Raw genomic sequence first — 57,671 nt, forward strand, 5'->3', positions numbered from 1 at the left:
TTGTGGTGCCTGCTGTTTATTTAATATTACGTCGGCAGCAGGCAAAGTCTGATTAGCCTGCCTTGTGCCCGATCGCAATCACACCAGCGCCCAACAAGGCGAGCCCAACTCCAATGTAATCTGTCATCACAGGCTTAATGCCATCGACAGCCCATAGCCAGCCAAGCGCGGTGGCGATATAAATCGCACCATAGGTAGCATACACACGGCCGCTGGCCGAGGGATGCAAGGTCAGCAGCCATACAAATACGATCAGACTGATAGCGGCTGGAAGGAGTAGCCAGGCGCTACCTTTTCCAGTAATCCAAAGCAGCGGCAAATAGCAACCCAGGAGTTCTGCAATAGCCGTTGCAAAAAAAAGTCCGAAGGTTCGCCCGATATTGATCCAATCCATCTCAACCTCTCTTTACGTTGACGAAGCCGGGGCTGTCTACTGCCCCCGCCATTGCTGCACCGCCACCACATCCCTTACTAGTAGGGTTGGCAATTGACGACAAGCTCTCAATAATTGTGCAATCACTGGCTGTTCCACTGCAGCAGGCAGCATTGCAGCTTTCGACGAATATCTCCAAGTTCGCCTCTAACTGACGGAACTCGGCAATCTTCGCTCGGACGGTGTTCAAGTGCTCTTGCGCCAGGTCGCGCACCTCGCTGCAGGCACGGTCTCCATTTTCAAACAAGCTGACCAGGTTGCGTACCTGGTCGATGGGGAAACCAAAGTCCCGGCATCGCTTGATGAACAAAAGACGCTTGTGATCCGCATCTCCATAATACCGTCGCCCGTTTGTCGCACGGGTTGCATGCGGCAGCAAGCCTATCTCTTCGTAATACCGAATAGTCGGGACAGTGCAATGCACTTGCTTGGCTAAAGCACCAATCGATAAATTCTGAGTTTCCATTATTTTCTTTCAATAAGCGCTTGATCCTCAAGTTACTTGAGCATGTACAGTCTTAGCAAGCACTTTTTATCAGATATACCAAACAGGAGGAAACGATGAAGAAGTTTTTGAAAGGACTTGGATTGCTCGGTGGTACTGCTGCGGCATGTGTGGCCTGCTGTACAGTGCCGATTTTCATGGGGCCGCTGCTCACCTGGATTGGCGTAACCCTTGGGTTCGTTTTTTCACCCTGGTACTTGCTTTTGTTAGCTATCCCCGCGCTGCTGATGTTCATGAAAAAGCTGCACAATCAAACTTCACGGGCAAACCGTGCTACTGCTAATGCCTGCGGCTGCAATACGACGCCGCCAAGCACAGACAGGAATAATAATGGCGTCCAATAAGCCTGCGCCCATTGCGTGCACGCTGTCGGCCATGGAGTTTAAGGGCCGTGCAGCATCGATTGCCCAGTTAACCGCGACATCATTATTGTCACATCGGATCGACGGTTGCACTGCGCATTTGCTCTATCGCCAAGACGCAAAACAAGCAGTCGAACAGCTAGTGCAGCAGGAGCAGTCATGCTGCGGTTTCCTCAGTTTTGAGATGGGACAGTCGTCTGATGGCATTACGCTGTCCATTACAGCACCGCCGGAAGTCCAAAGCGATGCCGAAGCGCTATTCGCACACTTGCTTCCGTCTCAGGAAACGTATGTCGATACTGCTGGCGCCAATGAAACTCGAAGTTGTGGCTGCGTCTATCGTTGTTGAAACTGGGCACAAGTTCTTGTTGAATCTCTCGTCGAGCCAAGTCTTTTCTGTGGTTGTGACGGTAGTGTGGTTGGTTTTACTGGTAAGAGCGTACAGCATATTAAAATGCTCAACCGCAGCTCTTCGTGCGGGTGAACTGTACATTGATGAGCTGGAACAGAATCTGTTCCAGCTTGTTACTCAGATAGCCCTTTGATTGACACGCTTGGACAATTCTTCCGCAGTCTCTTTACGTTCACTATACCTGTCCACCAGATAAGGTGACACATCACGCGTCAGCAAGGTGAATTTCATCAGTTCTTCCATGACATCAACAACGCGGTCATAGTAGGCCGATGGCTTCATGCGTCCTGCATCATCAAATTCCATGAATGCTTTTGCAACGGATGACTGGTTAGGGATGGTGATCATGCGCATCCAGCGGCCCAGTATGCGCATCTGGTTAACGGCGTTAAAGGATTGCGAGCCACCAGAAACTTCCATCACCGCCAGGGTCTTGCCTTGAGTTGGTCGTACTGCACCGACCGACAAAGGTATCCAGTCTATTTGCGCCTTCATGATGCCCGTCATGGCACCGTGGCGCTCCGGCGAAGTCCAGACCATGCCTTCGGCCCACTGCGCCAGCTCACGCAGCTCTGCAACCTTGGGGTGGCTATCTGGTGCTCCGTCCGGTAGTGGCAATCCACTGGGATCAAATATCCGCACCTCGCCACCCATGGCTTCAAGCAGACGCGCTGCTTCCAGCGTCAACAGCTTGCTGTAGGAGCGTTCACGTAATGAGCCGTACAGCAGCAGGAAACGTGGCGCGTGAGTTGATGCTTCGGCTGGCCTGAGCTTAGCTGGCTCAGGCATATTGAACAATTCAGCATTCAGGCTGGGCAGATCAGGCAGCATTGTTGACACGCTTACCCTCTGCATCAATGACTTTCTCGCCGTCTTCTTTGGTAAATTCACCCAATTGTGGCAGAGGCAGGATATCCAGTACTTCCTCCGATGGACGGCAGAGTCGTGTTCCCATTGAGGTCACGACGATAGGACGATTGATCAGGATGGGATGTGCCATCATGAAATCAAGCAGTTCATCATCAGTCCATTTGGTGTCATCCAGATTCAACTCTTCGTAAGGCGTACCTTTTTTGCGTAATAGTGCCCGTACTGGCGTACCCATGGCGGCGATCAGTTCCACCAGCTTGTCTCGGCTGGGTGGATTGATCAGGTATTCAATGACTTCTGGCTCTGCACCGGTATTGCGTATCAGCGCCAGGGTATTGCGCGACGTGCCGCACTTGGGATTGTGGTAAATGGTAATGGTCATAGGTGTCTGTCCGAAATGATTATTTGCCTGCAAAATCGCCAGGGGCAACCGTACCGGCTACTGTGGCATCTTTGGGTGGTGCCGGGTAAAGCCAGCAAAATACCAGCGTTGCCGCAGCCGCACCCAGCAATTGGGCAATGATGAAACCTGGCGCATCTGCCGGACGAATTCCAGCAAAGGTATTGGTTGCAGCCCTGGCCAGCGTCACTGCCGGATTGGCAAAAGAGGTCGAAGAAGTGAACCAGTACGCGGCGGTGATATAAGCAGCCACCGCAAATGGTGTTACTGCCGGACGGCTACGCGAGCAGCCTATGATCACGGCGATCAGGCCGAAGGTCGCGACAAACTCACTCCACCATTGCGCCATGCCAGTACGCACATGCTCAGATGCAAAGAACAGCGGGTTTTCAAACATGCCATGCGCAGCAGCGACACCGGCAAAGGCACCCAGTACTTGCACCAGGATATAAGGCAGCACCTCTTTGCCGGGCATATTCTTCTGGAATGCTTCAGATAGCGTCACTACGGGATTGAAGTGCGCTCCCGATATCGTGCCAAACATCAAGATCAGGGCGATCAGGCCAGCACCCGTGGCAATCGCATTCGCCAACAAGGCGATAGCGACATTGCCGCCCGCCAAGCGTTCAGCCATGATGCCAGAACCCACCACCACGGCCAGCAGCATGGCCGTGCCCAGACCTTCAGAAACCAAGCGTCGTGCCATGCTCATACTTTGGTCGCCCCTATCTGGTCGAGTTCTCTTTGCAAGGCGAGCTTTTCCAGTTTATTGATAGGCAGGCTCAAGAAAATATCCAGCCTGGTTTTGATTTCACGGCAGATGCGGGCAAAGGTATGACGAACTTCCTCTTCTGAACCCTTTGCTTCAGCCGGGTCTTGAAAGCCCCAGTGTGCTGTCATAGGCTGACCTGGCCAGAAAGGACAAACTTCACCCGCCGCCTTGTCACACACCGTAATCACAAAATCCATGTGCGGTGCCTCTGCTGAAGCAAACTCATCCCAGCTCTTGCTCCGCAAACCGGATGCACCAAAACCAAAGTGCGCAATCTGCTCGATTGCCATCGGGTTGACAACACCACCTGGGTGGCTGCCAGCGCTATAGGCTTTGAACCGGCCTTTGCCCATGGCATTTAGCATGGCTTCCGCCATGATGCTGCGGGCAGAATTGCCAGTACATAAAAACAAGACGGTATAGATTTTTTCGCTCATGGAGTTCTCCTGATGGCTGGGTACGACTGGAATGAAGGTGAGTAAAGGCAGTTTTATGCAGGGATCAGGCCGCCAATACGGTCAAGCTCTTCCTTGAACTTTTGCTTGTCTTGCGCCAGTGTTTCCAGTGGCAACGCCAGGAATGCCTCGATACGGGCACGCAAGATACGGTAAGCAGTCATGAAAGCAGCATCGATTTCTTCGTCAGTGCCTGTCGCATGTGCCGGGTCTTCCACACCCCAATGTGTGCGCAAGACTGGTCCCAGATAAGCTGGGCAGGTTTCACCCGCAGCGCTGGCACAGACGGTAATGACGATGTCCGGTGTCGCAGGCAGGTTGTCCCAGGACTTGCTGACATAGCCTTCTATCGAGATGCCTTCACGTGCCAGCAGCGCCAGCGAACGCGGATGAACCTGACCGGTCGGCTTGCTGCCTGCACTCATGGCTTTCCAGCCAGCCGGTGCCAGATGGTTGAAAGTGGCTTCACCAAGGATAGAGCGGCAAGAATTGCCAGTGCACAGAAATAAAACGTTCATAAGTCGTCTAGAGATAAGTGAGAGGGATAACTACTGGTGTTTTATGCTTCAGTAGTGGCGCATTGCTGCGCCTGTATTGGTGTGCAGGGATTGCCGCCACAGCAGTTTTCTGTCAAAAAGCCCAACATCTGGTTCATCGTAGTGATGTTCGCTGAGTAAATAACGAAGCGCCCAGCCTGGCGCGATTCCACCAGGTCAGCATGGGACAGCTCTTTCAGATGGAAAGACAGGGAAGATGGCGGTATGCCTAGCTGCTCGCTGATCTTTGTTGCCGCCATGCCTTCCGGGCCTACCTGCACCAGCAAACGGAACACGGCCAGACGGGATTCCTGCGCCAGTGCTGCCAATGCCAATAAGACTTTTTTAGTTTCCATGATCTGCGTATCAAAAGGTTGAGTCGCTTAGACTATATTTCTATATTAATGGAAATATAGAATTCAAGTAAAGCGAAATCACGCAATCGCCAGAAATTATCGATATAGCCAATCTGAGCTAAACACCAGGGCGATCAGGATTGCCGATGCGACCCAGACCCAGCGGGCTATTTTGATAACAGTACGTTTTCTGAGATAAATGACGTTCATGGTTGCTCTCCAGGCAATATCTTGATATTTGATTATTCCTTGGGGTCACGGCGTAACAGGTCGGCGATCTTGACACCGATTTCTGGTTCTCCACCAAAAGCGGTGCCTGTCTTCTTGCTGTTAAAGTTCAGCATGGCATGCTTGTAGTCTTTGTCAGTCAGCGGGATGTACTTTGCTTCCTTGACAGACTTCTGTGCATTAGCCAGATAGAAATCAACAAATCCTTTTACTTCAGGACGTTCTGCTGCTTTGGCACTGACGTAAATGAAGATAGGACGAGACAGCGGTTGATAGCTACCATCAACCACAGACTGTACCGATGGTGCTACCGCAGGCTTGCCAGCTTGATGGACGATGGGGACAAGTTTGAGTTTCTTGCTGTTTTCGACATAGTAGGCGTAGCCGAAGTAACCGATGGAATTGGGGTCACGTGCAACACCTTGCACCACGACGTTGTCATCTTCCGAAGCGACATAGTCAGTCCGACTGGATTTTGTTTTGCCAACGATGGCATCAGTAAAGTAATCGAAAGTTCCGGAGTCGGCACCGGCACCAAACAGCTTGATTGGCGTATCCGGCCAGGCAGGATTGATTTGCTTCCAGCGCATGATCGTGCCCTGGGCTGCTGGCTCCCACATCTTTTTAAGTTCTTCCACAGTGATTTTGCTGAGGAATTTGTTTTTGGGATTCACCACGACGGTCAGAGCATCAAAGGCAATCGGCAGCTCCATATACTTGATGCCGTTCTTGGCGCATTCTTCCATTTCTTTCTTGAGGATAGGCCGGGATGCATCAGAGATATCTGTCTCACCTTTGCAGAACTTCTTGAAACCACCACCAGTGCCAGCAATACCGATGGTGACTTTGACAGCGCCACCCTTGCTGGCCTGATAGTCGTCGGCAACGGCTTCTGTGATCGGGAAAACCGTACTGGAGCCATCAATCTTAATAAAGGTCTGGGCGCTGGCTGGCATTGCGACGCCAGTGGTCAGCGTCAGGATGACAAGAGAAGTCAGATAATCGAAACGGAAGTTTTTCATGAAATTTCCTTGGTTTGCATGTGTGAGTGTGTCAGTGGGTGTGATGGCTGAGCATGCCCAGCCAGCGTTGCGTCAGTATTGCCAGCGTGCGGTATTCATTTTGTCTATGGGCATGGAATAGCTCAGATGCACCAGCTCGATCATCTGCTCAGCGATACGGTCGCTGGTCGTTGCGATGCTGCGCAAGTCATTGGCGCTATTTGTCATGGAAGCCAGGGCTGATTCATAGAACAGCCATTGGCCGCGAGCGACCTCGACCCGGGCTTTGAGTTGCTTGTCGGATTCTGCTTCTGCGGTCAGCAAGTCCAGGCCATTCTTGAATTCGATCCGCGACTGGTTCAAGTCCACCTGCAAGCCTTGTTTGGATGCCATGGACTTGTCCAGCGACCTGAGCAGGATGATTTTTGCCATGCGCTGTGCCAGCGATGCCTGCCGGAGTGCCAACGCGGCCAGACGTGAGCTGCTTTCACTGGCATCTACTTCCAGAGAGAAGGACAGGAAATTCAGCTTGTTCAGCAAATCCTCATTCACGTCATACATCACACCGGCATTGGCCGCAGTTAGCTTGGGCAGACCATCGATCTGGTCTGTCAGCGCAAAATTTGCCCTCGTCAATGCTTTGCTGGTCTTGGCTGACTTGTCGCTGAGTCCACTCAGTTCCTGGCGCATGCGGGCAATGGATGCAATCGACCTGTCCAGTTCTTTGCGTGCTTGGTCACCCAGGATGCCCAAGGCAATCTGCAAGCTGAGCTTGTAGCTACGCTCAGACTCAATGCGGCAGATACCCGCAGTCAACAAGCCACCGCCGTTGGCAGGGACTGGCGGCTTGGAAAAGGCGGCGCGGGAATCGATGCACATCATCAAGGAAATGACGGCAACGAACTTTCTATTAAAAATGGGATGCATGGCTATGCTCAATCAATTTATATCGTGAATAAAATATGCTTTTACATTACTGCAATTCTATAAATATGGAATTGATTGTAAGGCTTGAGCATGACAGCCTTGTTACACCAATGTTGCTGCTTGAGCTTTAGGGGGCTTCCCAGCAATTGCATGTTGCTCTGCAAGAATGAGAACAGCATAAATTTGATCACGATCAAGCTTACGCACATCCTGTAAATTTGCTTTTATAATTCCACTATTATGGAAATGATGCATTTAAAGAGTCAGCAGAAATCCACGGTAAAGGAAGTGTTTTATGACAACAATACAAGTATTTGACCCAGCGCTATTCTGTAGCACGGGTGTTTGCGGTGTCGATATTGACCAGCAATTAGTCAATTTTCCTGGGGATGCCGATTGGTTGAAATCTCTAGGTGGAGTCGTTGAGCGCTTCAACCTGGCCCAGCAACCCATGGCATTTGCTGAAAACCTCATTGTGAAAGGATTCTTGGAGCGCGCTGGTCAAGAAGGTTTGCCAATGATATTGGTCAATGGTGAAATCGCGCTGACAGGTCGCTATTCAAGACGCGCTGAACTTATGCCAGAAGCGTGTTGCACCGGCTTTAACGGACAAGGGAAAGTACAAACGGAGTGCTGTTAATTCATTCATGTCGAGTAATTGGTTAGCTTATTCCTGGGATTCTCTGTTGGCTCTTTTTATCTCTTGCACGCGGTAGGACGGGAATTCACCCAGCTTCATGCCCTCCGGTACATAGAGATGTTTTGAATGTCCCACTCTCTGCGCTCTGTAAATGCCCGTGTGCCCTGAAAACAGATAACTGATAACGCATGCAAGTGCTGCATAGGGACCTATTTGCGGACCAAATAATTCCAGCGCCATGACTGTAGAAGCAATTGGCGTATTCGCGGCCCCTGCAAATACCGCCACAAAACCCAGCGCGGCCAGTGTAGCAAACGGCATTTGCAGCAACGGCGCCAAGGCATTCCCCAGCGTTGCCCCGATATAGAACAGTGGTGTGACTTCTCCCCCTTTGAAGCCAGTTCCAAGGGACATCACGGTTAATACTAACTTGCCCACAAAATCGGTCCAGACCAAAGGATGCTGGAATGACTCCACTATCACTGGTATGCCCAGGCCAGTATATCGTTGCGTGCCAACGAGCCAGATCGCCACTGCCACCACTATCCCACCAAAAAAAAGGACGTAATGGCGCATAGGGGACGCGTTTCTTCATAAAGTCGAATAAACCGTGTGTGGCATTGGCAAACAGCATGCCGACAAGTCCAAATACAATGCCTGCTATCAGGGTCGCCAACAAAGTCCAGGTAGTGATCGCTGGAACCACCCCGGCGCTGTAGTGGGTGTGATGCACTCCCCACAACAGGCCGACCTGGTCTGCAACCACTGCCGCCACGAAGCAAGGCAGGATGGCGTCGTAACGCATACGTCCAATTGCCAATACTTCCAATCCAAAAATTGCACCTGCCAAGGGTGTCCCAAAAACGGAAGCAAAACCGGCACTGATCCCGGCCATGATAAGCAGCCTGCGCTTTTGCGCTGGTATGCGAAAAACACGCGTCAGTTGATCTGCCAAACTGCCTCCCATTTGCACCGCTGTACCTTCCCGACCAACAGACGCGCCGAACAAGTGAGATACCACTGTACTGATTAGTACAAGAGGTGCCATACGTAATGGAATGACTTTTTTAGGATCATGTATTTCATCGATAATGAGATTATTCCCAGCCTCGACATGCTTGCCAAAATGAAAATACACCAAGCCAACAACAAAGCCTGCCGCTGGCAGTAAGCAGATGATCCAGGCATGGGATTCACGCCAGGAAGTCACATAGTCGAGTGAAAACAGGAAGAAAGCTGAGGCAGTGCCAGAAAGTACTGCAACAATGACCGCAAGTAGTAACCACTTTCCCATATAGGGAAGCAGATCGATTTGTTCAGGTTTGTTTGAATGTTTCATAGAACCAGGATTTAGTTGAAATAAAACCTGGTCATATATTTGCCTTGGGCAAAAACCTACAGCTTCCCGATGACCAGGAACGTCTGTAGGCATCATCAGCTACCCGAGATATGCGAGTGGCGGTTCGTATAGACTAACCGGAGGAATGCCATCTCCGTTTTGCGTAGCAAATATTACCAAGTTTCATTCAGTAGGACAAATATTTTACTCAAGGCCCGCATCAGATAAACCCAACTTCGCCTTTAAATAGTGGTGTGGTCAGCATAACCTGCATGTAAGACAAGCTTATCCTAGTAGCTTGTAATGTGCCGGGTGGAAATGTCGAAAATAAAGCATTTGATCAGCACGTAAAGAAAACTGCACAACACTGCACAAATGGATGCACTTATGTTGTTCACGATGTTGTATGAACATCGAGTCTAGCTAACGCAATAGTACCCGCAAACATCAACACTGCTGCCAGAGCGAAACTAAGTAAGGGAGACAGGACGGTCCACAACACGCCAACAGCAGTACTGGATATAAATTTGGCGATGCCATTGACGGTTCCCAAGGCACCAATACTCATCGCCAGCGTATCACGGCTCACCATATGCGCGGTGACGGTCGATTCCAGTGCTTCCTGGATGGCGACATATAAACCTGCAATGAAGAAAATACCAGCCAGCAAAGCCAGACTATCGACTTTGAACCAGAATGCCAGCGCCGTCAGTATTGCTGTCAGTGCGCCGAGTCCGTAACCGATCACTAGAATAGGCAATGATCCAAAGCGATCAGCCAGTACTCCCACAGGAAAAGAAACTAGAACCTGAACCACATTGCGCCAGACATACAGCAAGCCTGCTACTTGTGCCGCGTGCAGAACACCCATAGAAGGTGTCATCAATTGAGTCGCTGCCAATATCAGCAAACTATGTGAAAAATCACCCATGCCAAAGATACCAACCGCTGCCAGATAACGTTTGAAACGCAAAGGTAAACTGCGCAATGCACTGAAAAACTTTAATGTCGGGTTGGGGGAATGCTCAGGGTCTTGCACCAGGGTCAGGAAAGCAAGTACTGCTAGCACACCTGGTATGACACTTAGCCAAAGTACAAAACGAAAAGGTCCTGTGGCATCATCCCAGTGCCAAGTTTGCGCCCAACCAAGTAAGGCGACACCTAATAATGGTCCCAATACAGCACCGACAGTATCCATTGCCCGATGGAAGCCGAATGCTCGACCACGAGTTTCAGTACTGACCGCTTGTATCACGATGGCGTCTCTGAGAGGGCCACGCAAACCTTTACCGAACCAGGACACCAGACGTCCCAGCAATAACAAAGGCCAACCTGCTGCCAAAGAAATCAGGAGTTGCCCTAATGGAGTGAGTCCATATCCAAGCAAGACCAGCAACTTACGATGACCAAGCTTGTCAGCGATATAGCCGGAGATCATTTTTGTGAAACTGGCGACCGCATCAGCAATACCTTCAATTGCGCCGAGCGCAGCGGCAGGAATACCCAGCACAGCGAGAAAACCTGGCAAAATGACTGTCGTTGTCTCGTAACAAAAATCACCCAACGCGCTGGTCAAGCCAGCCCCCGCCACTGTGCGGTTAAACCAGCTTTTTGCTGTGGGTGATGACGTTATTCCAGGCGTAGCCTCTTCATTTGCATTCATTTTATTTTTCCTTGATGTGTGACAAGGAGCAGGTTTGGTTTGTAACTTACGTTAGCAGCATCTTGATGCCAGCAATAATTAAAGCACAAGCCAGCAAAGATAATATCGCAGGGCTCGCCAATCGCTTGCTACCATAATCAGCACCAAGATAACCACCGGCCACTGCCGCAACGGCCCAAACAGGCATAGCGTCTGGAAAAGTGATATTGGTACTCATCAGACCAAATAAAGCTGCCAATGAGTTTACCAGGATGAACGGTGCTGCCACGCCAGACGATTCACGCGCCGTTGCCCAGCCTGCGAACAGCAGCAAGGGACTCAGGAAAATTCCCCCACCAACACCGGTCAAACCGGACATCAATCCAATGCACGCCCCTGCGAATATTAAATAAACCTGACGGCCGCGGCGCACCGTTTCCGTTGAAACCTGCGGTTTCCACAATAGACGCCAGGCTGCGTAGATTAATACGATGCCTATCAGTGGTTTGTAATAGTGGGATGGCAATTGCAGTCTGCCTCCGACAAAGGCAGCCGGAATTGCCAGCAGGGCGAGAGGCCAAAACAGTGTCCACGAAAAAAAACCAGCACGTATGTACTTGACCGTCGCAATTGATGCCACAAGGATATTCAGTGTCAGTGCAGCGGGCTTCATTTCAGTTGGAGCCAGGCCGAACAATGCCATTGCCGCCAGATATCCTGAAGCACCGGCATGTCCCACCGCTGCATAAAGCGCTGCTGCAATAAAAATCAGTGTAGGCAAGCCTATTTCTAACAACATTAAATATCTCTTTTTAGTATTTCAACATAACCGCCAACGTAATTCACATCGCCTATATTTGGGGAGTGTGAAGTGTACACGGCAGTTCAATAAGGCAATACAAAATAAATACGGATTAATCGTCATATTTCCCTAATGATAATTTATGTATTGAGCAACTTCGACAACACCGAGAAACTTAAATTTCTTGACAGCCCATTTCCTTGTGTTATCCTTTATTCGTAATTTAACGAATAAAGCCTTATGTCGAACAATTGCTGCACTACTGAACCCGCCGCTCTGGATATTGAATTTAAGCCAGATGAGATTGCTTTACTATGCAAGGCATTGGGGCATCCTGCCAGGGTCAAGCTGCTCAAGCATCTGTCAAACTATGGTGAGTGTTTTTTTGGAAGCCTGACGGATATCCTGCCTTTGGCGGCATCCACCATATCGCAGCACGTCACCATCCTGAAAGAAGCTGGTCTTATACTCGGCTCGTCAGATGAGCAGCGTGTTTGTTATTGCGTCAACGAAGTCCGACTGGCGCAATTCAAGAACTTAATCGCAGGTTTATAAACACATATTTTTTTGTCTTCATATTCGTTATTCGACGAATAGCAAATTGATGTAATCATTCTTGGAGGTCATGATGAAAGTACAGACAAATGCATTACCAGTCGCAGTGATCGGCGCAGGACCAGTTGGACTGGCTGCTGCTGCACATTTACTCTTGCGCGGACAAAAGCCGTTGATATTTGAAGACGGTTCGTCCGTTGCCGCGAACCTGGCCAGCTATCGTCAGGTGCGACTGTTTTCTCCATGGCGCTTCAATCTCGACCAGGCATCCGTTACTTTACTGGAGCCTACAGGCTGGATCAAGCCTGATCTGGAAGGCTTACCGACTGCAGGAGAGATGATAGATCAATACTTGCAGCCGCTTGCCCAGTTACCAGCCATTGCTGAAGCGCTGCACTTTGAACACAGGGTAGTGGCGATTAGCCGTCAAGGCTATGACAAAGTCAAAACCAAGGGACGAGATGACGCGCCATTTGTCTTGCGCGTACAGACGCCTGATGGTGAGAAGGAATATCAGGCCAGCGCCGTCATTGATGCCAGTGGCACCTGGTCACAGGCAAATCCTCTGGGAGCCAATGGCGTCCCGGCACTTGGCGAACAAAGAAATGCTGCCCACATCACTTACGGCATGCCTGACATACTTGGTGCCGAACGCCAGCGCTTTGCTGGTAAACGTGTCCTGGTCGTTGGTACCGGCCATTCAGCCGCCGGCAATCTGCTGGCTTTGGCGCAACTGGCAGAACAAGTGCCAGGAACCACGCTGCTATGGGCTATCCGGGGCAACCATGTTGCCAAAGTGTTTGGTGGTGGCAGCGCTGATGGCTTGCCAGCGCGGGGGCAGCTAGGTTCCCGTTTGAAGGCATTGAAAGAATCCGGGCAGTTGAGCTTGTACCGAAATTTCCAGATCAGGGAAATACGCTCTCAAGAACACGGCATTGAGGTCATTGGCGAAGTTCATCAAGGCGAAACGCCGCTCATTTCTGGCATAGATGAAATCATAGGCGCTACCGGTGCCAGACCCGACCTGAGTCTCAGCCGGGAATTACGCGTGCGTTATGACCCCTGGCTGGAAAGTACGGATGCATTGGCTCCCTTGATTGATCCCAATGTCCATAGTTGCGGCACGGTGCGCCCGCATGGTCACCGTGAGCTGGCGCATCCAGAAACCGGCTATTACGCAGTAGGTGCTAAAAGCTATGGCCGTGCACCGAATTTCCTGATGGCGACGGGCTATGAGCAAGTACGTTCTGTCGTGGCTGCACTGACTGGCGACCTGGCCGCAGCAGACCATGTGCAGTTGATCTTGCCAAAAACCGGCGTGTGTAGCACGCAGCCAGTCTATGAGCTACCAGAAAAGGATGCAAATGCCGGGTGCTGCGGTGGTGCCGCACCGACAGGCTCGAATGCTTGCTGTGTCCTTGATGCCGATGAAAAAGCCAAGGGTAATGCTGGCTGCGGATGCAGCACACAGGAAGGGACACAAGCATCGACGCCAACGGCCATACCTGCACCTGTCAAGGCTAAATCCAGTTGCTGTAACTAACCCTTTTTGATCGCGTCTCGTATGAACCAGCAATTTCACGCCAGAAAAACCATCGCTATCCTGGCATTTACGCAAGTCGCCTCCTGGGGATCACTGTATTACGCCATTTCTATCCTGGCACCTGAAATCCTGAAGGAGATGAGATGGTCAGCAGAAATCGTGTTTGGTGCATTCTCCTGGAGTCTGCTGGTCGCAGGACTGGTATCGACGCCAATAGGTATCCTGCTGGATCGTCATGGTGGGCGGCTGGTGATGGGCAGCGGTTCTCTGGTTTGCGCCATTGGCATGATCATTCTCAGCTTGAATCATTCAATGGCAATTTATTTCCTGGCCTGGTCATTACTCGGACTGGGAATGGCGCTGACTTTGTATGAGGCGGCATTTGCGACCATCAACCGCAGCTTTCTGACGAATAGCCGCCAGGCAATTTCGACACTCACGCTGTTCGGCGGCTTTGCCAGCACTGTTTTCTGGCCACTGACGTTGAAATTGAATAGCCTGATAGGCTGGCGCGATACCTATCTGCTCTATGGTTTGGTGCAGTTGGCGGTGTGTTTTCCGTTGCACATGATGCTGGGATCACCAAAGAGCGGGGAGGCGCTTGCCAGTGTGCAAAGCAAGTCATTACCTGTGAAGCGCAGCCATACCCTGGCCGAAGCCCTTCGCCACCCGGCTTTCTGGAAGCTGGCACTGGCGTTTTCAGCGAATAGCTTTGTCTTCTCGACGATGTCAGTCCATCTGATCCCCTTGCTTGGCAAGTTCGGCCATGCAACGACCTGGGTCGTGATGATGACAGCCATGATAGGCCCTATGCAAGTAGCTGGCCGCCTCGGTGAAATGACGTTTGCCAGGCATGCCTTACCGCAGACAGTCGGCAAGTGCATCTTTGCGGCATTGCCAGTGGCATTGCTGGTGCTGATCACATTTGGCACGCAGCAATGGGCAGTGGCATTGTTCTGCATACTGTACGGACTGAGTAACGGCATTTTGACGATAGTGCGCGGAACGATTCCACAAGCCTTGTTCGGACGAGAAAATTATGGTGCCATATCCGGGGCACTGGCTGGCCCTGCACTGATATCCAAAGCAGCAGGCCCGCTTGCCATGGCGGTTGTCGCGCAACAGACTGCTACACCTTACCCGTTTCTGCTGATACTCTTGCTTTTTACTATCGTCTCTCTGGGTTTCTATCTGGCTGCGATCAGACTAGAACCTGTGAGCATGGAAGCCATTTAGCCATTCTCCATTACGAACCTCAACATCATGATAAGAACAGTCACACCTGCCGATGCAGCAGCCATCATCGCGATCTACAACCACTACATTGCCACGACCACGATCAGCTTTGAAGAGAATCCGGTGTCAGAAGAAGAAATGGCACAGCGCATAAGAGATGTCACCGCGAATATGCCCTGGTATGTGGAAGAACAGGATGGTCAGTTGGTGGGCTATGCCTATGCCACGCCATGGCGGGTACGCAGCGCTTACCGGTTTTCTGTGGAAAGCACAGTCTATGTGTCGCCTGAACATCCACGTAAAGGAATTGGGGCCAGGCTATATCAAGTGCTGTTAAACGACCTGCGTGATAGCGGTATCCACGTCGTACTGGGCGGCATCGCCCAACCCAATGCTGCCAGCGTGGCGCTGCATGAAAGGTTTGGATTCGAGAAGGTGGCGCACTTCAAGGATGTTGGCCGCAAGTTTGAGCAATGGGTGGATGTGGGTTATTGGGAGCTGAAGCTGAATTAAATCTATAGATAAAGGGATGTATCCATATCAAGACTTGGCATTTGCATCTTATCCGGCAGAGATGCTACAAAAGGTAATACATTACGGTCTTTACGTATCTGACCGACATTGCAAAGTAACAATGATAATGTATTCATATCCAAATGGTTCTTATGTTTTAATCATTTATCTAGAATTATTTGTTTCTTCCGATAATTATCACTTATCGGAAGTAATTGAGTGGAAGTTGTTAAATCATATACAGAGCGCTTTGTAGTGAAATATGAACATGGCACCTAAATGTACTTGGGTGCCATGTTCAGAATACTATCTTCCAGTTGCATGATTAAAACTGTTCAGCCATGACTTCTCGTATTGTGTCCTGCCATCAAGCTCGGTCTGCTTTGAGGGGGCATAAATGAAACCATCTTCAATCGCCCAATCAGGTGTGTTCAGCTTGTTTTTAGACGCAATCAATGTTGTCCAATTTATACCGTTTTTACTTGGTGACGGGATTCGAGAAACATCAATGCCATAAGTTGTTAGCATACGTTTTCGGAAACGGAAATAGGTTGCTGGAGCATCGAATACTTTTCGTAGAGGTTCGCCATGTGACCACAACATCAATAATCGACGGTCGTCTTGATTTCCGAGAGTTTTCAGCGATATATCAAGGGCGTCCACCGAGGGCATATCCGTGATAGAAACGCTGTCTAAGGATTGACGATGTATTGCGGCTGCAGTTTCACAATTCCATGATGAACCGATATCCAAACCCTTAGATTTTAGTCCGCGTTTAAAACGAGTTTCGATCCGAATACTGTCTTCTAAATACTTGATTAGGCGGTCAAATTGAATACCGGTTCCGATGCGGTCAATAGACTTTTTTTCAAGCTCTCCTAGAATGCACAGTTTGTGTTTTTGCACTTCATTTTGCAATTGGTATTGTTTGTCATAAACAATAATTTGACGGTCACGAGAGTTTGGCCAAATTCGGATGCCTACACCTTTTTGAATTGGAGTTATGCCTAAGGCTTGTGGGGCATACCGACGCATATTATCGCAAAAGGAATTGATTGAAGCTGTTGGTATCCTGTAGTACTCGGCGATGTGCACTTCGTGAACAAAATATGTACGATCTTTTATTGCCTGTCTCACCGAACTTGGCATTTTTATTTTTAATGTCTTAAAGCACAGTTCGATTGACTTGCTTACCAGCGGATGCAGTTCATTAATTCCAAGTCCATTGTGGCATTGAATTAACTTCAGTGGACAGCCGCTAAAGCGTATTAGCTGACCTTGGTCTTCTATCCGCACTTCAAAACTGGGTGCGTGTTTGTTGACTTGAATTTTAGTTGGCGTGAAAGATTTCGACTTTACTTTGCTGGCATGAGTAGTTTCTACTGTTTTTCCTAACACTGGTAAGTCGTTACCTTTCACTGTAATGTTGAAATAGTCAATCATGGTAAGCCATATGGATATGTTTATGGATATGTTGGCAGCGAGCACAGTCGTTTTAAGGCCAGTAGTAGTCGGATATAACTGACGATAGCGATCTCCATAGCTCTACTATCGAGAGTGCATACATAAAGCTAAAAGCGCGCCTTGGTGCAAAAATGCGCGCGCTAGTGCTTGCATTACTGCATCGTCGATTTTGCAGCCTTCAGGTGACGATTGACCGTTGAGCGGTCAATTTTCAGCTGATTGGCAATCTCTGCGCTCGACATATTATTTGCTTTCATACTAATTATTTTCGATGCTATTGCGCTAACAGAATGGCCACGTGAGTATTCCCATTGCAATTCACCCTTTGTCGATTTTGCCATTACAACCGTAATTGGCAATGCTTCATCGCTAGCCAGGTGACGTTTTTTTTCCCATGTCATCTGTATGCGCAGAGATCCATCGGTACTCTTGTTGTCGACTGGATTGAGCGAAACTGACCAGTCGAGAGCATCTTCATGGCGCGAGCTACCACGCTGACCTCCTTTCTTTCCAGAGTGATGAACAACGATGACGCAGCGACCAGCATGTTTGTGGGCCAACATCCATTTTGCTAGAGGAGCAAATGCTTCAGGTGTTTCACGACCGTCACCGCTCCATGCGGAATAATTATCGACAATGACAACATCCCATTCTGTACCAATCATTTGATCAATTTGTGTTTGTCCAACAGGATCCGTTATTGATGGCATTAAGCCAGCAAAAGATTCCGGGGTGAAAATTGACAGATTTTTTGGAGGGGGAGTGTCCAAACTGTCGCACATCATTATTAATCGATCTTTGAATGAAGATATATCCATCTCTCCGTCTAAATAAATCACGCGACGTTGTTTAAATGGATGATGGTCCAAAAATGAAACACCTGAACTTATGGAGATCGCGATACCCATCAACAGCCATGTCTTACCACAACCACGAGGACCATAGAACATGCCAGTTTGATTGGATAAAATCAATTTTCCCCAGTGTTTTTTGCGATTTGGAACGCTGATTTTTGTAAGGGCTTCTGCTGTCATGAGCATCATCTTTTTTGTGGGCTCAAATTTAATTATTTCGGTTTGTTGTCCTACCGATTTATTTTCCTTTTTTATAGTGCGCTCTTTAGTCGGTTTTTTAGATGTTTTAACTTTTACTGTCATTTGTTTTTCTCGATGTGGTGTTCGATAGATACCGTGCCACGTGCTAAGTAGGTTGTGATGAATTACGAGCATGTGTGACGCTCTAAGCACTATTTACAGCTGGCACGCGTTGACTTTTAAGGTCATCCAATTTTTACAATTAGGACGAATCTTTAAGTCCTCACTTATTTTGGATATGTCCATTGATCCATTGATCAATCTCAGTTTCTGAGAAACGGACGGCGCGAACGCCAATCAAGTAAGGTTTAGGGAAAATACCCTTCTTGATATACGCGTAAATGGTTGAGCGAGAAATTGTGCAACGAATTTGAACTTGTTTAATAGATATCAAATTCGGCGCAGGAATGTTCTCTGGATATTTTGATTTGTCGTTGCTAGCCACAGCTGAAATTTCAGACATGCAGCGAACGTGTTCAGAATCGACGATTGCTGGAACGATTAATTGAAAAGAGGTCATAGATACTCCAAAGTAGTTGAACTTGCGCTGGCCGGCACAGTTCCTATCTTCGTTGAAGTATGTTTTTTCATCTAGGGAAAACGGTGAGCTACCTAACTTTCCATTGGCAAAATGAAAACTATGTTTTTTCTCCCACGTAGATATCTTTACTTGTGGGTTTTCCTGAGTGTAGTGGTAAGGACATGTATTTGTAATTGGCGTACTCTTCTGCCTGTTTAATTCTATGTTTTACAGAGTCTCGTAGTTCAGTGGTAGTTTTACCTTCAGATTTTTTGGGTTCAATCAGCTGCGCGCACTGAGCTATTTTGTATCCAGCAGCACGTGCATCCAATAGTCGTATGTAAATTCCAAAAGTCTTTACGCTATGGTTAAAGTGGGCAGGTTTTTTTCCGCGTATTTCGCTATATTTATCTAACCGGTTTTTCAATATTTTTTCTGCATCCCTTAGCTGCTTGTCAAATGCTTTGATATCGGTAATCGCTTTATTTAAATCGAATCGTATTAATATCGCTCCAGGAATTAGCTTAATTTTCTTTAATCTTTTTGGAGATTCTTCAATATTGATATTTGTCCAGATCGATAGTTTTTCTGTTTCAAACTTGGGAAAGCCGTAGTTGCCTTTGTACTTGTCTTTAAAATCTTTAAATTTTAGCAAACCAAATTGCTGGGCTATCGCTTGTTTTTCATCTTCGGATTTGTCTTTAGCGTTATTGCATGCTTCAATGAATTCATTATTCCTGCGTAGAAATTCCCAAGCCCACCTTCGATAGGTCCATCTAGATAGTCCTTTATATCTGTCGATGGTGGCACCATCTGGTCTCGGTTTCTTTTTGGTTATCACAGGCATAGTTTTGTAATTAAATTCACAGCAGGGTTATCAAATTGGGATTTTTGTATAGATTAATCTAGCGTATTGCACTATTTGAACTGATTGCAACATGTTTAATGCTTAATACTTTTTCCGTATTCTTGAGTGTATCCAGATAGGTTGACCAAGCCTTCATCATCTCCCGTCGATCTTCAAGATATTTTGCTTTTTGGTACTTGCCTTTTACACCTTGGACTAAGTGTGAAAGTTGGCGTTCAATTTTATCCTCTCCCCATCCAAGTTCAGCAAGCGCGGTAGCTGCCGTATGGCGGAAACCATGTGGCTGGATTACCTCACTTGAGTAGCCAAGTGTTTTGAGGGCTTTGTTTATTGTTCCGTCACTGATTGGTTTTGCACCAGAACCAGCGCTAAAAACATATTCACCAAAACCAGTATAGGGGCGCATAGATTGAATTATTTGTATAGCCTGATCCGAGAGTGGAACGATGTGATCAATTTCAGTTTTTGTGACCAAATAGCGCCATTCCTTGCTGATAAAATTGATGTCTTTCCACTTCGCTTGTCGCAGTTCACCTGGTCGCGTAAATACAAGTGGCAGTAGTTGAAGTGCAGCCTTGGTTGCTGGCGAGCCGACATAGCGGTCAATATCGCGCATTAACTGGCCAAGAAGATTTTGGTCTACGATGTGTGAGAAGTTCTTGCTAACATGCTTTTCGAGTGCGCCCAGTAGATCATGCGCAATGTCTCTTTCTGCTCTGCTTGTTTGGATTGCATATCGCCAGAGACCGGACATTAGTGTTCTAACGCGGTTGGCTGTTTCTGTGACGCGTTGGCCGCGATTATTTTTACGAGATTCGATGCGGCGTAAGCATCTGAGTAGATCAATCGCTTTGATTTCGGCGATTGGTTGTTTCCCAAGGTAGGGGATGAGGTCGTTTTCTAGATATGCTTTTGTTCTGGCTTTGTGTGTTTCTGAGAGCGGCTCTATTTTGATTCTGAACCATTCCCATGCAACTGCTTCAAAATTATTCGTTGCCGCTTCTATTTTTGCAACTTTCTTCGCTTTCTTGCTTTCGCTCGGATCAATACCTTCAATAATTAATTTCCGAGCTTCGGTTCTTTTTTCGCGAGCATCTTGGAGTGAGACTGTTGGATATTCTCCGAAACTGAGACGGTTGGCTTTTCCGTTTTCTTGCCGGTACCGCATACGCCAGATTTTCGAGCCAGTTGGAGAAATCTCTAAATTTAAACCGCCACCGTCAGCCAGAGAATATATTTTGTCTCTCGGCTTAGCGTTGCGGATTTTGGTATCCGTGAGTGGAATCGCTAATTTTGGCATTTTGTGTCCATAAGAATTATGGACACAATTATGGCCACAAAAAACGTGGCTGGCAATAAATCTGCTTGGACGCTAATAAACAAAAAACCCGCGTTCTTCATAGAGAAACACGGGTTGATTTGTATGTTACTGGATGTCTTAAAACATCTAATTGGTGCCGAGAGCCGGAATCGAACCGGCACGCCTTGCGGCGCGGGATTTTGAGTCCCGTGCGTCTACCTATTCCGCCATCTCGGCAACGCAGACCGAAATTATGACAGAGCTGTCAGATTTTTGCAAGCGACCGCTTATTCCGGGGGCTTTCTGTTTGTGTTCAGCTTATGGGCTGATGTCCGGGCGTTCAAATTTTACGTTCCGGCGCCACATGGCGGGGGTGGGGAAGCGTTTTTGGACGATGCGCAGGTAGTACCACAGGCTGAAGGCAACGATGGCCAGGCTGGTGCTGTTGGCCATCCAGAAACCGGCGGCACCATGCAGAAATGCGGGGCTGATGTGGTAGGGGTCCAGGCCCATGATAAAACCGCCGCCCAGGCCGCAGCCCCATAGGGCAAAGGCGTACAGAATCGTGGGGACGATGGCGATTTTATAGGCGCGCAGGATGAAGGCGGTGGTGACCTGTATCGCATCAAAAATCTGGTACACGGATATAAAGGTGAACAGGGGCAGGGCGGCTGCAATGATCAGGGGGTTGGATGTATAGGCATGCAGGATAAGGCCACGGCTGAACCAGATGGTAATGCCTATGGGCACGGCCAGCATGGCTGCCAGGATGATGCCGGCGTTGCCAGTCACGCGCGCTGCCTGCATTTGTTTGGCACCGATGGCTTGTGCAACCAGGGTGCCGGTAGCACTGGCGATGGATAGAGGCAACATGTATAAAATGGTGCCGAAGTTGGCGGTCAACTGGTGGCCAGATACTGCCACTTCACCCAGCCTGGCGATAAACAGGGCCATGAAGGCAAAGGCGGTGACTTCGATCAGATAGCTTAAGCCCATGGGTATGCCAAGGTTAAGCAGGCTGCGTAGGGCTTTCCAGTTGGGTTTGACAAAGCCGCTGCCAAACAGGGCAAACACATCGTAATATTTAACGTGCTTGAGCATGAGCCAGCCGGTCAGCAGCATCAGCCAGGCATTGACGGCAGTGGCAGCCGCACAACCGGGGCCGCCCATGGCGGGTATGCCCAGGCCACCAAAAATAAACAGGGTGTTGAGAGGGATTTTAATTGCCAGTGCTGCCAGTTGTATGGCCATGACCATTTTGGGGCGGCCCACTGCATTGTTGAGCGCACCATAAATACGAAAACCCAGGGTGGCGGGCAGGGCAATGGCCAGTATCTGCAAGTATTGTGCGGCCTTGTCGTTCAGTGTTGGTGATGCCTGGGCGATGGATAGTAAGCCATTCGGGAAGAGTAAAATCAAACAGCCTATGCAGGCCAGAAAAAGGCCCAGCCATACGCCCTGTTTGATTTCTGCACCTATCTGTTTGAACTTGCGTGCACCAAACAATTGACCAACGACGGGGGAGATGGATTGCAGTATGCCGTTAAGGCCAACAAAGATACTGACATAGATCGATATGCCGATGGACAGTGCCGCCAGGTCAGTCGCTGAAAAGCGCGAGGTCATGGCGGTGTCGATCACCCCGTTGCCCACCACGGCCATCTGGCCCACCATCATGGGCCATGACAGTGAGGCGATGCGTTTGATATTGCCGCTAAGGGTGCTGGGATGTTCGAATTTCATGACTATTTACGCTGGTACAGGGTAAATACTTCATCATTGTCGGCGGCACGGTGACCAAACCAGATGGCGGTCCATTCTTCGGCCTTGTATTCGGCTGGCAGTGCCAGTTCCTGATCCTGGGTTTGATTCTGAGATTGAGCTTGAGTTTGATGGGCACGTTTGCTGTTTTGTATCAGCAGCAAGCGACATTCATTGTCTGAGAATCCGGCAAATTTTACTTTGCCAAAATAGGCAAATGAAGCGCGCTGTGAAGGGCCTATCAGTGCCTGTATGCAGTCATAGTTGGCGGGCAGGTTTTTGGCCAGTTCTTGTGACAGAGGGGCATAACTGATTTTCTGATTGGCCCATGGCAGCCATAGGCTGAGCAACAGCAGCCAGCATAAAATCACGCCACCGCTTGACAGTACGACGGCACGCCACAAGACGGCGGGTTGGCGTGATATGCGCCAGTACACCAGACGGAACCAGGCGACGGTGGCAACCATGGCGATGAGCATGACAAAGGGGTTGAAGCTGGTTTTGTAACCGGGGGCCAATATGGCGGCCCTGTTCGCCCAGTTGCCTGGCCAGCCGGTCTGGTCGGCTATCCAGGCAAACCAGATGAAACCGGCGACGGTGGTAAATACAATGACAGAGAACCAGTCCACGGCATTAATCGCGCTGCGCTTCATGGTCGGCAAGCCAAATGCGGCGAGTATGGCCAGCGGTGGCAATATGGGTAAGAGCAAGGCTTCTTCTGATTGCGTGTTGACTACAGTCAGTACCGCAAAGCAAATCAGAAAGCTGACAGGCAGTGAAATATGCAGGGCTTTTTCTTGTTTGCGCCAGGCATAAATAGCCCATGCTGCAAAAGGCCAGGCAGGCCAGCTAAACCAGATGCCGTTGCGGAACAGATAGCTGATGCTTTCTGCATTCGGTATATTGAACTGACGATAATTCCAAAGCATCCAGGCCTGATAAGGCGAGCTGTCATACGGATGCAGGACATTGATGGCAGTCAGCCAGATGGCGGCTACGGCGCAGGCAATCGGCAGGCTGATCAGGGCCAGGTATTGCAGGGGCTGGCGTTGCTGACGATAAGCACAGGCAGCCAGCAGGCTGATGCATAAAGCGGTGGGCAGCACCCAGCCCCTGGTCAGTACCAGCAAACCGAAGATGATGCCGATTTTGATGGCAGTCCGTTTGCTGGGGTCATCCAGCAGGCGCACGCAAAAATACAGGGTGCAGGCGATCAGGGAAATTTGCAGGGTTTCTGCACTGGTTTCGTGGCTGCGTACCAGCAGGCCCAGGCAACCCAGATAAATCAGCAGGGCGCCGTCAGCCAGGGTACGGCCAAAGTCCTTGGGTTCGGGCTGGCCACCAAAGGCCAGTTTCAAGGGCTGTGCTTCTGGCCTGCGGCCCAGCAGATAGGTGGCATACCAGACCGAGAGGCAGCCCAGCAGAAAAAAGAAGCCAGTGCTGAGGCGGGCGGCCATGGGTTCGCCCACTAACCAGCCAAATAATTTAATACATATGGCACCCAGCCAGAATGCCAGCGGGCCTTCTTCAGGCATAGGCAGGCCGACGATGTGCGGCCACAACCAGTCGGCCAGGGTGCCATGGGCCATGGTCCACATGATGCCAAAGCCGGCGGCATCGTCACCTTTCCATGGGTCGCGGCCTATCAGGCCGGGCAAGATATACAGGAGACACAGGGCGAAGATTCCCCAGCGCGGTAGCGCAACTGTTGCGGCAGCAGGAAGTCGGACTGGCTTCATATCTTTATGATGGAAGGAAAGGATGCTTATTGTAGGGTAAAGCGTTAGTAAAAAAGGCAGCCAGGGCTGCCTTTTTTAATTTAAATCACGGGATAGACGCATAAGCACGCATAGTGCTATACCGGGATGCATATGGAGTCCGCATGGAGTCTGTATAAGATTCACAGGCAGTACCGTATGCTTGCCGGCTGGCGCTGCGCCGCAAAAAATGTGGGCAGCGCGCTACAGTGGGTGTGCTTAAGCGGTGTTTCCCTGCGCCGATTAACCGGCGGCGACAGAAGTCTTGGAACCGACTTTGCCGAACTTTTGGCGGAATTTTTCAACGCGGCCAGCAGTATCAACGATTTTATGTTTACCAGTGTAGAAAGGATGGGATTCCGCAGAAACCTCGATCTTTACCAGTGGGTATTCTTTACCTTCAAACTCACCTTTGTCACGGGTGTTGATAGTTGAACGTGTGATGAATTTGAAATCGCAAGAAACGTCGTGGAACAACACTTCGCGATAATTTGGATGGATGCCATCTCTCATGTTTGCCTCGAAAATAGTGTAGGTAGCCAATAAGCACTTCGTCGGTCGCCCAGCTTCTTGACCCGATTGCATTATCACTTGCCAAAGGTTAATTAATTGTCTGGATTCTGGTTGCCCAAAATGCCAAGCCCATGATTATACAATGAAAATTAAGGTTTTTGCGATGGGGTTTTGTAGGCTAGGGTCATAGAATGTTGCTTGTTGTGTGCTTTTTCTGTTCTTTTTGTTATAAATTTTATCAGTGTGCAAAGAAAGTCGCTGGGCTCCTGCCTCCGCAGGAGCGACGAATTTGAGAGCAAGGCTGTTCTAATAGCCTTCAGGTTTTTGCCTCCTCATTGCATTTCTCTGTGGTGCAGTAAGAAATTCAAGCAACATGTTGCCTGCTTACGGAACGATGATCTTTTGCAAAAAAGTCATTTCTCCCTCTATGCCTCTGTGGTGAGAGGTCTTCATCTTAAAAGGCCGGCAAATCTATCCCATTCCTGTCCCGCTTGCTAAAATCCCACCTCATAAATCAAGTCCTGAAGGAGAACCATGACGACGAGCTATCTGGGTATGAGTTCGATGCTACATAGTATTGAAGTCGCCGGGATACTGGCTTTTGCCAGTTCGGGGTTTATTGAAGCCAGGCGCAAGCGCATGGATGTGGTGGGGGTGTTTACGGTGGCGTTTATTACTGCCTTTGGCGGCGGCACGCTGCGTGATCTGCTGCTGGACAGGCGGCCACTGTTTTGGGTGGAGAATCAGGAATACCCCATCCTCATCTTCGTGATATCGCTGATTGCCATTCCCTTTTTGCGGCATTTACGCAATGCCGTGACAGAAAGCGCGATCGTGCTGGCGGATGCGCTGGGGCTGGGTTTGTTCAGCGTGACCGGTGCTTCACTGGCGCAAGAGGCGGATATGCCGATGTTTGTCTGTGTGATGATGGGGGTCATTACCGGCATTTTTGGCGGGGTTTTGCGCGATATTATCTGTAATGAGATACCGCTGGTGTTCAGGCGCAGTCATTTGTATGCGACCTGTGCTTTTGCCGGTTGCTGGGCTTATCTGCTATTGAACTGGCTGCAGGTCAGCGAGGCGGTTGCGCTGGGGTTTGGCGTAGGCATCTGCTTCGTACTGCGCATGTTGGCAGTACGTTTTGACTGGAAATTACCGGTTTAGGCTTGATTGACCACCAGCCGCATAGTGCATGCCTGTTCCGCAGGGCGCGGTTTTTTTAATGGCGGGCGGGCGACCAGTCCGGCCAGGAATATATCGACCATGTCCTCTGCATGCTGCATCAGGCAGTAGGCGGAGGTATCTTCCAGCCATTCGTGAACGATGCCGATAACGTAAGCGTGCAAGGCTTGCATGGCGATCCAGGTATCGGTGTCGGCGTGCAGGGTGCCCTGATCAACCGCTTTCTGGATCAGTGCTTCGACTTTTGCCAGGCATTCAATACGTTTTTCGCTTTCGGCAGAGAAGAAGATCAGTTCACTGTTTTTTTCGCAACGATGAAAAATGATGTCAAATACTTTTTGCTGATGCTCATTGCCGGTGACCAGATTCAGAAAGTGTATATTCAGTTGCCTGATACCTGCCAGGGGGTCTTTGTGTGGAGTTGACGCAATTTCATTGAGCATTGCTTCCATGGGCAGGAAGGCGCGGTCACACATGGCTTGAAAGAGGGCGTTTTTGTCTTTGAAATGCCAGTAGATAGCACCGCGCGTCATGCCTGCTGCAAGAGCAACATCATTGAGTGTTGTACTGGTCACACCTTTTTCGGCGAATACTTTTTCAGCAGCGTCGATCAGCGTATTATAAGTTTCTTGCGCTTCTTCTTTCGTCTTTCTGGCCATCTTGTTTCCTTTGCGTACGTCGCGGATTAATTTGCTGGTTAATTTGCAGATTAATGATCGCTGCGCACAATTTTTACGTCGTCTCTTCGTTATAGTATTTAATGCAGAGTGAAATCCTGGAAAACATGGGCTTTCTGCCATTCGCAGCCCGGTGCATAAGGTACATAAAGCTATATGGATGCTAAATACTGCTTATAAAGACATAAAACGAGAGCTGCATGAAATACTTATATCGTTTTTCTGCTGTTAAAGCCTGCTTTGTTACGCCTTGATACTGGTACAAATTTAAAAAAATGATCTGTTCCAGATCAAATATGTTGTCCCGCAGCAGAAATTTCATGTCTGCTTTATACTAGTTTTCTTGCCTTGGTACCAACCTTGTTATCAGGTCCATGACAGCGATGAGATCAGGCTGTCATTTTGTGTCTTTAAAATACCCGGAATTAAGCAAAACTGCCGCAAATGTATTAAAACCCAGGCCATATCAACATACTGTCTTCGTCGCAGATGGTGTGCCGGGACAAATTTGGCAAGCCTGTTTGCGATACTTGTTTCAGCGTCTATAGCAAGTGATGTCTATTTAATAAAATCTCAATGGACTCTATCAGAGTCTGCTGGAACCAGATACCTCAAAGCCCCTGCTTTCCTGTAGGGCTATTGAAAAACCTTATTTACAAACATTCGTGAATGTATATAATAGCACACCGCCTTTCAATTTAGAAGAAAGAATCTCCCATGCGCTCCCCTGCACAATTATCTACACCGTTTTTTAAGCTTTCATCGATTACCAGTCATATGACCCAGGCCTTGCCTGCCTTGCGTATTGCTGCCGTCAGCCTGCCTTTGCTGGTGCTGGCTGCCTGCGGCAAGCAGGGTGCCAATGCTGCGCCGCCGGGTGGCATGCCGCCACCTGAAGTCAATGTGGTGACCGTACAGCCACGCAACCTGGGTCTGGATTTTGAATATGCGGCACAAACCGCAGGTTCACGCGAAACGGAAGTGCGTGCCCGTGTTGCCGGTATTCTGGAAAACCGCTTGTATGAAGAAGGTTCCCGCGTCAAGGCAGGCACGGTCCTGTTCCAGATTGATCAGGGTACGTACCGCACGCAACTGGCATCGGCAGAAGCCGCCGCCGGTGTCGCTGAAGCCAAGTTGAACCAGTCCAAGCGCGAATTTGCCCGCCTGGCACCGTTGGCAGCAGAAAAAGCCATCAGCCAGAAAGAATTTGACGATGCCAAGTCTGCACTGGAAACAGCAGAAGCCAGCTACAAGCAAGTGCAGGCTCAAGTCAATGAAGCCAAACTCAATCTGGGTTATACCCGCGTGGTAGCTCCTATTGATGGTGTGACCGGTGTTGCCGCCAAATCCAACGGCAGCCTGGTGACTTCGGCTGACAGCCTGTTGACTACTATCGTGCAGACCGACCCTGTGTATGTCAACTTCAGCGTACCGGAAGCGGATTACCTGAAATTGAGTAAGGACGTAGGCGCAGGCAAAATTGCCTTGCCTGGCAAGAAAACCAATAACGGTAGTCTGGCATTTGATGTGCAATTGAAACTTGCCGACGGCAGCATGTCTCCAGTGACAGGCAAGATGAATTTTGTCAGCGAAAAAGTGAACCCGGCCACAGGTGGTTTTGATGCCCGTGCCCAGGTGCCTAATGCTGACGGTACTTTGCGTCCAGGCCAGTTCGTACGCGTGATACTCAGCGGTGCCACCCGTAGCGCCGCCATCGCCATACCGCAACGTGCGGTGATTGACAGCCCTATGGGCAAAATCGTGTTCACGGTTTCTCCAGATAACAAACTGGTACCAAAGCCGGTTGAGCTGGATGGCTGGTCACATGGTGAATGGATAGTGACCAAAGGCTTGCAGGGCGGCGACCGTGTTCTGGTGGATGGTTTCATCAAGGCACATGATCCAGGCATGACGGTAACGCCAGTGGCTATTACTGCCAAGGCAGCTAATGCACCAGCGGCACCAGCAGGTGCACCACCTGCTGCCCCTGCTGCTGAAGGTAAACCTGCTGCAGCCAGTGCATCTGCTTCAGCACCAGCAGCCAGCGCCGAGGCAAAACACTAAGCCCCTAAATTAAGCCAAAGTATCAAGCTGAAAATCCGCTGCATAACAAAGCTAAGGCTACAAGGAATTATTCATGTTCTCAAAATTTTTTATTAACCGGCCGATCTTCGCGACAGTTTTGTCGCTGATCATCGTGCTGGCCGGTCTGGCCGCTCTGCGCGTCCTGCCGATTTCGCGCTACCCGGAGATTTCTCCGCCAGTAGTGAATGTGACTGCAGTTTATCCCGGCGCGTCTGCCGAGGTGGTTGAACGCACCGTTGCCGGCCCTATCGAAGAACAGATCAACGGCGTGGAACACATGCTGTACATGGATTCGGTTTCTTCTGCTGACGGTCGGGTATCGATCAACGTCACATTTGAAGTCGGTACCGATCTGGATATCGCTGCCGTTAACGTCAACAACCGCGTGCGCCAGGCAGATGCCAAGTTGCCACAAGAGGTAAGACGCCAGGGTGTGACGGTGTCCAAGAGCTCGTCCAACTTCCTGGTCGTGGCTGCCTTGTTCTCGCCAGATAACCGTTACGATGCGCTGTATCTGTCCAACTATGCAACCCAGAATGTACTGGATGCATTGAAGCGTGTACCAGGTACCACCAATATCCAGATTTTCGGTGCCAAGGATTATGCAATGCGTATCTGGATGCGTCCTGACCGCATGGCGCAACTGGGGGTAACGGTTGCCGATATCTCGAACGCAATTACTGAACAGAATGCACAGTATGCTGCCGGTAAAGTTGGCGCACCGCCAAACAATACCGAAGAACTGACGATGACTGTCACGGCCAAGGGACGTTTGCTGGAACCGTCTGAATTTGCCAATATCATCATCAAATCTGCCAAGGGTGGTTCTGCCATCCGTATCAGTGATGTGGCACGTGTTGAACTGGGTTCCAAGGATTACAACCTGTATGGTCGGGTCAATGGTCATCCATCTGCCAACATCGGTGTGTTCCTGCAGACCGGCGCGAATGCGCTGGAAACCCGCAAGGCTGTAGAGCAAACACTGAAAGACCTGAAAGCCAAATTCCCGGAAGGCATGGAATATGCCACGCCGTATGACACCACACCTTTCGTGACGGAATCCATCGCCGAAGTGTTGAAAACCCTGGCAGAAGCCATGGTGCTGGTGTTTATCGTGGTGTATCTGTTCCTGCAAAGCTGGCGTGCGACCATCATCCCGACACTGGCAGTGCCGGTATCGTTGATCGGTACCATGGCTGGTCTGCATTTGCTGGGCTATAGCATTAATACGCTGACATTGTTCGGTATGGTGCTGGCGATTGGTATTGTGGTGGATGATGCGATCGTGGTGCTGGAAAACGTTGAGCGTCTGATCAATGAAGAAGGCATGACGCCGAAAGATGCGGCGATCGAAGCCATGCATGAAGTGACTGGCCCGGTTATCGCGATTGTGCTGGTGCTGGTGGCTGCGTTTGGTCCTATCGCTTTCCTTGGTGGTCTGGCGGGTGAATTGTATCGTCAGTTCTCGGTCACGATTTCCATCGCGGTTGTTTTGTCCGGTATCGTTGCTTTGACTTTGACACCTGCCTTGTGCGCGATTTTGCTCAAGCCTGGTTCAGAAAATCACAACCGTTTCTTTACCTGGTTTAACGCAGCCTTCCTGCGTCTGACCAAGCGTTATACCAATGGCGTTACCTTCTTCATGAAGCGTGCCGTACTGGGTATTGCACTGGTGCTGGGTATGGTCGCACTGACTGGCCTGTTGTGGAAAAATGTACCAGGTGGTCTGGTGCCGGATGAAGATCAGGGTTATTTCATCGGTGCGGCCATCATGCCGGACGGCGCTTCGCTGGATCGTACTGATGCTATGGTGCGTCAGGTTGAATCCATCATGAAAACCAACAAGAACATCGACACCACCTTTGCTCTGGTTGGTCTGGACTTCCTGGGTGGTGGCGGTTTGAAATCTTCTGCTGCAACCATGTTCTTCCCCTTGAAGCCATGGGAAGAGCGTAACCAGTCTGCACAGCAGATGGTAGGCGAAAGCTATATGAAGACTGGCCGTATCAAGGAAGGTTTGCCTTTGTTCTTTGCCCCGCCTGCGATTCAAGGTCTGGGTCAGACTGGTGGCTTTGAGTTCTATCTGCAAAATGCCGGTGAAGGTGGTGTCAAGCGCCTGGCGCAACTGTTGCCTTTGCTGATCGCAGAAGCCAACAAGCAGCCTGAACTGGCTGGTGTAAAAACCTTGTGGCAAGCCAATTCTCCACAGTTGTACGTAGACGTGGACAATGAAAAAGCACGTTCCATGGGCGTGGCCTTGTCGGACGTATATAACACCCTGGCTGCGACCATGGGTAGCTATTATGTGAATGACTTCAACAAGAACGGTCGTATCTATACCGTGCAGTTGCAGGCAGAAGGTGCGTATCGTGCCAAGCCAGACGACATCGGCAGCATGTATGTACGTTCTGCCACGGGCCAGATGATACCGGTGCGTGCCTTCACAACAGTGAAGTTCATTACCGGCCCTGACTCTGTACAGCGTTTCAATGCCTTGCCTTCGATTAAATTGCTGGGCGATGCCAAACCAGGTTACAGCTCTGGCCAGGCGATTGCGGCGATGGAACGTGCAGCGAAAAATGTCTTGCCGGCAGATGTCGTGTATGACTGGGGTGGTGCATCCTTCCAGGAAAAACGCAGCAGCAACGCGGCTGGTCTGGCACTCGGTGCCGGCGTGCTGATGATTTTCCTGATTCTGGCTGCACAGTATGAAAAATGGTCCCTGCCATTCTCGGTCTTGCTGGCCATGCCTTTCGGTATCTTTGGTGCCTTGCTGGCGGTGTACCTGCGTCACTTCAACAATGACGTGTACTTCCAGATCGGTCTGGTGACGCTGTTGGGGCTGTCGGCGAAAAATGCGATTCTGATTGTGGAATTTGCGGTCATGAAAGTGCATGAGGGTTATGCACCGGTGGCTGCGGCACTGGAAGCAGCACGTTTGCGCTTCCGTCCTATTCTGATGACTTCGCTGGCCTTTATTTTGGGTGTGGTACCACTGGCTTTCTCGCACGGTGCAGGTGCTGCTGCGCGTCAATCTCTGGGTACTGGTGTTTTGGGCGGTATGCTGGCAGCGACTTTCCTGGCGATCTTCTTCGTGCCTTTGTTCTTCAAGCTGATCAATGACAGGCGCTTGAAAACCACTGAGCAGGATTTTGAACACCCTGTCCATATTTTGCACAATGCACCTCAAGCAGATGTGAAGGAATAATGATGTCTGGAACAAAATTAGTATTAACGACGCTGGTCGCCAGCCTGGTGCTGGCAGGATGCGCATCGGTTGGGCCCGACTATCAACGTCCGGCCCTGGAAACACCGGCCAGCCTGGGTGCTGTGGCGACACAGAACAAACAGCTTGCTGTTGACTACGCGGCATGGTGGAAAAGCTTCCAGGACCCGGTTCTGGACAGCTTGCTGGATGAAGCTGCAAAAAATAACCAGGATCTGATTCTGGCTGCTGCCCGCATAGAAGAGGCGCGTGCCGTTGCCGTTGGCACCAATTCAAATCGCTACCCCAGTGTGGATGCCAATCTGGGTGCATCACGTACGCGCACCAGTGAAAATGCAGGCAAGCTGGGTGTTGGTGTCAGCCCTTATGCCAAAGATTTTCAGCTGAGTCTGACGGCTTCGTATGAAGTGGATTTCTGGGGCAAGCTGTCACGTGCGGATGAAGCAGCCCGTGCCCGCTTGCTGGCACAGGAAGCCAATCGTGGCCTGGTACAAAGCAGCCTGTATGCGAATGTCGCGCAAAGCTATTTCGCCATGCGTGCCGCTGATGCACAACTGGCCCTGGCCGATTCAACCCTGAAGACCCGTCAGGAAAACCTGCGTCTGCAACAGAAGCGTTATACAGCTGGTGCGACCAGTGAGCTTGATTTGCATGTGGCCGAATCAGAAAGTGCTGCGGCAGACATCAGCTACGCGCAGGCCAAACAGTCTTTGTCGAATATAGAATCGACACTGGCAGTCTTGCTGGGTCGTTCTGCCAGCGCCATTGCCCAACCGGTGATTGCGCGTGGCAATGCGATTGACAGCCTGCATCAGCAACTGATCATGCCGGCAGATTTGCCGTCTGATTTGCTGAACCGCCGCCCGGATATCCTGTCGGCAGAGCAGGCCCTGGTGGCCGCCAATGCGGACATCGGCCAGGCCAAGGCGCAGTATTTCCCCAGCCTGAAACTGACGACTACTGCTGGTTATGAATCCAGGGTGTTTGAAGACCTGATTAATCCAGCCTCGTTGCTGTGGAGCCTGGGCAGCAGCCTGGCGCAACCAGTTTTCCGTGCCGGTGCGATTGCTGCGGTAGTCTCTGGTGCAGAAGCTCGCAAGAACCAGGCTTTGGCGCAATATGTGCAGGCAGTGCAGGGCGCTTTCCGTGATGTGCATGATGCCTTGAACAATACGGCTGCCAATGAGCAGGTGAATGCCGCTTCCGAGCGCAGGGTCACAGCCTTGAAAGATTCGTTGCGTCTGGCGGATCTGCGCTACAAGAATGGCTATAGCAGTTATCTGGAAGTCCTGAATGCACAACGTGATCTGTTCCAGGCGCAATCCAGCCTGATCGACAGCAAGCGTGCGCAATTGTCTGCCGTGGTCAGTATTTACAAGGCCGTAGGTGGTGGCTGGAGCAAGCCTGAGACTTTGGCCAGTAAATAAATTGCTGAAAGAAGCAAGTCAGTAAAAGAAATAAATAAGTACCAGAAGTAAAAAACGGACCGATTGCATGATCGGTCCGTTTTTTTTGCGCCTGTATTTCGTATGGACGCGGCATGGGCAAGCTGGAATCTTCGTCCTCGAAAGTTGCGACCTGGTATAAATCGCCTGCAAGTACCTGGTGCAATTCCCGCACCGGTATCGTAGAGAGTACGTAGAGAGCATGGCGAGGCGCTGATCCGGTGATATAAAAACCTGCCATTGAATCTCAAAATACGCCTGATCATTCTGTGAAAACTTTATAATAATCACATGTCATTCAATCCAAAATCTGTCGCTAAAATTGTCCATTCGACCCTGGCGTCACTGGTGCATCAGCTCATGTCGAAAATGTTCGCCGCCAATCCAACTGTTGGTACATGATCGCTTACGTGTTCAGGACGATATCCTGCATAATTTTTCTTTGGCTGGTCTTGCAGCCAGTGGAAACGCGGGCGGAAGATCCGGCAAGCCCGACGGTGACAGTGACAGGCAAGAAAGAGCCAGTCGTCAAAAAGATCGATAAGACTGTCTATGACGTTTCCAATATGCCGAAAGCGGCAAACGGGACTGCACAGGACGTTTTGCAGGCTACACCTGAAGTATCGGTGACGGCTGACGGCAAAATCTCGGTCAAGGGAAATTCTCAGGTCACGATCCTGATCGATGGCAAGCCGACCGCAATGATGTCGGGCGATGACCGGGTCGTGGCACTACAGACCATGAGCGGCACCGACATTGCCAGCATCGAAGTCATCACCAATCCATCCGCCGCCTATAATGCCAATGGCGGTGCGATCCTGAATATCGTGCTGAAGCGAAACCGCAAGCCTGGCGCACGTGCGCAGATACAGGGGAGTGCCACGGATCAGGGCCTCTGGAATGTCGGTGCGTCGGGCGACATCACAGAAAAAGATATCAGCGTGCACGGTAACCTGGCGTTTCGCCGTGATGGCACGCTGAAGTTCCGTCAGTCAGCCGTTGACTGGAATAATCCCCTCGGTGACCAGGGCGGGCAAACACTGCAGACTTCAGAGGTATTTGTTCGTCGCATCGTTGAAAGCGCGGCCCTGGGCGTCGATTATGCGATGAGCGATGCGAGTAGTCTCAGCCTGTCGATGCGGTATAACAATCGTCATTCACGTCCTTTGTTCGACGTGCTCAACGAAAATCGTACGACAACGGCCGAGACCGTCTATCACCGTATCTCCTATGGACCCAACGAACAGTCTGACGATAGCGCCAGCCTTAGTTACAGTCATCAGGACGATGGAACAGCGTTGAAGGCCATGCTTCAACACAGCAATACGACGGGCCTGATCGACAAGTCTTATCGCGACGTGTTCGTCGCACCGGTGCGCGACACCGGCTACAGCCATGGTGCCACCAGGTCGGCGCGCCACCTCAGTCAGGCCAGTCTTGACTGGAGTCGCTCATCGGAACATGGCCAGTGGGGCATGGGTCTGGATATCCAGGACAAGACTGACGACATCAGCAACTATCAGGCATCTGTCTATCCTTCGACAGGTAGTGAAGTGCCAGATCCCACGACGACCAATGCTTATGCCGTGATGACGACGCTGACAGCTGTTTATCTGACTGACCAGATCACCTACGGACAATGGCAAGTACTATTGGGTGGACGGGCCGAGCGCATGGCATTGCGGGTGAGTCCGGCAAAGGGCATCGTGCAGACAGGGTATTGGCAGGCGTTCAATCCCAGCGTCCATCTGAAATATACCGTCAGCGACCAGGCTGACCTGACACTGAGTTTTCGTCGCAGCCTCCAGAGGCCCGATCCGCGTGATCTCAATCCGTTCACCACCTATGTCGATGCGCAAAATCTGAACCGTGGCAATCCGGGCCTCAAGCCGCAGATACTGAACTCATGGGAGCTTGGCACGAATCTGGACGCGCAGCACCTGAGCGGCAATCTTGCTGTCTTCTACCGTACCAGCCGCGATACGGTGACCGATGCGCGCAGTGTCGACGCGGATAATGTACTGGTTACCTCGAAGCAGAATGGTGGGCGGGCTCGCTCGGCAGGCATCACAGCGTCTTTCGACTGGACGCCTGATGCGAAGCTGAGTTTGGGTATGGATGCCGGTATTTATCGTGTGATGCTTGATACGCCTGATCTTTATAATCTTGTGCATCAGGACAGTGTCTCGGGCTATATCGATCTCAGAGCAAGTCACAGCTTCGGGCACAACGAGGTGTCGCTTGATGCGCATGGCCAATCTGCCGGAATAACACCACTGGGCCGATATGGCGCGACCAGCAGCATCAACCTGACCTGGAAGCATCAAATCACCAGGACCTTAAGCCTGACGGTCAACGCTAATGATATTTTCGATGGCAGCAGGCGCACCTACAGGACAGACACCAGCACCTTCCGTCAGACCGGCTTCGATCATTTCGTCGCGCAGCGTATTTATGTGGGCTTTGTAAAAAAGATAGAGTGACGTGGCGGACTGAACGCACGGTGAAGAGGGTATCGACATGGCCAGGCGATAGCTGCCAGACCATTCAGGATCCGCTTGCCTACATTGTGATACTTACGCTTGTTACGCTCTCTTACAGGTTTTCTGTCATCGTCCTTTTTTGTTTGCCCGTTATAGGCTTGTGACAGGCACACAATACATTAACACTGCATAAGGACTTCATCATGAAAACGAAATTTATCCCCTTGTTACTGGCTGGTTTGTTGACATGCTCGGCATTTGCCCAAAGCGTCAGCACGGATGTACAGCGTAATGTTAATCAGCAAACCAGGATAGAAGATGGTTTGAAAACAGGTCAGTTGACGACTAAAGAAGTTGGCAAACTGGAACGTGAACAGGCTGCGATAGCGCGGGAAGAGCATAATGCCCTGAAAGATGGCAAGTTGAGTGCCGGTGAAAAAGCAAAAATTGACAGAATGCAGAACAAGGCCAGTGCTGATATTCATGCAGAAAAAAATGACGGGCGAGTCGGCAACCCGAATTCTGTATCAAGCAAACGCATGCAGGCTGACGTACAAAGAAACGTGAACCAGCAGCAACGCGTGGAAAATGGCATCAAGTCTGGCGAGCTGACCAACCATGAGGTCGCCAAACTGGAAAAAGGCCAGGCGAGAGTCGATCACAAAGAAGCTGTTGCGGCCAAAAATGGCCATATCGGCGAAGCCGAACAACGCAATATCCAACATGCTGAAAACCATCAGTCCAAAAAAATCCACAAAGAAAAAACGGATGAGCAGGTACGTGGATAATTTGTAAAATGGGTAGTGTAAAAAAAGCTGGTCTTCTTATTTGAAGACCAGCTTTTTTGTTGCCCTTGCCAGGGTGTCAGGCAAGAAAAAAGCCGCCACAAAAGTGACGGCTTGTCAGCCCAAAAACAGGAGGGGAACTTATCCGCCCCGACGCATCATTTCAAAGAACTCTGCGTTGTTTTTCGTGGCCTTCATCTTGTCGAGGATGAACTCCATCGCTTCGATTTCATCCATGCTATACAGCAATTTGCGCAAGATCCAGATCTTCTGCAACTGATCCGGCTTGATCAGCAATTCTTCACGACGGGTGCCGGATTTGTTGAGGTTGATGGCTGGGTAGACGCGTTTTTCGGCAAGGCGGCGTTCCAGATGAACTTCCATATTGCCTGTGCCTTTGAATTCTTCGTAGATCACATCATCCATACGGCTGCCGGTTTCGATCAGTGCCGTGGCGATGATGGTCAGGGAACCACCTTCTTCGACATTACGTGCAGCACCGAAGAAACGTTTTGGACGTTGCAGCGCATTGGCATCCACACCACCGGTCAGTACCTTGCCAGATGCAGGGATGACGGTATTGTAGGCGCGCGCCAGACGAGTGATGGAATCCAGCAGGATGACCACGTCTTTTTTCATTTCGACCAGGCGCTTGGCTTTTTCCAGCACCATTTCAGCGACTTGTACGTGACGGGTGGCGGGTTCATCGAAAGTCGATGCAACCACTTCACCGCGTACGGAACGCTGCATTTCTGTTACTTCTTCCGGACGTTCGTCGATCAGCAAAACGATCAAAGTAACATCAGGATGATTGGTGGTAATCGCGTGTGCCACGTGTTGCAGCATGACGGATTTACCGGATTTGGGTGATGCCACCAGCAAACCGCGCTGGCCACGACCGATAGGGGCAATCATGTCGATGATACGGCCGGTGGTATTTTCTTCGCCGCGCATTTCGCGTTCGAGTGTCAATACCTTGTTCGGGTGCAGCGGCGTCAGGTTTTCAAACAGGATGCGGTGCTTGGACGCTTCTGGCGATTCGCCGTTGACCTTGTCCACCTTCACCAGTGCAAAATAGCGCTCACCATCTTTGGGGGTGCGTACTTCACCTTCTATCGAATCGCCAGTATGCAGGTTGAAACGGCGAATTTGAGAAGGGGAAATATAAATATCGTCTGTGGATGCCATATAGCTGGCATCGGGCGAGCGCAGGAAGCCAAAGCCATCCGGCAATACTTCAAGGGCGCCATCGCCAAAAATTTGTTCGCCTGATTTTGCACGTTTTTTCAGGATCGCGAACATCAATTCCTGCTTGCGCATACGCGCAGCGTTATCGATATCGAGTCCGATGGCCATCTCCAGCAAAGCGGATACGTGTAAGGCCTTTAATTCAGATAGATGCATGGTGAGTGTCCCGGGATGGGATTATGAGGTGGGGGAGTGAGCGGAGGAACTACAGAATAAACAGGATAGAAAGAAGTTCTGTCGTGGTTTAAATTTTAGTTTGAACTCGGGTCTAAATTAATCGCAACCGGGTAATGGGTAATTACCGCGAAGCTGTATTTCACATGCAAGCGCCGTAAGTAAAGTTCTTTTAGTTCTTTTACTTACGGTGTTTGCTTCAGACCGTGATAATACCTTAAATATTACTGTCAATGAAAGTGGTTAATTGCCCTTTTGCCAGCGCGCCAACTTTTTGCGCTGCAGCAGTACCATTTTTAAACAAAATCAGGGTAGGGATGCCACGAATGCCGAATTTGGCTGGAACAGCCTGGTTTGCATCAACGTCCATCTTGGCTACGATGATTTTGCCATTGTATTCTTTGGCAACTTCTTCCAGGATAGGGGCGATCATCTTGCAAGGGCCACACCATTCGGCCCAGAAATCGACCAGCACTGGTACATTGGAATTGATTACGTCAGCTTCGAATGAAGCATCGCTTACATATTTGATGTTTTCGCTCATGGAATCCTCAACGAGAGGGAAAAATTAAGGGGTAACAGCGCCACTGAATGTCGGTCTATCGGACAGCGCCGCATTCTGGTATGAATCTGGGGGTGATAATCACGAATTCAATGGTATTGAATAGTGTATCAGCATGACTACAACAAGAGTCGGGCGTGGCTGGCTATGGAGTGATAATAACCTATTTTTAAATAAAGTGTGATGCCCACAGCTAAATTGCCTATGCTGTCGCATAGTATACTTGCTCTACAGACAAAATTCATCTTTGCTTATTACCGGTCTTGTCACCGTATTTATTACTGTACTTATTTACTGCCTACTGTCCTCTCTATGCTGCGTCCACCCGAACTGATTCCTGCTTCTCCCGATTTTTGGCCCCGGCTGGCGCAAGCCTTCCTGCGTATGGCCAGGACCGAGGGCTGGGGACTGGAGCAGGGACGTGATTATTCCGCCGTGCGGGTAGTGGTGCCTACTTACCAGCATGCCAATTTGCTGCTGCGGGCGCTGGGCGCCAGTCTGCAGGGCAATTTTATTCCGCCGCGTATCCATACCCTGTTTGCCCTGCTGGAAATGCAGGCGCCAGACAGCCAGGGCCAGCCAGGTACAGATGCCAGTGAGCGTTTGATGGGGCTATATGCCGAATTGCGGCAACATCCCTGGCTGAAGAAGTTATTCGGTGCACGCAGCAATACCGATTTGTTGCCGCTGGCGCAGACCTTGTTAACCCTGTCTGATGAACTGACCGCTGCCCTGTTGCCGCTGGCAGTCAAGGGCAGTGGCACCAATAGAACTACAGCCAACAAGACAAAGCTGGAGCGCGAATGGCAGGCCGCACTGGCGCAGTTGCCAGCACCGGCGCAGGCTGTGCTGTCGGAAGAGTCGCAACTGGTGTGGTCAGTCTGGCAGGGGCAACTGGATGGCAATGACCCCATGCTGCAACGCTATGGACGCCTGATGCAACTGGCCGGCCAGGCCGCTGAACCTTTATTGTGGATCAGCCCGACTGCACCAGATGCGATGGAAGCAGCGTTTTTGCAGGCATGGGCAAAAAACCAGACTGTCATGCAATGCACGCTGGACTGGCGCGCCGAAATCCTGCCGCAACCGTATTACCATGCCTGGCCGGGTTTGCAGGATGCAGGCGGCCCCAGTCATCAACAAGCCTTGACGGAATATGTGGATACCTCGCATATACGTCTGTGCTGCGCCGCCTCGCTGGAAGATGAAGCCGTACAGGGCGCGCAGACCATCATCAACTGGCTGCAGGCGGGCAAGCAAAATGTGGCCGTGGTGGCGCAGGACAGGGTGGTGTCGCGCCGCATGCGTGCGTTGCTGGAAAGAGCCCAGATCATGGTCGCCGATGAAACTGGTTGGAAATTGTCAACCACCCGCGCTGCTGCCGCCATCGCCGCCTGGCTGGAAGTGGTGGCAACCCGTGCCGATACCATGACCCTGCTGGATTTTTTGAAATCACCTTATGTGATCTGGAAAGACAGTGAACAGGATACAGAATTAGCAGATGCTGATGTGGAAAGCCGCGACAAGGCTGACATCGTTATGCGTATAGAAAGCGTGCTGCGGCGCGCGAATATTCTGGGTGGATGGGAGGCAGTATTGTCTGCGCTGGATGGGGCTCAGGACACGGTGGCAGCGCGCCGCTGGCTGAGAGCGATTGCCAGGCAGGCGAATCAGTTCACAGGTCGTCGCAGTCTGCCGGAATGGTGCGCGCTTAGCCTGCAGTCTTTTTTTGATCTGTCCATGTTCAATGCCTTTCAGGCTGATCCTGCCGGCGCGCAGATTATCCAGCTACTGCAAAAAATGCAGATGTCTTGTGAAGATATGAAAGCCGGGTTCACTTTTGCAGAATGGCGCTCGCTGATGAGTCTGCAAATGGAAAGCACACCCTTTGTCGTTACCCATGCCGACAAGCGGGTAGTGATGCTGCCTTTGAATGGTGCCCGCCTGCGGTCTTTTGATGCGGTCTTGCTGGTTGGTGCCGACGCCCGGCACTTGCCGTCACAGGCCAGCGAGGTCTTGTTCTTTGCCAATGCCGTGCGGCGAGAATGCGGTCTGGAAACCCGCGAATCCCGTCAGCAACAGCAGTTGCGTGATTTTGCCGAACTGCTGTTAAGCAATACCGATGTGGTGCTGTCCTGGCAGGGCAGTTTGAATGGTGAGCATAATCCCGTCAGCCCCTGGCTGGAGCAACTGGGCCTGACGCTGGAAAGAACCCGGCAGGCGATATTGGACAGGCAGCCGCTGCCTTTGCCCCTTACGCATTTGCCGGTCTTGCCGCAGCAAATGCCGGCACCATCAGCGGCCGTGCTATTGCCAGCCAGCCTGTCTGCCAGTGGCTATACCAGTCTGGTTGTATGCCCTTACCAGTTTTTTGCCGGCCGCATGCTGGGGCTGAGTGCCATGGATGAATTGTCCGACATGCCGGAAAAACGGGATTATGGCGACTGGCTGCATGCAATATTGAAGCGCTTTCATGAACAGCTGAAAACCGCCATGCAGGAGCAGGATCAGGAGCAAGGCCAGGTGGACAAGGAAGCCTTGTTAAGAGCAGTATCCTCTGAATTTTTTGCTGATGTGCTGCAAAAAAGCCCGGCAGCACTGGCCTACAGTGTGCGCTGGGAAAAAGTGATACCTGCCTATATTGCCTGGGTGCAGGCACGTGAAGATGATGGCTGGCAATTTGATATGGGTGAAATCAAGGCGGAGAAAACGCTGGAATGGTCAGGCGGGAGCCTGACCCTGAAAGGGCGTATAGACCGTATCGACAAACATCAGAGTGGTGAATTGGCTGTGCTGGATTACAAGACAAAAAATGCCAATGATTTGCGCAAGCGCCTGAAAGATGGAGAAGACCATCAGTTACCGTTTTATGGCCTGCTGACGGAATTGCCAGTCAGTTCTGCCAGCTATGTCGCGCTGGAGCTGAGTCAGGGTAAAACCGGGCAAACCGATGCTGACGATTTTGAGCGCTGGGTGTCTGAGCTGGCGCAGTCAATCAGGAACAGCATGGCCGCCCTGCAGCAGGGCGCAGCCTTGCCTGCTCATGGGGTAGAGCAAGCCTGTCAATATTGCGAGATGCGTGGTCTGTGTCGTAAGGGAGCATGGTAATGACGGACATGACATCTGCCACATCTGCCACATCTGCCACATCTGCCACATCTGCCACATCAAGCACATCTACCATCCAGACCACACATGCGTATGAAATTGATGGCGCAGCGGTTAGTCATGCACAGTTCACCGCAGCTGCCTGCAACCCGCGCCATAGCGTAGTGGTGGAAGCCTGTGCCGGCAGCGGCAAGACCTGGCTGCTGGTATCGCGCATGTTGCGCCTGCTGCTGGCGGGCGCGGAACCCGCAGAGCTGCTGGCCATTACCTTTACCCGTAAAGCGGCGCAGGAAATGCGTGAGCGCCTGATGAGCCTGCTGCATGAACTGGCCTTGGCCGATATCGCCCAGGTACATCAATTGCTGGCAGAGCGTGGCGTACAGGAAGCCGAAATGCCACAACTGATACCGCTGGCGCGCAGTTTGTATGAAAAGGTATTGTCCAGCCCGCAATCCCTGTCCATGGATACTTTTCATAGCTGGTTCGGGCGCTTGCTGCAACTGGCACCGCTGGCTTCCGGTGTGCCGCATGGCTTTAGCCTGGTGGAAGCCAGTGGCGACATACAGCGTGAAGCCTATGGTCAGTTGATGCAGATGATCGCCCGGGAAGAGCATATTGAGATCAGGGAAGCACTGCTGTTTCTGTATCAGGAAATCGGTGATTTTACTGCCCGCGAAATGCTGGAAGCATTTCTGGACAAACGGGCAGAATGGTGGGCGTCAAACCAGGCATCCGATGCTGGCGATCCTCTGCAATGGTTGCAGGATTTATGCGGGGCCGATGCCTACCGCGATGCCCGTCTCAGCCTGTGGGAAGATGCCGGTCTGTATGACCGCATCAGCAAACTGGCGCTGATTCTGGGACAGGGTTCGAAACAGAATCAGGGCAATGCAGTCAAGATTGAACAGGGCTTGAGTGAAGGGCCGTCGCTGCCTGCGTTTGACATGCTGTGCAGTGGTTTTTTTGATAGCCGTGGCGCGGCCCGTTCACACAATACCAAGGTGAAGGCATTGCAGGCGTCCATAGACAAACATCTGGGACCAGATCATGTGCTGGCATTTGAAGATGAATGCCAGGCCATCGTGGATGCCTTGAATTCCCTGCAAAAACGCAGCGCTGAAAAAATGGTGCTGCAACTCAATGAAGCCTTGTTCAAGGTCGGTGCAGCTTATCTGGATTGTTATCAGGACTTGAAATCAGATCAGCGGGTTTTTGATTTTGCTGATCTGGAATGGCAGGCCTATCGCCTGTTGAGCAATGATGAATATGCCGCCTATCTGCATAGCCGGCTGGATTCACGCTACAAGCATATCTTGCTGGATGAATTCCAGGATACCAATCCATTGCAGTGGGATATCGTGCAGGCATGGTTGTATGCCTATGGTGATGATGCATCCCGGCCTACGGTATTTATTGTGGGCGACCCCAAGCAATCGATTTATCGTTTCCGGCGCGCTGAACCACGGGTGTTCACCGCAGCCCGCACCATGCTGGCGCAGCAGGGTGCCAGGGTCTTGCGCACCAACCAGACCCGCAGGAATGCACCGGCAATCGTCAGCATGCTGAACCTGAGTATGCGCGGCAACCCCCTGTTTGCAGCGCAGACCACGGCGTCTGAGCAAACCGGCGATGTCTGGCGTTTGCCACTGATAGGTATAGATACCGCAAGCGCCGAAGGCACATCACCCGATGCTGCCGATGCTGCTGACGCTGATATGGTGGCCGTGACCAAAGGACGTTTCCCTTTACGTAATTCACTGACGACCCCGCTGGAAGAGGCTGAAAACCTGCAACGCTATGAAGAAGGGCGTCAGCTTGCACAAACCCTGCTGGAACTGCGTGCGCAACAGGGAACGGATACTTTCCAGTGGTCGGAAGTGATGTTGCTGGTCAAGCGTCGCACCCATCTTTCCGCCTATGAAAAAGCATTGCGGGAAGCGGGCATTCCCTTTGTATCAAGTCGTCGCGGTGGTTTGCTGGATGCGCTGGAGGTGCTGGACCTGATTGCCCTGCTGGGCTTTTTGATGACACCTGGGGATAACCGGGCGTTGGCGCATGTCCTGAAATCACCCATCATGGCTGCCAGTGACGCTGACCTGATGCTGATCGCCCAGGCAGATGGCACAACCTGGTGGAAGCGCCTGCAAGCCTGGCATGGACATGCAGGCCACGATAATCCGCGTTTGCAGCGAGCCTGCAGCTTGCTGCAACAATGGATGGAAGCTTCCCGCTATCTGCCGGTACATGATTTGCTGGATCGCATCCTGCATCAGGGCGATGTGCTGCAACGCTATGCCCAGTGTGTGCCAGCAGCGCAGCGTTCACAGGTGACAGGCAATATCCATAGCTTTACTGAACTGGCATTGAATCTGGATGGCGGACGCTACCCCAGTCTGCCAAAATTTATCGCGGCTCTGCATGCCCTGCGCCGTGCCGGTGACAGTGATGCGCCGGATGAGTCTGCAGTGGACAGTGCGGCCGATGCCTTGCGCATTTTGACCATACACAGCGCCAAGGGACTGGAAGCAAATATCGTCGTGATGCTTGATACCAATCACAGTGAATCACTGAAAGACAAGATTGGTGTCTTGTGTCAGTGGCCCTTGCAGGCAGGGGAGACACGTCATTTTTCCGTCTTTGGCAAGAAAGATCAGCGTGGTGCTGCGCGTGATCAGTTGTTTTTGCAGGAAGAACGGCAGGCCATGCAGGAAAACTGGAACCTGCTCTACGTCGCCATGACCCGGGCCAGGCAATTACTGATCATCAGTGGCGTGGTCAGCGGCAAGAAACAGGCCAACCCCAGCTGGTATGGCTATCTGGAAGGTGCAGAACTGAAAACCCCAGGCACAGGCATGCAGACTTCAGGTAGTCAGACTAGTGCGGAATTCAGTCTGGCCGTGTTTAACCCGCCTGCCATGCCGGTTGCGGACCTGGAGCCAGAAACCGTCAGCGACGAGCAGATTGAGGGTATCGCCCTGCATACTTTGATGGAACGTCTGACCAACCCTGGACAGCCCTGGCCGGTGGTTTTGCCGGCAGCAGAGACGATAGCCGCCTGGTTGCCCTGCGCGACCAGCGTCGCCCAGACCATACGGCAGCAGGCAGAACGTATTTTTGCGAATGCACAGTTGCAGAAATTTTACGATAGGGCTGGATTCGAGTATGCACGCAATGAAATGGATGTTTTGGTAGACCAAAAATTGATGCGGTTGGACCGCGTGGTGGTTTTTTCTGATACGGTGTGGGTACTGGATTACAAACGTCAGTTATTGGCTTTAGAGGAAACTGTCTATCGCAACCAGTTACAGGCCTATGTGAATGCCTTAAAGCCGGTATTTTTCAATAAAAGTGTCCACGCCGCACTTATTTTGAGCGATGGCAGCATGCGAGAGCTGCTCTGAAGGAAAATTTACTCGTATAATTAAAGGCTGAGTTCCAGATCCTTACTACCGAGACATGATGATTTCCGATTTCGAATTGCTTGCAGAAAAAGTAGCGCGGCTTGCCGAGCTGGCTCATGCCTTACGCAGCGAAAATGCGGGGCTGAGGAATGACGTGACGTCCCTGACGACGCAAAATGCAGACCTGCAACAACGCATGCATCAGGCACATGATCGTGTTGCTGCCTTGCTGGCCCAATTGCCAGCCGAGGTATTGAATGACAAGGAAGCAGCATGAGCGAAGCCAAACTGATACAGGTCGACGTCACCATCATGGGGCAAAGCTATAAGCTGAGTTGCAAGAATGGTGAAGACCGTGCCCTGCGTGAAGCCGCCGCCTATCTTGACGGCAAGATGTCGACCATACGCGATGCGGCCAAGGTCAAAGGCAATGACAGGATTGCTGTCATGGCTGCACTGAGCATGACGACCGAGCTGCTGGCAACCAAATCACCCGAGGGCCCGCTCTCTGGTATGTCATTGGCAGAAGTCAAGCAAAAGATTAATGACATGCACGAGACCATGGATCATGCGCTGACCCCACAAGAAAAACTATTTTGATTGCATCCGCTATTATTTAATTTAATCAAAATAGCTGGCAGAAAACTGCCATTTGGGGTTACACTTTAGATCCCTACCGTGTTCGCCAATGCCATATATTCCTTGAACCATTTATGTGCATAGGCCGTGGAAATTGTTCGATTGGTGTGAGCGTCGCTAGTCCGATGAACCCGAAGTTGAACTGACTGTGGCCAACTTGAACCGCCAGGTTCAGGATGCCGGCATAGCGGCATCGGTGGGGACTTATATCAGAACGGCTGTCATTTAATGACAGCCGTTTTTCTTTGTCCGTCCATTTTTGCGTGGCATTTCGCATGACGGCATGTAATCGTATGACTTCTGTCACTTCCAGTATTCACGCAGCGCATGCACACGGAGCATATATAGTCATTGTGTTCTGATGTGAGGGGGAGGATGTTGTTCCGGATTTGGCGGGCAGGCGCAGGGGGATAGTCTGTAGAGTGTGCGGCTTATTTCTGTCCATCCTTGTGCCTTGAATGAAAAAACATTAAGAAATGTGCGACAATTTCCTTTTGATTTTTCAACTATTCTGCCATGGCCTATTGGTTAATGAAGTCTGAGCCGGATGAGATCAGCATCGATGATGTGCTGGCGCTGCCCAGCATTCCCTGGTTTGGTGTGCGCAATTACCAGGCGCGCAATTTCATGCGCGACGGTATGCGTGTCGGTGATGGTGTGCTGTTCTACCATTCCAGTTGCCCGGAACCTGGTATAGCCGGTTTGGCTGAAGTGGCCAGCACGGCTTATCCGGATCACACCCAGTTTGAAAAAGACAGCAAATACTTTGACCCCAAGGCTACGCAGGAAACCCCACGCTGGATGATGGTGGATGTCAAGGCCAAACGTAAAACCCGTTTGCTGAGCCTGGCTGAACTCAGGACTTATCCGCAACTGGAAAACATGACGGTGCTGCAAAAAGGCAGCCGTTTGTCGATTACCCCGGTAACGGCGGATGAATGGCGTTTCATCCAGAAACTTTTGGAGAAAACGGTTTGAAGTTCTTGCCATTTAACGCTACCAGCGCCACAGACCTGACAGGCGTGACCGCGCCCCTGGCTGCCGCCAAATTCATCAAAGAGATCGGGCGCGGCAAGGATGGTGCACGTAGCATGACGCAGGCCGATGCCGCCACCTTATATACCGCCATGCTGGCAGGCAGGGTTTCTGACCTGGAAATGGGGGGAATCTTGCTGGCCATGCGCATCAAGGGCGAATCGATAGAAGAAATTGCAGGTTTTTTGCAGGCAGCGCAGCCATATATGTTGCCCATGCAGGCACCGGCAGGCAGCGCTTATGCGCCGGTCATCATTCCTACGTATAACGGCGCACGCAAAAAAGCCAATTTGACGCCTTTGCTGGCCTTGCTGCTGGCAAAACGTGGCGTGCCGGTACTGGTGCACGGAGTGCGTACCGACACGGATCGTGTCGCCACGGCTGAAATATTCCAGGCTCTGGGTTTGCCGCTGGTAACGACCGCAGAACAGGCGCTGGAGCAGATGCAGCAACTGCAGCCTGCCTTCATGCCGGTTGATGTCTTGTCGCCTGCCATGGCCCATTTGCTGAGCTTGCGGCGTATTCTGGGGGTGCGCAATTCCACCCACACGCTGGTGAAGATCTTGCAGCCTTTTGCTGTGCCGGCCCTGCGCCTGAGTTCCTACACGCATCCAGAATATCTGATCATGCTGAAAGACTATTTTTCAGGCTGTGCACCGGTTGAAGCCGGTGATGTCTTTTTGATGCGTGGTACCGAAGGCGAAACAGTAGCCAGCACCGGACGTGCGCAACAGATAGACTGGTTCCATCAGCGGCAACTGAAGACTCTGGTGCCCGTGCAACAAGAACCCCTGGCGGAGGTGCCACAGGTGCCCGAAAGCATTGAGGCAGCTACCACCGCGGCCTGGATACGGGCCGTGCTGGCAGGTGAAATTGCCGTGCCAGAGAATATCGCTGCCCAGGTCGAGCATTGCGTTACGGTGGCGCAATCATTGCAAGAACAGACGTAATACCCGACTTAAAACCTGACTTAAAACCCGACACATCATGGAACTGGATTTGGCCGATACCAACATCAACCTCATCAGGGATGACCCGCGTCTGAAAACAGTCCTGCGTTTTCTGGATCGGATCGGTGTCAAGGTCATAGAGCGCGAGTTATTGCACACCACATTTTTGCCTGGCCTTGATCTTGGCCCAGGCTGTATTTATGTCGACTATGGCCGGCTGAAATATCCCGGTGACATGGTGCATGAAGCGGGACATCTGGCGGTGACACCCTCATCCCAGCGTGCCTTGATCGGCAGTGCAGAGCAGGATAAGGACTGGCCACCGCAGGGAGAAGAAATTGCCGCCATATTGTGGTCGTTTGCCGCTGCGCGCGAACTGGATTTGCCGCTGGATTTTGTGTTTCACGGCGACGGATATAAAGATGATTCAGCCTGGTTGATCGAGACCTTCGAAGCGGGGACATATATTGGTTTGCCGTTTTTGGAATGGGCGGGATTGAGTCTGGGAGCGGTGCGGGCGGAGAAGGAGGGGAAGGAGGCTTTTCCGGCCATGATAAGGTGGATGAGGGAGTGAGTTGTTGAAGGCAATACTCAACTAAACTCAAGCAAATTCAACTCAACTTAACTAAATGACTGATGTACAGACATAAAAAAACGCCGGAATAATCCGGCGTTTTTTTATGCTTAACAGACTATCAGAAGTTGGCCTTGAATTGCACGCCGTAGCTGCGTGGTTCGTTCAGGATACCTGTGAGGTTGTTGAAATCAATGGCGGCGACGACCTGTTGCTTGTTGGTGATGTTGCGACCGTAAGCTGCCAGTTCATACTTGCCATCTGCCCACATATAGCCCACGCGTACGCCGCCTTCCAGCAGGGACTTGGCGCGGTATTCCTTGGCTTCATACAGGAACATGTTGTAGCTGTCCTTGTAAGACCAGTCGGTGTTGGCGTACAGCGTGCCTTCGCCGATCTGTGTGGAATAACGCAGTGAGAAGTTACCTACCCACTTCGGTGCGCGTGGCAGGGGATTGCCACCGATCAGTACCGTGCCTTTGACCGGGCCGGCAGGATTGGTGACTGTACAGCCGTTACCGCATGGGGCGACGAACAGTTTGTCGTCCTTGATTTCAGTATCGTTGTAGCTGATGCCGACGGTAGTTTTCCAGTTGCGGCTCAGGTTGGCCTGCAAATCCATTTCAAAGCCCTGACCGACGGCTTTGTCCGCATTCACCAGTTTATTCTGGTTCACGCCGCCGCTACCTGCGGTCAATTGCAGGTCCTTAGCTGTGTACTGGAATACCGTAGCGCTGACACGTGCTGTGTTATCCAGGATGTCTTTCTTGATACCGGCTTCGAAAGACAGGGTTTTTTCAGAGTTGGCTACAGAGATGCTGTCACCAAACAGAACTCGGCCCTGGATACTTGGGGCGCGATAGCCGGTGGCGATACGCGCAAAGACGGACGTTGCCTTGTCCAGCGTGTAATTGGCACCCAAATCCCAGCTGATGTTGGTGGCAGATGGATTAGCTCTGAGTACTGGCGTGCCTGGTGTGCCGAATGCAGTGCCAGGTGTCCAGGTGCGTTGCGCATCAAAGTCTTTTTTGTCACTGGTATAACGCAAGCCGCCGCGCAGTTTGAACTGTTCAGTCACTGCATAGTTGACAGTGCCGAAGGCTGCCCAGGATTTGGCATTCTGATGTTGTACTGCATAACCATCTTGTGGATTGCCTGGTGCCAGGGAATTGTAGTCAAAACTGTCTACCTGCAGTTCTTCGCTGAAATAATACAGACCACCTATCCATTGCAATGGGTCTTTTGTATTCGATTCAACGCGGAATTCTTGCGTGATCTGTTTCAGACTAGGCAAGCCATCGGCTGTTTCTGACGGGAAGGGGATAAAGCCCGGGCCCATGCTGGATGCGAAGGAGGCACCATAGCCACCGTCAACGTCAGCGCGGCTGTAGAACTTCGCTTTGTCATAAGCTGTGATGGAATGCAGGCTGATGCCTGGCAAATCCCAGCGCAGACGCAGGCTGCCGCCGGACGATTTCAAGGTTTGGGTGTTCAGACCGTCAGTCGGGTAGCTGCCATAGTCAAAGCCGGGCACCAGTTCATTCGTACCCTTTTGTATGATGTTGGCGCGGAACAGGGTGGCATTGCCGGACATGTCGCGGCCATGCAGATTGATCAGGGCGCTGAAGTCACCATTTTTGTACGCGAATTGCAGGCGTGCTGCATTGTCGCGATAACCTTCGAGGTTTTTCTCGCCAGTGGAGCGTGGATTGGTGACGCGGTCATCACGGGTCTGTGACTGACCAGAGAAGCGCATTGCCCAGTCTGGACTCAAGGGAACGTTGACGGCACCTTCCAGATTGATGGCCTTGTAATTACCAAAACCGACGTTGGCATAACCTTCAAAGCGGCGAGTTGGCTTGGCAGAGTCAAACTTCAATACACCGGCAGGGGAGTTACGGCCAAACAGCGTACCTTGTGGGCCACGCAGAATTTCAACCTGATCCACGTCAAATACCGGGAAGCCTTTCAGCATCGGGCTTTCCTGTACGACGTCATCATAGACCAAGCCTACTGGCTGGGATGCATTCAAATCGAAATCGGTGTTACCCAGGCCGCGGATATAGAAACGCGGGAAAGTACGACCAAAGTCGGATTCCACATTCAGGCTGGGTACGCGGGCTGCAAGGAAGCGAATATCCTGGCCGCTGGCATTGTAGGTATCCAGTGCTTCGCCCTTGATGGCGGAAATGGACATCGGGACTTCCTTGATGTTTTCTGCGCGGCGGTTAGCAGTAACGATCACTGTTTCCAGTTGTGTACCGTCATTTTTGGCTTCAGGCTTGGCGTCCTGGGCCCAGGCAGCTTGCATGGGGAAGGCGGCAGCAACGGCCAGGGCAACGGCGCTCAGCCCGACTCCCTTGTGTAGTTGCTGAGAAATAGTTTTGCGCATAGGTATGTTCCCAAAATGATGTTAATCGAGGGTGTTCTGGCATGGTGCATATGCACCATCCCTGAAATGGGGCGTGGTGAAATAAAATTTCGCTACAAGAACCATCGCAATCGTTTGCGTAATCGTTTGCGTGGCTGCGTTGTTGTTATCTCTCTTGGCCAGAAACAAGTCAAGAATTACTTATTTGATTATAAGTAAATGCGCTTTTTGGAAGAAATATGTTGTGTATTTCAAACAGGGATGCGCTTGATTTGACGCAAAACTGATTTGCGTTTTTTTGGTGCGTCAGGCAAGTGATTTGGTGCGTCTGATTTAATCGATACGTGAAACGACGGCACAGTTTTCAAATCAATTATGACATTGGAAAAATGAGCAGCATTTGTGTATCAAGATGTTACAGCAATGGGTCCTGTTTTCTGATGCATGCAAAGGATGGCTGCTGTAAAAATCAGGCAAGGGGTTTGCCTGCCAAGTAGCTTGATCAGTAGCTCTATAACCCGCTCTATAACCCGCTCAATGAGCTTGATTCGTACACAGGAATTATTCCGGATTGGAATGCAAGGATTCCTGTTTGCGGACGAGCCTGCATGCCCTGCGCTACAATCTCGCCTGAATTTTGTGAAAGTAAAAAGCCATGAGCAAACAGTTTGATCTTGCCGTTATCGGCGCCGGTGCTGCCGGTTTGATGTGTGCAGCAGTCGCCGGTCAGCGTGGCAAGCGCGTGGTGTTGATAGACCACGCAGATCGCCTGGCAGAAAAAATCCGTATCTCTGGTGGGGGACGCTGCAATTTCACTAACCTGCATGCGACGCCGGCTAATTTTTTGTCAGAGAATCCACATTTTTGTAAAAGTGCACTCTCGCGTTATACCCCGCAAGACTTCCTGACGCTGATGAAGCGCCATCACATTGCCTGGCATGAAAAACACAAGGGCCAGTTGTTTTGTGATGACAGTGCAGAAGATGTCATACGCATGTTGAAAACTGAATGTGACGCCGGTAAAGTGGAATGGCGCATGGGCTGCAAGGTGGACGATGTACAGCAGGATGGTCAGGGATTTATCTTGCATACTGGTGCCGGTGAAGTGAAGGCAGGGCAGGTGGTGATTGCTACTGGCGGTTTATCCATACCGAAGATAGGTGCAACTGATTTTGCCCATAAAATTGCGCGTCAGTTTGGCTTGAAAATCATAGAGACGCGCCCGGCGCTGGTGCCATTGACTTTTGACGCCACGGCATGGGAGCCATTTGTGCCCTTGTCCGGTATTTCGCTGGAGGTGGATATAGAAACCGGTGAGAAAAAAGCACGTACCGTATTCAGGGAAGATTTATTGTTTACCCACCGTGGCCTGTCTGGTCCGGCGGTCTTGCAGATATCCAGCTTCTGGGAATCTGGCAAAGCCTTGCGCATTAATCTTTTGCCCGAAATCGATGTGGCGCAGGACCTGGTGGAAAACAAGACCACGATCAAGAAAAATCTGGCCAATCATTTATCGCAATACCTGCCGGCCCGGCTGGTGGATGGCTTGCTGCTGGCGCACGGTTTTGCCGGTGACGCAAAGGTGGCCGATATGCCTGACAAGCGCCTGCGCCTGATAGGTGAAAAACTGAATCGCTGGGAACTGGTGCCGAATGGCTCCGAAGGATATCGCAAGGCCGAGGTGACGCGAGGTGGTGTTGATACCCGTGAATTGTCACAGCAAAGCATGATGAGCAATAAAGTGCCTGGCCTGTATTTTATAGGTGAGGCGGTGGATGTGACTGGCTGGCTGGGTGGATATAATTTCCAGTGGGCCTGGGCATCGGGCACTGCCGCTGGCCTGTCGGTGTAATGTAGCCTGGACGTTGTGTTTTTGCATAAGACCTTGATTTGCTTTATACTGTAGGGAGTATAAATTTCAGGCTATTGTTGCAGGAGGGGAAACGGTTAAGTATTTGCCTATACTCCCATAAATCAAAGAAGAACAGGGATGTTGATCTGACGTTGCGCAGGCTTTTATTACCGGCCCCTGCAAGTATTTGCGCAAGATTTAATCAAGCTTCTTCCATTAATCTAATTTTCCTGTTAATATCTCGGTCTTCCTATAAATCTTTCCATGGTTTGAACTTACATGACCACAATTCGCCTTAAAGAAAACGAGCCGTTCGAAGTCGCCATGCGCCGCTTCAAGCGCACTATCGAAAAGACCGGTCTGTTGACCGAATTGCGCGCTCGCGAGTTCTACGAGAAGCCAACAGCGGAACGCAAGCGTAAGCTGGCTGCTGCTGTTAAGCGTCACTACAAACGTATTCGTAGTCAGCAATTGCCTAAGAAGATGTACTAATCCTGTTGTTGTGTTCGGCGGTTGGTTTGCCGGGTACATCGCGGTTATCTGCTTAGGTTTGCATGCCCGCTCCGGTCAGCCGCAGCGGGCTTTGTTGTTTTTGTCGAAATGTTATTCGACGATTGTTTGACTACTATTTGATTAATTAATATCAGGGGTTGGCCATGACTTTAAAAGAACAGATCACCGACGACATGAAGGCCGCAATGCGTGCCAAAGAAACAGCCAAACTGGGCACCATCCGCCTGTTGACTGCTGCCATGAAGCAAAAAGAAGTGGATGAGCGCATAGAACTGGACGATGGCATGGTGTTGGTGATCATAGAAAAAATGATCAAGCAGCGCAAAGACTCCATCACGCAGTTTGAAGCCGGTGGTCGCCAGGATCTGGCAGACATAGAAAAAGCTGAGCTGGAAATTTTGTCGAAGTACATGCCTGCTGCTCTGTCAGATGAAGAAGTGCAGGCTGCCGTGGCTGCCGCTGTGGCTGAAACCGGTGCTGTTGGTCCGCAAGACATGCGCAAAGTCATCGATGTATTGAAAACCAGGCTGGCCGGTCGTGCCGATATGGGCAAGGTGTCTGGTTTGGTTAAGGCGGCACTGGCAAAATAATTTGCCGGCGCCGCGCGTGTTGAATTCATTTGCTGGCATCCTGCTTTGATACCTCAGAGTTTTATCCAGGATCTACTGGCCCGCGTTGACATTGTCGACGTGGTGGGTAAATACGTGCAGTTAAAAAAAGGTGGCGCAAACTACATGGGTTTGTGCCCCTTTCATAATGAAAAATCCCCCAGTTTTACAGTAAGTCCGACCAAGCAGTTTTATCATTGCTTTGGCTGTGGTGCGCATGGCAGTTCCATCGGATTTTTGATGGAATATTCCGGCCTCAGTTATGTCGATGCGATTCGCGATCTGGCGCAAAGCAATGGCATGATCGTGCCGGAAGAAGATCGCATGCTGCCGGCACAAAGGGCAGAAGTGCAGGCAAAAAGTCTGGCCCTGTCCGAAGTCATGACCAAGGCCGGTGAATATTACAAGCAGCAATTGCGTACTGCGCCACAAGCTATTGCGTATCTGAAAAAACGTGGTTTGACCGGTGAGGTGGCGGCGCGTTTCGGGCTGGGTTTTGCACCTGATGCCTGGGATGGCTTGCGTTCTGTCTTCAATGATTATGGCGATGCTTCGCTGGTTGAGGCTGGTCTGGTGATAGACAAGAGCGAAGAAGAGGGCGGCGGGCGCAAGCGCTATGACCGTTTTCGTGATCGCGTCATGTTCCCGATCCGTAATACCAAGGGGCAGGTGATCGGTTTTGGCGGTCGCATCATGGAGCAGGGCGAACCTAAATACCTGAATTCGCCAGAAACCCCCTTGTTTCAAAAAAGCTTTGAGTTATACGGTCTGTTTGAAGCGCGCCAGCCGATACGCGAAGCTGGTTACGTGTTGGTGACAGAAGGTTATATGGATGTGGTGGCATTGGCGCAAATGGGTTTCCCGCAAGCCGTGGCCACTTTGGGAACGGCCTGTACGCCCACCCATGTGCAAAAACTCCTGCGTCAGACGGATCACGTAATTTTTAGTTTTGATGGTGACAGTGCCGGGCGTCGTGCCGCAAGGCGCGCGCTGGATGCCTGTCTGCCGCATGCAAACGACGACAAGATCATCAAGTTTTTGTTCTTGCCGACCGAGCATGATCCGGACAGTTTCATTCGTGAATTTGGTGCTGAAGCCTTTGAGCAGGAAGTGCATGATGCCATGCCGCTGTCGCAATTCTTCATGCGTGAAACCATAGGTGACAATGACCTGACGACGGCAGAAGGGCGAGCCAGAACACAGTTTGATGCCAAGCCTTTGTTGCAGGCGATGCAGCCTTCCGGCCTGCGTTTGCAACTGGTGCGTAATCTGGCGCAGGTGACGCAGACCAGTCCGGCAGAAATTGAAACCATGTTTGAATTGAGTCAGCCGGTAGCGCGCCAGAAACTGGCGCCGCCCAAATCCAAGCGCAGTGCGCCTGTGGGGCTGGAGCGACAGATTATCCGCATTCTGGTGGCGCATCCTTCGCTGGCATTGATGCTGGATGACAGCATGCTGACGGATGCCGCCATGTTGGCGCCTGACGGTGCTGCCATGCTGGGGCAACTGGTGGCGATAGCACAAAGCATGGGTGAGCATGCCCAGTTTGCTGCCCTGGCAGAACAGTTACGCGCCAGTGGATCTGATTTTGATGCATTGATTGCCGAAGTGGCTGAGCAGACCGAAACCGATATCGACATGGTCAGGCAGGAATTGTCTGGCGCCATACGCCAGGTGCGTTTTCAGGTATTGCGGTCAGAACTGGACGCGCTGGCTGCGCGTGGCCTGCGTGAAGAAGCAGATATTGCCCGTTATCGCGAAATTATGTTGTTGCAGGGGCAATTGCGTAAAGAGGCAGAGGCTGAAGCCGCCAATCGCTGAGGTGGTGGTTTGAGCTCGTTTATCCTGCCTCTGTGTTGCTTTTAGATAAATTCCAGAGGTTTTTTCGTTGCTGGCTTGATGATTGCTTGACCTGGCCCTTGTTATTGCGGCTTTCGCCATCAATTGCTGTGCATACTTGAAGAATTATTGCGCTGATTGCACATTTTGCTAAACCATTTGGCAATTTTTTGTGTGCAAAACTGTATTGAAATGCCTGTAACTGCTTTGATATTGCCTAAATTTTGTTCAGGAAATAGCTATATGGCATAGTCTTGGGCTGGAGTAAAGTACGCTCGCGTGTTATAATTAAAGGCTTTCGATTCAAGGTCTTAGGTTGTTTCATTCTGGGCAAAGCTCTTGGCATTTGCGTGGAATGTGTTGTTTAGGTGAGTGTAATGCTCCTCCGAGTAACCCAAAACACTGGCGCTGAGACTCGGGAAGTCTGAAACAAACAAGAGTTTGCTCTGCGATGCAGGTCGCAAGATCTGATGGCAGCGCATTTTCTTTTTTGTGAAATCCACACAGGCGACTTCCTCAGTTCCGGATGGTTTGATTCAATGGCTAACGCAATGAAGAAACCCGCGAAAACCCTGGCATCCACTACGGTTAAGAAAACCGTGACTACCGCGCCCAAAAAAGCGCAGGCCACGGCCGTAACAAAAACGGTAAAGACCGTTGCCAGCACCGCGAAAGCGGCAAGTGCAGGCAGCAATGCAGCAGCGAAGGCATCTGTAAAGGTGGTTGCCGGCAAGCCGGGTAAAACCGCTGTCGTTACGCCGCCCGCATCAAAGTCCGGTAGCAAGCAGGTGAAGACTGCGGAAAAAGTGCTCGAGAAAAAAGGGGTTGCGAAAGACGTTAAAGCGCCTAAAGTAATAAAGAATACGGTTGCAGTGACACCACAGGCAACGAAACAGGTAGCAAGTAAAGCAGTATTGAAGGCGGCAGCAAAAGCCAAAGACGTGGATGTTGAAGAGTCCAGGTCTGCGACAAAAACGGCTGGTAAGGACGTGAGCGGCAAGAATGCGAAACCCCCGGCAAGAAAAGAGAATTTGCCTGCAGAAGCGGCCAGTTCTCAGGCAAGTGGAAAAGCCAAGAGTGCAGCACTAGCCAGGCCTCAGCCAGAACCAGTATCCGTATCATCGAAAGCTTCTGTGACAATTAACAAAACCGATTCAAAGACAGTGACTAAGCCAACCAAGAATTCAGCAAAAGCTGCACCAGAGGTGCAGGAAATCAAGACCGGTTCTGCGCCTACCGTAAGCCAGACTACCGATGCTGCGGTGCTTGCCGCCATTGACACTTCCGGCTATGTATTGCCTGGAGTGAAGGTGCCTGGTCGTCGTGGTCGCAAGCCTAAGGAATATCAGCCAGAGAATGAAGAAATCGCTGCATTGAACGCGGTAGAACGCGCTGAGATGAAAGCGATAGACAAGGCCAAGGCAAAAGATCGCAAAGCCAAGGAAAAAGCTTTGCTGAAAGATGCTTTCTCATCTGATCCGGAAGCCACAGAAGAAGAACTCGAACGCCGTCGCCAGAAACTGAAAACTCTGATCAAGCTGGGTAAGGATCGCGGCTATCTGACGTTCGCTGAAATCAATGATCACTTGCCGGAAAACGTCGTTGATCCGGAAGCGATTGAAGGCATCATCGGTACCTTCAATGACATGGGTGTGGCTGTGTATGAACAGGCCCCCGATGCAGAAACCCTGTTGTTGTCGGATAACGTCGTCACTGTCACGACCGATGATGATGAAGTGGAAGCCGCTGCTGAAGCTGCGTTGTCCACGGTCGATTCCGATTTTGGTCGCACCACTGATCCGGTACGCATGTATATGCGTGAAATGGGTTCGGTTGAGTTGCTGACGCGCGAAGGCGAGATCGTCATCGCGAAAAAAATCGAAGAAGGCCTGAAAGACATGATACAGGCGATTTCTGCCTGTCCAACCACGATTGCTGAAATCCTGGCTGCGGCTGACCGTATTGCAGCCGATGAAATCAAGATCGATGAAATCGTCGATGGCCTTGTGGATCCGAATGCGACGGAAGAGTCTGCGCCTGTTGCTGCGGTTGTCGTCGTCGAAGAAGAGTCAGAAGAAGACGAAGAAGAAGACGAAGAAGAAGATGAGGA

At 51.0% G+C, this 57,671-nt stretch carries 49 protein-coding genes, 1 tRNA gene, 1 other RNA gene, 1 pseudogene and 1 riboswitch (1 of these 53 running past the window's edge); of the genes and pseudogenes, 26 read left to right on the top strand and 26 right to left on the bottom strand.

Features of this window, described 5'->3' with window-relative positions; translation table 11 throughout:
• Nucleotides 1-52 precede the first annotated feature (52 nt).
• On the bottom strand, nucleotides 53-394 hold the full coding sequence (locus H8L32_RS17075; RefSeq protein ID WP_186948484.1) for a YnfA family protein: 342 nt from the start codon (nucleotides 392-394) through the stop codon (nucleotides 53-55).
• A 1-nt stretch (nucleotide 395) separates the two neighbouring features.
• Complete coding sequence (locus H8L32_RS17080) at nucleotides 396-899, bottom strand: MerR family transcriptional regulator (RefSeq protein ID WP_186948485.1); 504 nt, start codon at nucleotides 897-899, stop codon at nucleotides 396-398.
• Between the two features lie 95 nt (nucleotides 900-994).
• On the opposite strand from H8L32_RS17080, the gene H8L32_RS17085 reads away from it, so the two are divergent.
• Together H8L32_RS17085 and H8L32_RS17090 are read left to right on the top strand one after the other, a co-directional pair.
• The gene (locus tag H8L32_RS17085) at nucleotides 995-1,282 is read left to right on the top strand and encodes a hypothetical protein (RefSeq protein ID WP_186948486.1); all 288 of its coding nucleotides are present in this window, start codon (nucleotides 995-997) and stop codon (nucleotides 1,280-1,282) included.
• Nucleotides 1,269-1,649, top strand: coding sequence for a hypothetical protein (locus tag H8L32_RS17090; protein WP_186948487.1), 381 nt, complete (start codon nucleotides 1,269-1,271; stop codon nucleotides 1,647-1,649). The genes H8L32_RS17085 and H8L32_RS17090 overlap by 14 nt, the downstream gene beginning before the upstream one ends.
• A gap of 180 nt (nucleotides 1,650-1,829) precedes the next feature.
• On the opposite strand, the gene arsH is transcribed toward H8L32_RS17090, so the two are convergent.
• The 8 genes from arsH to H8L32_RS17130 form a co-directional block, all read right to left on the bottom strand.
• A complete protein-coding gene (arsH, locus tag H8L32_RS17095; RefSeq protein ID WP_186948488.1) occupies nucleotides 1,830-2,567 on the bottom strand; it encodes an arsenical resistance protein ArsH in 738 nt (245 codons plus the stop codon).
• Entirely contained in the window at nucleotides 2,533-2,964 is a 432-nt protein-coding gene (gene arsC, locus H8L32_RS17100; RefSeq protein WP_186948489.1) for an arsenate reductase (glutaredoxin), read from the bottom strand. Before arsC ends, arsH begins: the two co-directional genes overlap by 35 nt.
• Before the next feature lie 19 nt (nucleotides 2,965-2,983).
• Nucleotides 2,984-3,694, bottom strand: a complete 711-nt coding sequence (locus H8L32_RS17105) for an MIP/aquaporin family protein (RefSeq protein ID WP_186948490.1) — start codon at nucleotides 3,692-3,694, stop codon at nucleotides 2,984-2,986.
• On the bottom strand, nucleotides 3,691-4,191 hold the full coding sequence (locus H8L32_RS17110; protein WP_186948491.1) for an arsenate reductase ArsC: 501 nt from the start codon (nucleotides 4,189-4,191) through the stop codon (nucleotides 3,691-3,693). The genes H8L32_RS17105 and H8L32_RS17110 overlap by 4 nt, the downstream gene beginning before the upstream one ends.
• A gap of 53 nt (nucleotides 4,192-4,244) precedes the next feature.
• The gene (locus H8L32_RS17115) at nucleotides 4,245-4,727 is read right to left on the bottom strand and encodes an arsenate reductase ArsC (RefSeq protein ID WP_186948492.1); all 483 of its coding nucleotides are present in this window, start codon (nucleotides 4,725-4,727) and stop codon (nucleotides 4,245-4,247) included.
• Nucleotides 4,728-4,768: 41 nt separating this feature from the next.
• Nucleotides 4,769-5,101, bottom strand: coding sequence for an ArsR/SmtB family transcription factor (locus tag H8L32_RS17120; RefSeq protein WP_186948493.1), 333 nt, complete (start codon nucleotides 5,099-5,101; stop codon nucleotides 4,769-4,771).
• Between the two features lie 242 nt (nucleotides 5,102-5,343).
• Nucleotides 5,344-6,351, bottom strand: coding sequence for a PstS family phosphate ABC transporter substrate-binding protein (locus H8L32_RS17125; protein ID WP_186948494.1), 1,008 nt, complete (start codon nucleotides 6,349-6,351; stop codon nucleotides 5,344-5,346).
• Nucleotides 6,352-6,423: 72 nt separating this feature from the next.
• The gene (locus tag H8L32_RS17130; RefSeq protein WP_186948495.1) at nucleotides 6,424-7,257 is read right to left on the bottom strand and encodes a hypothetical protein; all 834 of its coding nucleotides are present in this window, start codon (nucleotides 7,255-7,257) and stop codon (nucleotides 6,424-6,426) included.
• 295 nt (nucleotides 7,258-7,552) lie between these two features.
• Between H8L32_RS17130 and arsD the strand changes: the two genes are divergently transcribed.
• Nucleotides 7,553-7,897 carry an arsenite efflux transporter metallochaperone ArsD gene (gene arsD, locus H8L32_RS17135; protein WP_186948496.1) on the top strand — a complete coding sequence of 115 codons (345 nt, stop codon included), beginning with the start codon at nucleotides 7,553-7,555 and terminating at the stop codon, nucleotides 7,895-7,897.
• 27 nt (nucleotides 7,898-7,924) lie between these two features.
• On the opposite strand, the pseudogene H8L32_RS17140 reads toward arsD, so the two are convergent.
• The 3 genes and pseudogenes from H8L32_RS17140 to H8L32_RS17150 form a co-directional block, all read right to left on the bottom strand.
• A pseudogene (locus H8L32_RS17140) lies at nucleotides 7,925-9,236 on the bottom strand (voltage-gated chloride channel family protein).
• A 79-nt stretch (nucleotides 9,237-9,315) separates the two neighbouring features.
• Nucleotides 9,316-9,401: riboswitch (Fluoride riboswitch) on the bottom strand.
• 229 nt (nucleotides 9,402-9,630) lie between these two features.
• A complete protein-coding gene (locus H8L32_RS17145; RefSeq protein WP_186948497.1) occupies nucleotides 9,631-10,899 on the bottom strand; it encodes an MFS transporter in 1,269 nt (422 codons plus the stop codon).
• A 46-nt stretch (nucleotides 10,900-10,945) separates the two neighbouring features.
• A complete protein-coding gene (locus H8L32_RS17150) occupies nucleotides 10,946-11,677 on the bottom strand; it encodes a sulfite exporter TauE/SafE family protein (RefSeq protein WP_186948498.1) in 732 nt (243 codons plus the stop codon).
• Between the two features lie 243 nt (nucleotides 11,678-11,920).
• Here H8L32_RS17150 and H8L32_RS17155 point away from each other — a divergent pair, with 243 nt between their 5' ends.
• The 4 genes from H8L32_RS17155 (at nucleotide 11,921) to H8L32_RS17170 (ending at nucleotide 15,527) form a co-directional block, all read left to right on the top strand.
• A complete protein-coding gene (locus H8L32_RS17155) occupies nucleotides 11,921-12,235 on the top strand; it encodes an ArsR/SmtB family transcription factor (RefSeq protein ID WP_186948499.1) in 315 nt (104 codons plus the stop codon).
• Nucleotides 12,236-12,308: 73 nt separating this feature from the next.
• The gene (locus tag H8L32_RS17160; protein ID WP_186948500.1) at nucleotides 12,309-13,778 is read left to right on the top strand and encodes an NAD(P)-binding domain-containing protein; all 1,470 of its coding nucleotides are present in this window, start codon (nucleotides 12,309-12,311) and stop codon (nucleotides 13,776-13,778) included.
• A 21-nt stretch (nucleotides 13,779-13,799) separates the two neighbouring features.
• Nucleotides 13,800-15,014: an MFS transporter gene (locus H8L32_RS17165; RefSeq protein WP_186948501.1), complete on the top strand. Its 1,215-nt coding sequence runs from the start codon at nucleotides 13,800-13,802 to the stop codon at nucleotides 15,012-15,014.
• A gap of 27 nt (nucleotides 15,015-15,041) precedes the next feature.
• Nucleotides 15,042-15,527, top strand: coding sequence for an arsinothricin resistance N-acetyltransferase ArsN1 family B (locus H8L32_RS17170; protein ID WP_186948502.1), 486 nt, complete (start codon nucleotides 15,042-15,044; stop codon nucleotides 15,525-15,527).
• 306 nt (nucleotides 15,528-15,833) lie between these two features.
• Here H8L32_RS17170 and H8L32_RS17175 read toward each other — a convergent pair whose 3' ends face one another.
• The 9 genes from H8L32_RS17175 to H8L32_RS17215 form a co-directional block, all read right to left on the bottom strand.
• The gene (locus H8L32_RS17175) at nucleotides 15,834-16,970 is read right to left on the bottom strand and encodes a phage/plasmid replication domain-containing protein (protein WP_186948503.1); all 1,137 of its coding nucleotides are present in this window, start codon (nucleotides 16,968-16,970) and stop codon (nucleotides 15,834-15,836) included.
• Between the two features lie 173 nt (nucleotides 16,971-17,143).
• On the bottom strand, nucleotides 17,144-18,148 hold the full coding sequence (locus H8L32_RS17180) for an AAA family ATPase (protein WP_186948504.1): 1,005 nt from the start codon (nucleotides 18,146-18,148) through the stop codon (nucleotides 17,144-17,146).
• 160 nt (nucleotides 18,149-18,308) lie between these two features.
• Nucleotides 18,309-18,605, bottom strand: coding sequence for a helix-turn-helix transcriptional regulator (locus tag H8L32_RS17185; RefSeq protein WP_222619400.1), 297 nt, complete (start codon nucleotides 18,603-18,605; stop codon nucleotides 18,309-18,311).
• Nucleotides 18,606-18,723: 118 nt separating this feature from the next.
• Nucleotides 18,724-19,446 carry a transcriptional regulator domain-containing protein gene (locus H8L32_RS17190; protein WP_186948505.1) on the bottom strand — a complete coding sequence of 241 codons (723 nt, stop codon included), beginning with the start codon at nucleotides 19,444-19,446 and terminating at the stop codon, nucleotides 18,724-18,726.
• A 64-nt stretch (nucleotides 19,447-19,510) separates the two neighbouring features.
• Nucleotides 19,511-20,773, bottom strand: a complete 1,263-nt coding sequence (locus tag H8L32_RS17195) for a tyrosine-type recombinase/integrase (protein WP_186948506.1) — start codon at nucleotides 20,771-20,773, stop codon at nucleotides 19,511-19,513.
• 152 nt (nucleotides 20,774-20,925) lie between these two features.
• Nucleotides 20,926-21,010, bottom strand: a tRNA-Leu gene (locus H8L32_RS17200).
• Nucleotides 21,011-21,091: 81 nt separating this feature from the next.
• Nucleotides 21,092-22,516: an MATE family efflux transporter gene (locus tag H8L32_RS17205; protein ID WP_186948507.1), complete on the bottom strand. Its 1,425-nt coding sequence runs from the start codon at nucleotides 22,514-22,516 to the stop codon at nucleotides 21,092-21,094.
• Between the two features lie 2 nt (nucleotides 22,517-22,518).
• Nucleotides 22,519-24,273: an ArnT family glycosyltransferase gene (locus tag H8L32_RS17210; protein WP_186948508.1), complete on the bottom strand. Its 1,755-nt coding sequence runs from the start codon at nucleotides 24,271-24,273 to the stop codon at nucleotides 22,519-22,521.
• A gap of 261 nt (nucleotides 24,274-24,534) precedes the next feature.
• On the bottom strand, nucleotides 24,535-24,804 hold the full coding sequence (locus tag H8L32_RS17215) for a type B 50S ribosomal protein L31 (RefSeq protein WP_186948509.1): 270 nt from the start codon (nucleotides 24,802-24,804) through the stop codon (nucleotides 24,535-24,537).
• Between the two features lie 534 nt (nucleotides 24,805-25,338).
• Between H8L32_RS17215 and H8L32_RS17220 the strand changes: the two genes are divergently transcribed.
• Nucleotides 25,339-25,968: a trimeric intracellular cation channel family protein gene (locus tag H8L32_RS17220; protein ID WP_230412280.1), complete on the top strand. Its 630-nt coding sequence runs from the start codon at nucleotides 25,339-25,341 to the stop codon at nucleotides 25,966-25,968.
• On the opposite strand, the gene H8L32_RS17225 is transcribed toward H8L32_RS17220, so the two are convergent.
• On the bottom strand, nucleotides 25,965-26,645 hold the full coding sequence (locus H8L32_RS17225; protein ID WP_186948510.1) for a TetR family transcriptional regulator: 681 nt from the start codon (nucleotides 26,643-26,645) through the stop codon (nucleotides 25,965-25,967). The two genes, H8L32_RS17220 and H8L32_RS17225, sit on opposite strands and share 4 nt — an antisense overlap.
• Nucleotides 26,646-27,380: 735 nt before the next feature.
• Here H8L32_RS17225 and H8L32_RS17230 point away from each other — a divergent pair.
• From H8L32_RS17230 to H8L32_RS17250, 5 genes are all read left to right on the top strand, one after another.
• Nucleotides 27,381-28,727, top strand: a complete 1,347-nt coding sequence (locus tag H8L32_RS17230) for an efflux RND transporter periplasmic adaptor subunit (RefSeq protein WP_222619401.1) — start codon at nucleotides 27,381-27,383, stop codon at nucleotides 28,725-28,727.
• Between the two features lie 73 nt (nucleotides 28,728-28,800).
• Entirely contained in the window at nucleotides 28,801-31,956 is a 3,156-nt protein-coding gene (locus H8L32_RS17235; RefSeq protein WP_186948511.1) for an efflux RND transporter permease subunit, read from the top strand.
• A 2-nt stretch (nucleotides 31,957-31,958) separates the two neighbouring features.
• On the top strand, nucleotides 31,959-33,401 hold the full coding sequence (locus H8L32_RS17240; protein ID WP_186948512.1) for an efflux transporter outer membrane subunit: 1,443 nt from the start codon (nucleotides 31,959-31,961) through the stop codon (nucleotides 33,399-33,401).
• Between the two features lie 479 nt (nucleotides 33,402-33,880).
• Nucleotides 33,881-35,902, top strand: a complete 2,022-nt coding sequence (locus tag H8L32_RS17245; RefSeq protein WP_329605198.1) for a TonB-dependent receptor — start codon at nucleotides 33,881-33,883, stop codon at nucleotides 35,900-35,902.
• Between the two features lie 203 nt (nucleotides 35,903-36,105).
• Complete coding sequence (locus H8L32_RS17250) at nucleotides 36,106-36,690, top strand: hypothetical protein (protein WP_186948514.1); 585 nt, start codon at nucleotides 36,106-36,108, stop codon at nucleotides 36,688-36,690.
• 138 nt (nucleotides 36,691-36,828) lie between these two features.
• Here H8L32_RS17250 and rho read toward each other — a convergent pair whose 3' ends face one another.
• Complete coding sequence (gene rho / locus H8L32_RS17255) at nucleotides 36,829-38,091, bottom strand: transcription termination factor Rho (protein WP_110257254.1); 1,263 nt, start codon at nucleotides 38,089-38,091, stop codon at nucleotides 36,829-36,831.
• 235 nt (nucleotides 38,092-38,326) lie between these two features.
• Nucleotides 38,327-38,653 (bottom strand): thioredoxin TrxA, encoded by a 327-nt coding sequence (gene trxA, locus H8L32_RS17260; protein WP_186948515.1) that lies wholly within the window; start codon nucleotides 38,651-38,653, stop codon nucleotides 38,327-38,329.
• A gap of 330 nt (nucleotides 38,654-38,983) precedes the next feature.
• On the opposite strand from trxA, the gene H8L32_RS17265 reads away from it, so the two are divergent.
• The 8 genes from H8L32_RS17265 (at nucleotide 38,984) to H8L32_RS17300 (ending at nucleotide 48,378) form a co-directional block, all read left to right on the top strand.
• Nucleotides 38,984-41,779 carry a PD-(D/E)XK nuclease family protein gene (locus tag H8L32_RS17265; RefSeq protein ID WP_186948516.1) on the top strand — a complete coding sequence of 932 codons (2,796 nt, stop codon included), beginning with the start codon at nucleotides 38,984-38,986 and terminating at the stop codon, nucleotides 41,777-41,779.
• The gene (locus H8L32_RS17270) at nucleotides 41,779-45,180 is read left to right on the top strand and encodes a UvrD-helicase domain-containing protein (RefSeq protein ID WP_230412281.1); all 3,402 of its coding nucleotides are present in this window, start codon (nucleotides 41,779-41,781) and stop codon (nucleotides 45,178-45,180) included. The genes H8L32_RS17265 and H8L32_RS17270 overlap by 1 nt, the downstream gene beginning before the upstream one ends.
• A 58-nt stretch (nucleotides 45,181-45,238) precedes the next feature.
• Complete coding sequence (locus H8L32_RS17275) at nucleotides 45,239-45,457, top strand: DUF904 domain-containing protein (RefSeq protein ID WP_186948517.1); 219 nt, start codon at nucleotides 45,239-45,241, stop codon at nucleotides 45,455-45,457.
• Nucleotides 45,458-45,468: 11 nt separating this feature from the next.
• On the top strand, nucleotides 45,469-45,780 hold the full coding sequence (locus H8L32_RS17280) for a cell division protein ZapA (protein ID WP_186948712.1): 312 nt from the start codon (nucleotides 45,469-45,471) through the stop codon (nucleotides 45,778-45,780).
• A 67-nt stretch (nucleotides 45,781-45,847) separates the two neighbouring features.
• A non-coding RNA gene (gene ssrS, locus H8L32_RS17285) (6S RNA) lies at nucleotides 45,848-46,026 on the top strand.
• A 309-nt stretch (nucleotides 46,027-46,335) separates the two neighbouring features.
• Nucleotides 46,336-46,797: an EVE domain-containing protein gene (locus H8L32_RS17290; RefSeq protein ID WP_186948518.1), complete on the top strand. Its 462-nt coding sequence runs from the start codon at nucleotides 46,336-46,338 to the stop codon at nucleotides 46,795-46,797.
• Nucleotides 46,794-47,804 carry a DNA-binding protein YbiB gene (ybiB, locus tag H8L32_RS17295; protein ID WP_408058942.1) on the top strand — a complete coding sequence of 337 codons (1,011 nt, stop codon included), beginning with the start codon at nucleotides 46,794-46,796 and terminating at the stop codon, nucleotides 47,802-47,804. The genes H8L32_RS17290 and ybiB overlap by 4 nt, the downstream gene beginning before the upstream one ends.
• Nucleotides 47,805-47,841: 37 nt before the next feature.
• Nucleotides 47,842-48,378: a hypothetical protein gene (locus H8L32_RS17300; RefSeq protein ID WP_186948520.1), complete on the top strand. Its 537-nt coding sequence runs from the start codon at nucleotides 47,842-47,844 to the stop codon at nucleotides 48,376-48,378.
• A 121-nt stretch (nucleotides 48,379-48,499) separates the two neighbouring features.
• Here H8L32_RS17300 and H8L32_RS17305 read toward each other — a convergent pair whose 3' ends face one another.
• Nucleotides 48,500-50,770, bottom strand: a complete 2,271-nt coding sequence (locus H8L32_RS17305; RefSeq protein ID WP_230412282.1) for a TonB-dependent receptor — start codon at nucleotides 50,768-50,770, stop codon at nucleotides 48,500-48,502.
• 634 nt (nucleotides 50,771-51,404) lie between these two features.
• On the opposite strand from H8L32_RS17305, the gene H8L32_RS17310 reads away from it, so the two are divergent.
• From H8L32_RS17310 to rpoD, 5 genes are all read left to right on the top strand, one after another.
• On the top strand, nucleotides 51,405-52,601 hold the full coding sequence (locus tag H8L32_RS17310) for a BaiN/RdsA family NAD(P)/FAD-dependent oxidoreductase (protein ID WP_186948521.1): 1,197 nt from the start codon (nucleotides 51,405-51,407) through the stop codon (nucleotides 52,599-52,601).
• A 279-nt stretch (nucleotides 52,602-52,880) separates the two neighbouring features.
• Nucleotides 52,881-53,093 carry a 30S ribosomal protein S21 gene (gene rpsU / locus H8L32_RS17315; protein ID WP_005877634.1) on the top strand — a complete coding sequence of 71 codons (213 nt, stop codon included), beginning with the start codon at nucleotides 52,881-52,883 and terminating at the stop codon, nucleotides 53,091-53,093.
• A 164-nt stretch (nucleotides 53,094-53,257) separates the two neighbouring features.
• A complete protein-coding gene (locus H8L32_RS17320) occupies nucleotides 53,258-53,704 on the top strand; it encodes a GatB/YqeY domain-containing protein (RefSeq protein ID WP_186948522.1) in 447 nt (148 codons plus the stop codon).
• A 45-nt stretch (nucleotides 53,705-53,749) separates the two neighbouring features.
• Nucleotides 53,750-55,543, top strand: a complete 1,794-nt coding sequence (dnaG, locus tag H8L32_RS17325; RefSeq protein ID WP_186948523.1) for a DNA primase — start codon at nucleotides 53,750-53,752, stop codon at nucleotides 55,541-55,543.
• 1,223 nt (nucleotides 55,544-56,766) lie between these two features.
• Nucleotides 56,767-57,671 carry the 5' portion of an RNA polymerase sigma factor RpoD gene (gene rpoD / locus H8L32_RS17330; protein ID WP_408058946.1) on the top strand. Its footprint extends 1,267 nt past the window's final position, so only the first 905 of its 2,172 coding nucleotides appear in the window; its start codon is at nucleotides 56,767-56,769; the stop codon falls past the right edge of the window.

Origin of the sequence: Undibacterium hunanense (assembly GCF_014284335.1) — a bacterium.
GTDB classification, from domain to species: Bacteria; Pseudomonadota; Gammaproteobacteria; order Burkholderiales; family Burkholderiaceae_D; genus Undibacterium; species Undibacterium hunanense.

Bases quoted from the DNA above. Each gene is read 5' to 3' on its own strand.
- H8L32_RS17075 (WP_186948484.1), bottom strand. From the start codon at position 394: ATGGATTGGATCAATATCGGGCGAACCTTCGGACTTTTTTTTGCAACG.
- H8L32_RS17080 (WP_186948485.1), bottom strand. From the start codon at position 899: ATGGAAACTCAGAATTTATCGATTGGTGCTTTAGCCAAGCAAGTGCAT.
- H8L32_RS17085 (WP_186948486.1), top strand. From the start codon at position 995: ATGAAGAAGTTTTTGAAAGGACTTGGATTGCTCGGTGGTACTGCTGCG.
- H8L32_RS17090 (WP_186948487.1), top strand. From the start codon at position 1,269: ATGGCGTCCAATAAGCCTGCGCCCATTGCGTGCACGCTGTCGGCCATG.
- arsH (WP_186948488.1), bottom strand. From the start codon at position 2,567: ATGCAGAGGGTAAGCGTGTCAACAATGCTGCCTGATCTGCCCAGCCTG.
- arsC (WP_186948489.1), bottom strand. From the start codon at position 2,964: ATGACCATTACCATTTACCACAATCCCAAGTGCGGCACGTCGCGCAAT.
- H8L32_RS17105 (WP_186948490.1), bottom strand. From the start codon at position 3,694: ATGAGCATGGCACGACGCTTGGTTTCTGAAGGTCTGGGCACGGCCATG.
- H8L32_RS17110 (WP_186948491.1), bottom strand. From the start codon at position 4,191: ATGAGCGAAAAAATCTATACCGTCTTGTTTTTATGTACTGGCAATTCT.
- H8L32_RS17115 (WP_186948492.1), bottom strand. From the start codon at position 4,727: ATGAACGTTTTATTTCTGTGCACTGGCAATTCTTGCCGCTCTATCCTT.
- H8L32_RS17120 (WP_186948493.1), bottom strand. From the start codon at position 5,101: ATGGAAACTAAAAAAGTCTTATTGGCATTGGCAGCACTGGCGCAGGAA.
- H8L32_RS17125 (WP_186948494.1), bottom strand. From the start codon at position 6,351: ATGAAAAACTTCCGTTTCGATTATCTGACTTCTCTTGTCATCCTGACG.
- H8L32_RS17130 (WP_186948495.1), bottom strand. From the start codon at position 7,257: ATGCATCCCATTTTTAATAGAAAGTTCGTTGCCGTCATTTCCTTGATG.
- arsD (WP_186948496.1), top strand. From the start codon at position 7,553: ATGACAACAATACAAGTATTTGACCCAGCGCTATTCTGTAGCACGGGT.
- H8L32_RS17145 (WP_186948497.1), bottom strand. From the start codon at position 10,899: ATGAATGCAAATGAAGAGGCTACGCCTGGAATAACGTCATCACCCACA.
- H8L32_RS17150 (WP_186948498.1), bottom strand. From the start codon at position 11,677: ATGTTGTTAGAAATAGGCTTGCCTACACTGATTTTTATTGCAGCAGCG.
- H8L32_RS17155 (WP_186948499.1), top strand. From the start codon at position 11,921: ATGTCGAACAATTGCTGCACTACTGAACCCGCCGCTCTGGATATTGAA.
- H8L32_RS17160 (WP_186948500.1), top strand. From the start codon at position 12,309: ATGAAAGTACAGACAAATGCATTACCAGTCGCAGTGATCGGCGCAGGA.
- H8L32_RS17165 (WP_186948501.1), top strand. From the start codon at position 13,800: ATGAACCAGCAATTTCACGCCAGAAAAACCATCGCTATCCTGGCATTT.
- H8L32_RS17170 (WP_186948502.1), top strand. From the start codon at position 15,042: ATGATAAGAACAGTCACACCTGCCGATGCAGCAGCCATCATCGCGATC.
- H8L32_RS17175 (WP_186948503.1), bottom strand. From the start codon at position 16,970: ATGATTGACTATTTCAACATTACAGTGAAAGGTAACGACTTACCAGTG.
- H8L32_RS17180 (WP_186948504.1), bottom strand. From the start codon at position 18,148: ATGACAGTAAAAGTTAAAACATCTAAAAAACCGACTAAAGAGCGCACT.
- H8L32_RS17185 (WP_222619400.1), bottom strand. From the start codon at position 18,605: ATGACCTCTTTTCAATTAATCGTTCCAGCAATCGTCGATTCTGAACAC.
- H8L32_RS17195 (WP_186948506.1), bottom strand. From the start codon at position 20,773: ATGCCAAAATTAGCGATTCCACTCACGGATACCAAAATCCGCAACGCT.
- H8L32_RS17205 (WP_186948507.1), bottom strand. From the start codon at position 22,516: ATGAAATTCGAACATCCCAGCACCCTTAGCGGCAATATCAAACGCATC.
- H8L32_RS17210 (WP_186948508.1), bottom strand. From the start codon at position 24,273: ATGAAGCCAGTCCGACTTCCTGCTGCCGCAACAGTTGCGCTACCGCGC.
- H8L32_RS17215 (WP_186948509.1), bottom strand. From the start codon at position 24,804: ATGAGAGATGGCATCCATCCAAATTATCGCGAAGTGTTGTTCCACGAC.
- H8L32_RS17220 (WP_230412280.1), top strand. From the start codon at position 25,339: ATGACGACGAGCTATCTGGGTATGAGTTCGATGCTACATAGTATTGAA.
- H8L32_RS17225 (WP_186948510.1), bottom strand. From the start codon at position 26,645: ATGGCCAGAAAGACGAAAGAAGAAGCGCAAGAAACTTATAATACGCTG.
- H8L32_RS17230 (WP_222619401.1), top strand. From the start codon at position 27,381: ATGCGCTCCCCTGCACAATTATCTACACCGTTTTTTAAGCTTTCATCG.
- H8L32_RS17235 (WP_186948511.1), top strand. From the start codon at position 28,801: ATGTTCTCAAAATTTTTTATTAACCGGCCGATCTTCGCGACAGTTTTG.
- H8L32_RS17240 (WP_186948512.1), top strand. From the start codon at position 31,959: ATGTCTGGAACAAAATTAGTATTAACGACGCTGGTCGCCAGCCTGGTG.
- H8L32_RS17250 (WP_186948514.1), top strand. From the start codon at position 36,106: ATGAAAACGAAATTTATCCCCTTGTTACTGGCTGGTTTGTTGACATGC.
- rho (WP_110257254.1), bottom strand. From the start codon at position 38,091: ATGCATCTATCTGAATTAAAGGCCTTACACGTATCCGCTTTGCTGGAG.
- trxA (WP_186948515.1), bottom strand. From the start codon at position 38,653: ATGAGCGAAAACATCAAATATGTAAGCGATGCTTCATTCGAAGCTGAC.
- H8L32_RS17265 (WP_186948516.1), top strand. From the start codon at position 38,984: ATGCTGCGTCCACCCGAACTGATTCCTGCTTCTCCCGATTTTTGGCCC.
- H8L32_RS17270 (WP_230412281.1), top strand. From the start codon at position 41,779: ATGACGGACATGACATCTGCCACATCTGCCACATCTGCCACATCTGCC.
- H8L32_RS17275 (WP_186948517.1), top strand. From the start codon at position 45,239: ATGATTTCCGATTTCGAATTGCTTGCAGAAAAAGTAGCGCGGCTTGCC.
- H8L32_RS17290 (WP_186948518.1), top strand. From the start codon at position 46,336: ATGGCCTATTGGTTAATGAAGTCTGAGCCGGATGAGATCAGCATCGAT.
- H8L32_RS17300 (WP_186948520.1), top strand. From the start codon at position 47,842: ATGGAACTGGATTTGGCCGATACCAACATCAACCTCATCAGGGATGAC.
- H8L32_RS17305 (WP_230412282.1), bottom strand. From the start codon at position 50,770: ATGCGCAAAACTATTTCTCAGCAACTACACAAGGGAGTCGGGCTGAGC.
- H8L32_RS17310 (WP_186948521.1), top strand. From the start codon at position 51,405: ATGAGCAAACAGTTTGATCTTGCCGTTATCGGCGCCGGTGCTGCCGGT.
- rpsU (WP_005877634.1), top strand. From the start codon at position 52,881: ATGACCACAATTCGCCTTAAAGAAAACGAGCCGTTCGAAGTCGCCATG.
- H8L32_RS17320 (WP_186948522.1), top strand. From the start codon at position 53,258: ATGACTTTAAAAGAACAGATCACCGACGACATGAAGGCCGCAATGCGT.